Raw genomic sequence first — 56328 nt, 5'->3', positions numbered from 1 at the left:
TCCAGCTGCGCCGCCGCCAAGTCACGCTGCGCGTGGCGCTTGCCCGTGTACTGGGGGACGAAGCCCGCCAGGAAGCCGACGACCAGCGCGGCCACGACGATGAGCAGGGTGCGGCGTTCCATGTGGGTGCGGGCGCGGAGCGGACGGGCAACATGCGGGAGATTGGAGTCCTGCCCCGGAAGTCTCCCCGGCGCGGCAGCGATTGTCAAGGAGAGAAGAGTGCTGAGTGCTGAGTCGTTGGGGCGCGGCTCGCGGGATCCATGCGGGTGGTCCCACCTTCCCTGCTGTCCCCTGTCCCCTGTCCCCTGTCCCCTGTCCCCTGTCCCCTGTCCCTGTCCCCTGAACATCCCCTGTCGTCCCTGCGCGCCCGGCGCTTACATTTCCGACCTCCGGCTGTATCTCCCACCAGCACCACCCGGAACGACTGCGATGACGGAGCGGGCGCGCGGACGATGAAGATCGCCTACGTCACGGAAAGCCTCCCGCCCCTCGTGGACGGCGTCTCCCGGACGCTCGCGCAGCTCTTCGGCTTCCTGGAGCGGCAGCCCGACGTCGACTTCCGCGTGTTCTCGCCCTTCGTTCCCGGCCCCGAGATCTCCTGGGCCGACCGGGTGAGGAAGGTGCCGAACGTTCCCGTTCCGCTCCGTCCCGACTACCGGGTGTCGACGCCGATCGGGCACAAGATCAGCGCGCGGATGGACGAGTACGGCCCCGACCTGATCCACGTGGTCAGCCCCACCTTCGTCGCCTTCCGCACCACCAAGTACGGTCTGCGGCGCGGCGTTCCCCTGGTCAGCAGCTTCCACACGCACTTCGTCTCCTACTTCCGCTTCTACCATCTCGGCGCCCTGGAGGGGTTCGGCTGGTACCTGCTGCGCAAGTTCTACGGCCGCTGCGAGGCCGTGTACGTGCCCTCGCACGGGAGCATCCGCGAGCTGGCGGCGCACGGGATCACCAACACCGAGCTGTGGTCGCGGGGGATCGACCTGGCGCGCTACTCCCCCCGCTTCCGCGACCCCGAGCTGCGGGCGCGCGTGGGCGCCGACGACGACACGCCGGTGCTGCTGATGGTCAGCCGGCTGGTGAAGGAGAAGGACCTGGCCGACCTGGTGGACGTCGACCGCATCCTGCGCGCGCGCGGCGCCCGCTACCGCCTGGTGTTCGTGGGCGACGGCCCCATCCGCGGCGACCTCGAGAAGCAGCTCCCCGACGCGTACTTCGCCGGGCACCAGACGGGCGAGGCGCTGTCGCGCTGGTATGCCTCGGGCGACGTCTTCGTCTTCCCCTCGACCACCGAGACCTTCGGGAACGTGATCCTCGAGGCGCAGGCGTCCGGCCTTCCCGCCGTCGTCGTGGACCGCGGCGGTCCGCCCGATCTCGTCGAGCCGGGAGAGACGGGGTGGATCGCGCGCGCCAACGACCCCGCCGACTTCGCGGAGAAGGTGCTGTCGCTGCTGGACGACCCCGAGGCGCGCAGGCGGATGGGGTGCCGCGCGCGGGAGACGGCGGCCGAGCACGACTGGGGCGCCATCAACGGCCGCCTGCTGGAGAGCTACCGCCGCGTGGTCGAGCGCTACCGCCCGCGGGCCGAACGATGAGCGGCCGCCCCGCCCCACCCGGGGACGCGCCGAAGCGGAAGCTCTTCGACCGGCTCTTCCGCAGCGCGCTGGTCCTGGTCCCCCTGGGCGTCGTCGCCAACCTCTGGTGGACCTGGTACGCCACCGACCACTCCGTCTTCGCCCGGCTGGGCACCCTTCCGCGGCAGTACCTTCTCCTCGCGCTTGCGCTCGCCCTCTTCCCCTGGATCACCAACGCCACGCGGATGTGGCTGTGGGGGCGCTTCATGGGCGTTCCCCTCACCTGGCGCGACAACCTGGGCGTGACCCTGGGCGGCGAGCTGGCCTCCTCCGTCGTTCCCACCAGCAGCGGGACGGAGGTGATGCGCTGGGGGATCTTCGTGCAGAAGGGGGTCCCCCAGGCGCGGGCGATCTCGATCGTCACCATCGGCTGGCTGCAGGACTCGCTTTTCTTCGCCCTGGCCATCCCCGCGGCGATCGTCATCTCGCGCGCGTGGGAGCTCCCCATCCTGCGTGCGATCGGGCGCGACGCGCGGGGGAAGGTGGCGCTGATCGCGCTGACCGCCGCGGCGATCCTCTTCGCCCTCTGGCTGCTGTGGAAGGCGGTGCTGATCGGCTCGCTGGGCGAGGCGCCGCGCCGCCGCGGACTGAAGTGGACGGCGCGGATGCGTCGGCGGACGGGGCGGACGCTGGCCGAGGTGCGCGAGGTGCGGGAGATGGTGGTGCGGCGCGGGAAGGCGCTCTTCGTCCTCACGTGGCTCATCACCGGGATCCAGTGGTGCTGCCGCTACTCGGTGGTGACGGCGATGGCGTACTTCCTGGCCCCGCAGGCGCACGTCGATCCCGTGCTCTTCTTCCTCCTGCAGTGGGTGGTGTTCACCGCGCTCAACTTCGTTCCCACGCCGGGGGCGTCGGGCGGGGCGGAGGCGGCGTTCGTGCTGGTCTACTCCGCGCTCCTTCCCGCGGCGGTGATCGGCATCGCCACGGCGGGGTGGCGCTTCCTGACCTTCTATCTCCAGCTCGGGCTGGGCTCCGTCATCTTCACTGGGATGAACGTTGCCGATGCGCGCCGCGCGGTGGTGCGCAGGCGGCGCGAACGGGGCGTGACGGCGCTGTAAATCCCGCCTTTCTAATCACTTACTAACACTTGTTCAGCAGTGAACGACCCTCGACAAACGGGGGTCGCGGGTGTATATTCAAGACCATGAAGACGGCCATCGATCTCAAGAGCGCCGCCGCTCAGTTCGATGCGGCGCAGCAGCCTGCCGGCAGGGGCGTGCTGCGCGGCATCTCGGAGCCGGGGAATCGCATCGCCCTGGCGGAGCTGACCGACGAGCAGCTGTTCCAGCGATATACGCAGGGTGACGGGGACGGCTTCCGCCTGCTGGTGGAGCGGTACCAGCCGCGCATCCAGGGCTTCCTGCGCAAGCGCCTGAACGACGAGGAGCGCGTGGAGGACCTGACGCAGGACACCTTCCTGCGCATCCACCGGGCGCGCGAGAGCTACGACCCGGCGCGGAAGTTCAGCACGTGGATCCACACGATCGCGAACAACCTGCTGAAGAACGAGTTCCGCAACCGCTCGCGCCGGCGCGAGACCACCTTCAGCGAGCTGCGCCCGGAGACGAGCAGCAGCGGCGCGCAGAGCCGGCCGGTGGAGTTCGCGGCCACGGGGCACAACCCCGAGCGCGAGGCGTACCGCCGCGAGCTGCGCGAGGCGATCGACGCGGCCATCGAGCGGATGGACGAGCACCACCGCATCCCGTTCGTGATGCGCGAGGTGGAGGACCGCACCTACGAGGAGATCGCCGAGCAGATCGGCATTCCCGTGGGCACGGTGAAGAGCCGCCTGAACCGCGCGCGCAACTCCTTCCGCATGCTCCTGCCCGTGCCGGTGTGAGCGGACGGCGGGGATAGAAGATTGGCGAGCGGCCCGCTCCGGAGACTTCCGGGGCGGGCCGTTCTGCATCTGCCCAGGATTGACATCGGAACACGAATTAGCCATTTTAGCTAATTCACACGAGGGGCTCGGGGCTTTCTGCAAAGGGACGGGGAACCATGAAGTCTCGCAACGACAATCCAGCCGGGGCAAAGGCGCCCCCGGCCGCTACTCCGCGCAGGAGAAATGCGTCGAGGCCGCCATCCGCCAGGGTCGTCTACATGTCGTCGACCGAGGCGCAGAACGGGTTTGGCCGCGTACTCGAAATCGTCGGCCGCAACGCCACCGTGTTCATCACCCGGCGCAACGCGAACCAGGCGGTCATTCTGTCGGTTGATCGATACGAGGAACTGACAGGGCAAACCCCCTCGGACCTGGACACTCTCACCGCCGAGTTCGACGAAATGGTTGCACAGATGCAGACGCCCGCGGCGAAGGCGGCGATGCGTGCCGCGTTCAGGGCGTCGCCCGACGAGCTGGCCGACGCGGCGGTGTGGGCGGCCGAACGGAAGCCCGCATGAGCAGAGAGGCCGAGGAACGGCCGTCCATCTACGTCGTTGCCGGAACTAATGGTGCCGGCAAGAGCAGTGTGGCCGGCGCATTGTTTCGCAAGCTCGGGACGAACTACTTCAACCCGGACGAGGCCGCGCGCCGCATCCTCGAAACCAACCCCGACACCGACCTCAGCCAGGCGAACAGCGAGGCGTGGCTTCTCGGGAAGAGGCTGCTCGAAAACGCGATCGCGTCGCGGACGGAGTTTGCGTTCGAAACTACGCTCGGAGGCAACACCATCCCGCTGTTGCTCGAGCAGGCAGCCGACGAGGGGATGGCGGTTCAGATCCTGTACGTCGGCCTCGACAGCCCGGAACTTCACATCGCGCGCGTGAAGGCCAGGGTAAAGGCGGGCGGCCACGACATTCCCGAGGGAATGATCCGCGAGCGTTATCGGAAAAGCCGCGAGAACCTGCTCCGGCTGCTCCCGCGCCTTGCGGGGCTTCGCATGTTCGACAACAGCGCCGAGAGCGATCCCAGGACCGGGGGCCGCCCCAAGCCGCGCTTAATCCTCTCGATGTCTGATGGCAAGATCGAGGAAACCTGCGATGTGGCCGACGTGCCTGACTGGGCGAAGCCAATCTTCGTAGCAGCCTTCCGCACGTTCGGAATCTGATCCGCCGCAGTCGCTGTCGCTCTCTCTGCCTACCCTCCCGCCTTCCGCGACACCATCAGCACCAGCGGCCACTTCACCTCGCGCGGGGCGTCGCCCCAGGCGCGGCGGAGGTCGTCGCGGACGAGGGCGATGGGGTCGCTGCCGTGCGCGGCGATGTAGCCGCGGGTGGCGCTCCAGGTGCCCAGGTACCCCGCCACGTCGTCGGCCGTCCACTCCTTGCGCATGAAGAACGGCGGCGCGTCCACCGGCTCGAACGGCAGCTCCACCCCGGCGTAGCCCTGCTCGATCATGGCGCGGTCGGGCGGCCAGTACGGGCCCACGATGTCGCGGTAGAGATGGTCGACCACCGCGTCGATCTCCGGCGTGGTACGGAAGACGGCGTACGCCCACACCGCCAGCACGCCACCCGGCCGCAGCACGCGCTCCGTCTCCGCGAAGAAGCGGGGGATGTCGAACCAGTGCAGCGCCTGCGCGACCGTCACCAGGTCCACGCTCCCCGCCTCGATCCCCGAATCCTCCGCCGGCGCCGTCCGATAGGCGACGCGCGGGTGCGGGAAGGCGCTGCGGATCTGCTTCTCGCTGGCGTCCGTGGCGATCACCTCGCCGAAGTGCTCCGCTAGGGCGATCGCCGCCTGTCCGTTCCCCGTCGCGCAGTCCCACGCGCGGGTGCGCGACGGGGCGATCTCCGCCAGCCAGGCGTACAGCTCGGGGGGATAGTCGGGCCGGAAGCGGGCGTAGGCGTCGGCGTGGCCGGAGAAGTGGTCCTTGAACGCGGGGTCGGCCGGCATGCGGCTCCGGGTCGTTCGTCGTCGGGCGGCGAGTGGGATGGATGCGCCGCAGGTTGCGCCTCCGCCGCCGCCCCCGCAAGATCCACCCTCCCCGAACTGCTGACGGACGATGCACCGAATCCACATCCCCCGCCGAGGCGGCGCGTGACGGCGCCCGACGGCTACGAGGCGCGGCTGCGCGAGAGCTTCGCGCGGCAGGCGGCCATGCGCACCATCGGCGCGGAGATCGCGCACGTGGCGCCGGGCGAGGTGGACCTGCGCATGCCCCACCGCGAGGACCTGACGCAGCAGCACGGCTTCATGCACGCGGGGATCGTGGGCGCGCTGGCGGACAGCGCGTGCGGCTACGCGGCGTACACGCTGATGCCGCCGCACGCGGGCGTGGTCTCCATCGAGTTCAAGCTGAACCTGGTGGCGCCCGCCGCCGGCGAGGCGTTCGTGGCCCGCGCGCGGGTGAAGAAGGCCGGGCGCACCATCACCGTCTGCAACGCCGACGTGTTCGCCCTGCGCGGCGGCGAGGAGCGGCTCGTCGCCACGATGCAGGGCACGTTCATGACGCTCGTCGACCGCCCGGGGATGACGGGATAGGCGGCCGCGGCTCGCCCCGTGCATCGGCGGTCCGCGCGGATGCGCATCCATTCGCCGCGATGCGCGTCCCGGAGTCCGCGAAGGCGGACTTCGGGCCATTGTTGCCGCGATTTCAATCGCCCGTCCAAGCTCGGCGGAGCGCCCCGCCGACCTGACCCACGACGCATGATCCATCGCCCCATCGTCCGAATCGCCGGCGCCGCACCGGTCTCTGCCGCACTCGCCGCCGTGCTGCTCGCGGGGTGCGGCTCCGGCGCGCGGCCGGGGGCGCCGCGGCCCGAGACGCTGATGCAGCCCGGCATCTCGCGGGAGCTGGCCCGCGCGCGCGCCGCCACGCTGGCCGAGGTGCGCTACGACCTGTGGCTGGACCTGACGCAGCGCGACTCCGCGCAGGGGGTCGCGCGGATGGCGCTCACGCGGCGGGCGGGCGCGGGCGACCTGATCGCCGACTTCCGCGGGCCCACGCTGGCCGAGGTGCGCGCCAACGGCGACCCCGTGCGCGACTTCGACTGGCGCAACGGGCACGTCCGCATCCCCGAGCACCACCTGCGCGCCGGGGAGAACGTGGTGGAGATGCGCTTCACCGCGCGCATCGCCCCGGTCGGCGCGGCCATCATCCGCTTCGACGACCGCAGCGACGGGCAGACGTACCTCTACACGCTCCTGGTCCCCTCCGACGCCAATCTCCTCTTCCCCTGCTTCGACCAGCCGGACCTGAAGGCGCGCATCCGCTGGCGATTGAGCGCGCCGCGCGGGTGGACGGTCCTGGCTAATGCGCGCGCCGAGCAGCGCGACACCGCGGCGGCGGGCGTGACGTGGACCTTCGCGCAGACGGAGCCCATCTCCACCTACCTCGCCGCCTTCGCCGCGGGGCCGTTCGCCGCGTGGGAGTCGGCGCCCGCGGGACAGCGCCCGATCACGCTCTACGGCCGCGCGTCGCGCCGGGCGGAGGTGGACGCGGACAGCATCGTGCGCGCGAACCGCGAGGCCGCGCGGTGGCTGGAGAGCTGGTTCGGCGTCCCCTTCCCCTTCAGCAAGCTCGACGCGATGCTGGCGCCCGCCTTTCCCTTCGGCGGGATGGAGCACGTGGGCGAGATCTTCTACAACGAGAACTCGTTCATCTTCCGCGAGCCGCCCACGCTGTCGCAGCGGCTGGGGCGCGACGCCACCATCTACCACGAGGTCAGCCACCAGTGGTTCGGCGACCTCGTCACCATGCGCTGGTTCGACGACCTGTGGCTGAAGGAGGGGTTCGCGACCTACATGGCGGCGCGCATCCAGAACGAGCTGCGCCCCGGGAGCGAGGCGTGGAAGACCTTCTATCTCCGCAACAAGCCCGCGGCGTACGGGACGGACGCGACCAGCGGGACCACGCCCGTCTGGCAGGAGCTGGCGAACCTCGACCTGGCCAAGAGCAATTACGGGCCGATCGTCTACAACAAGGCGCCGTCGGTCATCAAGCAGCTGGCGTTTCTCGCCGGAGACAGCGCCTTCCGCGCGGGGCTGCGGCTGTTCCTGACCCGCCACGCGTACGGGAACGCGACGTGGCAGGACCTGCTGGGGGCGATCCAGGAGACGAGCGGCGTCCCCCTGAAGCAGTTCGGCGAGCAGTACATCCTGCGCGCGGGGATGCCGCGGGTGGACACGCGCGTCGACGCCGAGGGCGGCCGGCTGCGCCGCATCGTCCTCACCCAGCGCCCCGTGCGCCGGCTGCCGGGCGACGGCGGGGGATCGTGGCCGATGAAGGTGCAGGTCCGGCTCGGCTTCCACGACCGCCCCGACGCCGTCCTCCCCGCGTCGTTCACGGGCGACAGCGCGGTGATCGACGCCGTCGCGGGACTCCCGCTCCCCGACTACGTGTGGGCGAACGACGGGGATTACGGCTACGGGCTCTTCATCCCCGACGAGCGCAGCGCGGCCTGGATCGCCGGGCACGTGGGCGAGGTGCGCGACGGGCTGCTGCGCGCGATGCTCTGGGGCGCGCTGTGGGACCTGGTCCGCGAGACGCGGCTCCCGCCTGCGCGCTTCGCCGAGATCGCCCTGCGCGAGCTGCCGCGCGAGCGCGACGAGCAGATCGCCAGCGTGATCCTGAACCGCGGGGTGGGGGCGCTGGAGTGGTACGCCTCGGACGCGGACGCGGCGCGGCTCTTCCCCGCGTGGGAGCGGCTGCTGGCGGCGCGCGCGGGCGACGCATCGCTGGGCTACGGGATGCGCAAGGAGAGCCTGGACGCGCTGGTGGACGGCGCGCGCACGCCCGAGGCGCGGGCCATCCTGCGGGAGTACCTGGCGGGGACGCGGCAGTTCGACGGCGCGGCGGTCCGGCAGCCGACGCGCTGGAGCATCGTGCAGCGCCTGCTGGCGCTGGGCGAGCCGGACGCCCGCGCGCTCTACGACGCCGAGGTGCGGCGCGACTCCACGCCCGAGGCGGGACGGCGCGCGTACGTGGCCCGCGCGGCGACGCCGGATTCCGCGGTGAAGGCCGAGTACTTCCGGCGGTACCTGGACGATCCGACGCTGAACGAGGAGTGGGTGACGGCCAGCCTGGGCGCGTTTCACGACGGCGAGCAGACGCGGCTGACGCTGCCCTTCCTGCGCCCGTCGCTGGAGCGGCTGGAGTGGATCCGCAACAACCGGCGGATCTTCTTCCTGCCGTCGTGGATCAACGCCTTCGTGCGCGGCCAGCGCTCCGCCGAGGCGCTGGCGATCGTGGACCGGCTGCTGGCCGAGCATCCGGAGCTGCCCGTCGACATCCGCCGCAAGGTGCTGCAGGCGCGCGACGAGCTGGAGCGCACCGTCGCCATCCGCCGCGCGGCCGGCGCGGGTACGTGATTGATAACTACGGGCCTCACGCGGAGACGCGGAGGCGCGGAGAACTCAGCGCGCGCTTGTAGCTCTCCGCGAACGAACAGAGTAGACGTCATCCTGAGGCCGGCCACGACGAACCTGCGTCATGCGCTAAACTGTGCAGGCCGAAGGATCTATAGCTGCGGCGTGTACAGAGCAAGCGCTCGTGCACGTCAGCGATAGATCCTTCGGCCTGCGAGCACCGGTGCAACCGCGGCGACGGTGCGGTCGGGCCTCAGGATGACGTCTTTACCAAGCTCAAGTCAGGCTAGATGGCTTCCTATCTCCTGCTCCTCGCCGCCGCGTTCGTGGCGGGGGGAATGAACGCGGTGGCGGGCGGCGGCTCGTTCGTCACCTTCCCGGCGCTGGTGTTCACGGGCGTGCCGTCCATCGTGGCGAACGCGTCGAGCACCTTCGCGCTGATGCCGGGGGCCGCGGCCAGCGCCTGGGGGTTCCGCCGCCATTTCCGCGACTTTCCCGGCGTGTCGTTCCGCGCGCTGTTGGCGGTGAGCCTGGCCGGCGGAATCGCGGGCGCGCTTCTGCTCCTGCTGACCCCGCAGCGCCTGTTCGACGGCGTGATCCCGTGGCTGCTGCTGACGGCCACGCTCGCTTTCGCGTTCGCGCCGAAGCTGACGCCGCTGCTCCAGCGCGCGGTACGCATCGGCCCGCGCACGCTGGTGGCGGTGCAGTTCCTCGTCGCCGTGTACGGCGGCTACTTCGGCGGGGCGATCGGGATCATCATGCTGTCCACGTGGTCGATGTTCGGGCTGACGGACCTGAAGCAGATGAACGCGACCAAGACGATCCTCGCGGCGGCGATGAACTTCGTGGCGGTGGTACTGTTCGTCGGCGCGGGAAAGATCTGGTGGCCGCAGGCGCTGGTGATGCTGGTGGGCGGCGTCGCCGGCGGCTACCTGGGCGCCCACGCCGGCCGCCGGCTGGACCAGAAGCACGTCCGCGTGCTGATCATCGTCATCAGCGTCACCATCACCCTCGTCTTCTTCGTGCGGCGGATGGCGGGAGGATGATGTCGTGACGGGCGGGTAAACCCGCAGCTAAAACATTGGGAAGCCCGCTTCGCGGGCTGCGAGATGGGTTGGGTGTTGTTGAAGCCTCGCGCAGTTTGCGAGGCTTTCCAATGTTCCAGCTGCGGCTTTAGCCGCCCGTCGCCCAACATGACGCCCGCGTCTGGCACCCTCCCGCCGCACCGAGTACCTTCCCGCCCATCATCCCCCGCCCGAACCACGACGTGAGGACGATGGCGAATCCGAACGCCCTGCCCGACTGGAACGCGCTGGCCGACCGCGCGCTGGCGGGCGAGCTCATCACCCGCGACGAGGCGCGCGCGGTGCTGGCGGCGCCCGACACCGCGCTGCTGGAGCAGCTGGCCGCGGCGTACCGCGTGCGGCGGCGCTTCTACGGCAACCGCGTGCGGCTGCACTTCCTCTGCAACGCGCAGAGCGGCCTCTGTCCCGAGGACTGCAACTACTGCTCGCAGTCGAAGATCAGCGCGGCGGAGATCGAGAAGTATCCCATGCTGGCGCGCGAGAAGATCCTGGCGGCGGCCGACCGCGCGGCGGAGCTGAAGGCGGGCACCTTCTGCATGGTCATCAGCGGGCGAACGCCGGGCGAGCGGGTGTTCGCCAAGGTGCTGGACGCGGTGCGCGCCGTCCGCGAGAAGCACGACCTGAAGGTGTGCGCCTGCCTGGGGCTGCTGACCGAGGACCAGGCGCGGCGGCTGAAGGAGGCGGGCGTCACCCAGGTGAACCACAACCTGAACACGTCGGAGCGCCACACGCCCAGCGTCGTCTCCACCCACACCTTCGGCGACCGCGTGGCCACGGTCGAGGCGGTGAAGGCGGTGGGGCTCAAGACCTGCTCCGGCGGGATCGTGGGGATGAACGAGACGGACGACGACGTGATCGACCTGGCGTTGTCGCTGCGCGAGCTGGAGGTGCGCAGTGTTCCCGTCAACTTCCTGATCCCCATCGTGGGGACGCCGCTGGCGGGGGTGGACCAGCTCGACCCGCGGCGCTGCCTGCGCATCCTCTGCCTCTACCGCTTCCTGCTGCCGTCGCAGGAGATCCGCATCTCCGGCGGGCGCGAGGTGCACCTGCGGTCGATGCAGGTGATGGGGCTGTACGCCGCCAACTCCATCTTCATCGGCGACTACCTGACCACGCCGGGACAGGCCGCCCGCGCCGACCTGGAGATGATCCGCGACATGGGCTTCGTCCTCGAATCCCCCGACGGCGAGCCAATCGAGGAAGATCCGCTCGACGGCGTCCCCGAGATCTTCCGCGGCGAGGCGCTTCCCGTCCTGGCGACAGCGTAGCAAGCCTGGCCCTCGCCAGAAAAGACTTGTCTCACGCAGCCGCAGAGTTAGCAGAGTCAGCAGTAAACTGCGCAGTTCAACTGCTGACCCTGCTGACTCTGCGTGAGACAAAAAGATCATCGGCCCCGCTCCGAAGCTTTCGAAGCGGGGCCGATCTGCGTCACCTTCCTGGAGATGCTATCTCCAGACCTCGAACGGGTTGACGTTGCGGCCGCTCCACCAGCGCGAGGTGTCGCTCAGGATGGCGATGGCGAAGTGCAGGTGGCAGTCGCCGGGGGCCGCGTTCCCCGTGTCGCCCACGTATCCGATCGTCTGCCCGCGCGTGACGCGCACGCCCTCGGCGATGCCGTCGGCGTAGCGGTCGAGGTGCGCGTAGTAGTAGCGCGTGCGGCCGTCGTCGTCGAGCTGGTAGACGGTGATGCCGCCCAGCGCGCTGTGATGCAGCTTGATGATGGTGCCGTCGGTGGTCGCCAGCACGTGCGTGCCGCGCGGCGCGTGGATGTCGATGGCGTCGTGCACGCGGCCGCCGGAGCGCGCGGCGTTGAACGTGTCGTGCAGCTGCCCCGCGCCGACCCCCTCGACGGGGATCAGCAGGTTGCGCGAGCGCAGCAGGTCCACGATGTCGCGCGCGGGGTTGCGCGGCGGGATCGGGAACGACGCCAGCATCGCCATCCGCTGGGCGGCGGCGGGGGCGGCGGCCAGCGCCAGGGCGGCCGCGGCGAGCACGACGGTGCGCAGTGCGGGGTACTTCCGGGTGGTTCGTGGCATGGCCATGGTACTCTATCGGCGGCTCGACTGCCGTGGCCGGGCGTGCGGCGGGCGCCCCGCGGTAGGCTCGTAACTTTGCGTCGCCGGCTTTCGCCGGGTTTGCCGTTGTCGTGGAGTCCCGGTCGGGTGGCGCCGGGGGCGACTGCGATGGAATCCCGGTACTGCTGGGTGGGACCGAACGGGGCGCGGTTCTCCTCTGCCGGGGGTACGCGAGGTTCGGAGGCGCACGCGGGTTGCCGCGGGTGCGTGGCGTCCGGACGACGGATTGTGCGGTTGAACGGCGCGCATGATAGTCCGCTTCTCCGCCCTGCGCCAGAGTCTTGTCGCCGGATCGGCATCTTTCCGACAATTCGCGCGCCTCCGGACCGCGCTGACACCGATCTTGGTCGCAGTTCTCCTCCATCTCCCGCGAGTTCGTGGAGACGGGGATCAGCGTTGCCTCCGCCGCCGGCGGCGCGTAGCATGCATCCGTCCGCTTGCCCGTTCCAACGACGATTTCGACCGCGAACGCGAGGGATTCCCGATGCGCCGAGAGGTCCTGATGCTGTCCACGCTCCTGTTCGCCGCCGGGTGCTCGGGCGGTGGCCGCGGCGCCGCGCCCGCCGACAGCGCGCACGTAGACGCCATGGCGCGCGAGCACGCTGGCGAGACGCCTACGGCCAACGCGTCGGCCCAGGAGCCGCGGCAGGAGGTGCGCGGCGAGGAGGTCGTCTACGGCCTGGTCGACGGGCAGCGGGTGCGCGGCTACATGGCGTATCCGGCCGCCTCCGGCGCCGACGCCGCGCTCCCGGCCGTCATCCTGGTGCACGAGTGGTGGGGACTGAACGACAACATCCGCATGATGGCGCGGCGCCTGGCCGGCGAGGGGTACCGCACGCTGGCGGTGGACCTGTACCAGGGGAAGGTCGCCACCGACGCGCAGGCCGCGCAGACGTACATGCGCGAGGTGATGGGCGACCGCGACCGCGGAGTGATGAACCTGGCCAGCGCCGCACGCTTCCTGAAGCAGGAGAAGCACGCGCGCAGGATCGGCACGGTGGGATGGTGCTTCGGCGGGGGATGGTCGCTGCAGGCGGGGCTCAACCTTCCCGAGTACGTGGACGCGGTGGTGATGTACTACGGCCAGCCGGTGACCGACCGCGCGCGCCTGGCGCGGCTGGATGCGCCGCTGGCGGGGTTCTTCGGCCTGCAGGACCGCGGCATTCCCGCCGACAGCGTGCGGAAGATGGAACAGGAGCTGAAGGCGCTCGGCAAGACGGTGGACATCCGCTTCTACGACGCGAACCACGCCTTCGCCAACCCCAGCGGCCAGTCCTACAACGCCCAGGCCGCCGCCGACGCGTGGACCCGCACGGTCGACTTCTTCGCGCGCACGCTGAAATCGTAGGGGGCCCTCACCCGAAAAATGGAGAAGGGTCGAGACAAACTGCCGTCTCGACCCTTCTCCATTTTTCGACCTCTCCCAAAACAGCCTGGGAGAGGTGACTGCACCGGCGCGCGATTGAAGAAGTCGCAGTTCTACTTGGGAGAACCCGGCGGGCAGGATACCCTCCTTACCCGCACCGAACCGTCTCCCCGCGCTGAGGTCTCCCCCTCCCCCAGTCGGTTTTGGGGGAGGGGGCCGGGGGGAGAGGGCCTCCGCGCCGGGCGGGCAGGATCTCTCCGATCTGTCCGAAGTCTTCACGCGATCGGCGACAGTCTTGACGCGATGGGTGACGGTGCGGCCCGCCGCCGTTGCCCCCGATCTCCATCCCCACTACCCTTCTCCCCCCGTTTCCTCGCGACCCCGAGCCCGCACGCGATCCTTGCCGACCGGCACGCAATCCTCCGCCGTGGACACGCCCGCCATCCTCGTCCGCGGCCTGCACAAGCGCTTCGGCGAGACGGTGGCGGTCAAGGCGCTGGACCTGGAGGTCCGGCGCGGCGAGTGCTTCGGGCTGCTGGGCCCCAACGGGGCGGGGAAGACCACGACCATCGAGATCCTCGAGGGCCTCACCCCCCGCGACGCCGGCGAGGTGGAGGTGCTGGGGATGCGCTGGGAGCGCGACGGCGACCGCATCCGCGCGCGCCTGGGCGTGCAGCTGCAGGAGAGCGAGTTCCCCGACCGCTCCACCGTGGGCGAGATCGTGCGCCTCTTCCGCTCGTTCTATCCCCAGGGCCCCACCCCCGGCGAGCTGATCGGCTTCGTGCAGCTGGAGGAGAAGCGCGACACGCAGGTGCGCAACCTCTCCGGCGGCCAGAAGCAGCGGCTCTCCGTCGCGTGCGCCCTGGCCGGACAGCCCGACATCCTCTTCCTCGACGAGCCGACCACGGGGCTGGATCCCCAGTCCCGCCGGCAGCTGTGGGACGTGTGCGAGGCGTTCCGCGCGCGCGGCGGCACCATCCTGCTGACCACGCACTTCATGGACGAGGCGCAGGCGCTCTCCGACCGCATCGCCATCCTCGACCACGGCGAGATCATCGCGCAGGGCACCCCCGACCAGCTGATCAGCGGGCTCGGCGGCGCGTACGTGATCGAGTTCGCCGCCACGGCGCCGATCGGGGAAGACGCGCTGCGCGCCGTCCCCGGCGCCCGCCGCGTGGCCGCGCGCGGCGAGCACACGCTGCTGACGGTGGACGATCTGGCGCAGTCGCTCCCCGGGCTGCTGGCCGCCGCCACCGCCGCGGGGGGCGAGCTGACCTCGCTGGTGACGCACAAGGCCACGCTGGAAGACGTCTTCCTTTCCCTGACCGGGCGGGAGCTGCGCGATGAGTGAGTTCAGCCCCCTGCGCGAGCTGGTGCTCCTCCGCATCCGCTCGTTCCTGCGCGAGCCCGAAGCGCTCTTCTGGACCTTCGTCTTCCCCATCCTGATGGCGGTGGGGCTGGGCGTGGCCTTCCGCGACCGGCCGGCGGAGCGCGCCGCGGTGGGTGTGCAGCGCGGCTCCGTGGCCGAGCGCTACCTCCCCGCGCTCCGCGCGTCGCCGGAGATCCGCGTGGTGATGCTCGACGACACCGCCGCCGAGCGCGCCGTCCGCAAGGGCGACGTGGCCGTGGTGCTGGCGGGGACGGACCGGCTCGTCTACCGCTTCGACGCCGCGCGTGACGAGAGCCGCGTCGGCCGCCTGCTCGCGGACGAGGCGGTGCAGCGCGGCTCCGGCGCCACGCGGCCGGTGGCGACGGCGGACGACCGGCGGCGCGAGCCGGGCGCGCGCTACATCGACTGGGTGATCCCCGGGCTGATCGGGCTGAACCTGATGAGCACGGGGATGTGGGGGATCGGGTTCGGGCTGGTGCAGATGCGCAACAAGAAGCAGCTCAAGCGCCTGGTCAGCACGCCGATGAGGAAGCGCGACTACCTGCTGGCGATGATCCTGTCGCGCCTGGTCTTCCTGGGCCTCGAGGTGCCGCCGATCGTGATCTTCGCCTGGCTGGCGTTCGGGGTGACGGTGCGGGGATCGCTTTTGGCCTTCACCGGGCTGGTGATCCTGGGGGCGATGACGTTCGCGGGGCTGGGGCTGCTGGCGGCCAGCCGCGCGCGCACCATCGAGGGGATCAGCGGCATCCTGAACGTGGTGATGCTGCCGATGTTCGTGCTGTCGGGCGTGTTCTTCTCCGCCAGCCGCTACCCCGACGTCATCCAGCCGGCGATCCGCGCGCTTCCGCTGACGGCGCTGAACGACGCCTTCCGCGCCGTCTACAACGACGCGCTCCCGGTGACGGCGTACTGGCCGCAGGTGGCCATCCTCGCCGCGTGGATGGTCCTCTCCTTCCTCGCCGCCCTCAAGCTCTTCCGCTGGCAGTAGACGTGGGACGTCGGCCGGCTCCGTCGTCCCACCCCAAGCATGTCATTCCGAAGGCGCTGCACCGGCCTCTCCATCACACCGAACTCCGGCGCCTGAGGAATCCGTGGCCTGCATCCGAGCGACAGCCCGCCTGTCGCTCGGATGCGGGCCAAAGATTCCTCGGCCGCCGCACTGAATTCGGTGTGGACGAAAGATCGGTCGAGCGGCGGCGCTCGGAATGACATTCTGTGCGTTTCTTCATCCTCCAACCGATCTCTCCATCTTGCCGCGCCGGCGGCGGAACGCCCATCTTTCCGGTATCTCCCCCTGACGGAAGTTCTTGAAGGAGCGGTGGTTTGCAGGCACTGGTGATCATCGGGCACGGGTCGCACCTGAACGCGGACTCGAGCGCGCCCGTCTACCGGCACGCGGCGGCGATCCGGCGGACGGGCGTGTTCGACGAGGTGCGCGAGTGCTTCTGGAAGGAAGAGCCGTCCATGCGCGAGGTGTTCGACCTCGTCGAGCCGGACGACGTCTACGTGGTCCCCCTCTTCATCTCCGAGGGCTACTTCACCGAGGAGGTCATCCCGCGCGAGCTGGGGCTCGTGGGGCCCGCGCCTTCCATCACCCACAAGCTGGGGAAGTCGATCCGCTACTGCGGCCCCGTCGGCACGCACCCGTCGATGGCCGCGATGATCCTGCGCCGCGCCGAGGAGACGGCCGGGCTGTCGCACCACGAGGCGCGCGAGGCGGGGCTGGTCATCATCGGCCACGGGACGGAGCGGAACAGCAACTCCGCCGAGGTCATCTACCGCGTGACCCGCGAGGCCGAGGCGGCGGGCGTGTTCGGCCACGTGCGCACCGGCTTCCTCGACCAGGAGCCCGAGGTCGGCCGCGTGCTGGAGGAGATGGAGGAGCGGCGGATGGTGCTGGTCCCCTTCTTCGTGGCCGAGGGGTGGCACACGCAGGAGACCATCCCCGACGACCTGGGGATCAGCCGCCCGGCGGTGAGCGCGGTGACGGAGAAGGACGGGCGGACGATCTGGTACGCGCCGCCGGTGGGCACCTTCCCCGAGATCGCGCGCATCATCCTGCAGCGCGCGCGTGAGGCAGGCGCCGCGGTGCCTGACGGGGTGGAGATCGCGGAGGCGGCCGGTGTCTGACCGCCCCGAGGTCCGCGGCGCGCACGCACCCGGCGGGGTGGCCGAGGCGCGCCGCGCGCTGGCCGCGTGGGTCGACGAGGCGGGGGAGACGGGCCGCGTCTTCCTGCAGGCGCGCCTGCTGGCGACGGGAGAGGGGCGGTACGAGATCCGCCACCGCCGCGACATGCACCGCTCGATGCAGTCGCTGGAGTGGGTATCGCGCGACCCGTTCTTCGCGCGCGAGATCGCGCAGACGACGAACCGCGGCGACCACCGGCCGCTGAAGACGTCGCCCAACCTGAAGCAGGGGTGGGCGCTGGTCGACCTCGACGCGCGCGGGCTGTGGACGGCGCTCGACTATCTCTATCCCGCCTGCGCGGTGCACTGGCACGCGGGGCGAACGGGCACGCTGCGGGTGACCCACTGGCGCGAGACGGCGGGGCGGCAGAGCGGCATCTACTCGTCGGTGAAGCTGCTGGATGCGCACGCCGTGCGGGTCACCGCGCGCGCCTGCTGCGCCGACGCCGTCTGCCTGCGCCGCGTGGCGTGGGACGTGGACGAGATGGAGTTCCTCGGCGCGGTCGACGAGGGGCCGGTGGACGGCGACGCGGCCGTGCCCTGCCCCGAGGCGTGCTCGATGTTCGTCTCCCTCGCGCGGCAGGTGCTGAAGCTCGAGCGCGCCCCCCGCCGCCACGTTCCCGGCCTCGGCGCGCTGGGCGACGAGGAGGTGGCGCAGCTCCGCGCCATCGTCTCCGCCGCGGCGGACGGGACGCTGGGCCGGGCGCGCGAGGGCGAGTTCGAAGATCCCACCAACCTCCGCCGCATCCGCTATCTTGCCGCGCGTCTGGGAGACTGAAAAGAAGGGGGCTCACGCAGAGTCAGCAGAGTCAGCAGTTGAACTGCAGTTTTACTGCTGACTCTGCTGACCCTGCGTGAGCCGATTAGAAAATCGGGGCGGCGAGGATGCATCTCCTCGCCGCCCCGAGTTTCTCATCGCACCGCGGATCGCCGTCACCCGGTCTTGGCGCGCTCGACGAGGGCGGTGCCGTAGATCTTGGCCATGGCGGAGGTGAGCTTGCGGCGCTCGCCGTTCGACAGCGCGACGAGGGCAAGGCCGCGCACCTCGGCCATCTCCGCCGAGTCGAAGCCGGCGTCGCGCGCGTCCTCGATCGCGCGGATGACGCGGCCGAGCACGTCGCGCCGGTCGACGTCGGGCTGCAGTGGACGGGTGACCTCGGCCACGAGCGTCCACAACTGGTTCGGCTTCAATTCCAGGATCCTTGTCTGAAGATTCGCGCCCGCCGTCGCAGGGCTGCGGTGTCGGGCGACATATGTTTCAGTTGAGTGCTGAATTTCAGACACTATACTGTGACTCGTAAGGAAATCCTTCACCGTCACTCCCGATTGCTGACTGAACTTGCCTTGTTACGACCGTAGTCCTTGAGGGAGGTGTACACATGGTTCAAGCCCAAGACAAGCCGGAGCCCTTGTACAAGCGATGGTTCATGCCCGGAATCATCGCACTGGGAGCAGCCGTGGTAGTCCTGATCGTGAATCTCCTCGCAGGTGCGACGAACCGCCAGATTCCGATCGTTGCATCGATATCCATCCTCATCACTGCCATGGTGTTCACACTCAGTTGGACCGTCGAGAAAAACTGGACTAAAATTCCCGACCAGCTCCGCGAGGATGTTTCTCGGATTCGCGAGGACATCCTGGCTATTGCCGCGCCCGTTCGCGATCCGTACCTGGCCGTTCTGCGGGAAGAGATCTTTGAGCGGGCCCGTAGCCCGCTCCTCCAACTCACCGATAAAACCAGGCGCCTCAGCACGGCGAAAGTGTGTACACAAAAGCTGATAGAGCATGTCCGCAACCTGGATCCAACCCGGCATCGAGAGATTCTCGCTGTGTGCGGACAAAAGGAGTGGGATTCCCCTCTTCTGCAGATGTACTACGAAGCCAACTATCGGCGGTCACTCGAGGGCATCAACGTGAAGAGGATCTTCATCGCAGAGCCGGGAAAGTCGTTCAGCGACGCGGAGAAGAGAGTTCTAAGTGACCACTTGAGCAAGTTATATCCCAACGTAGAGGGTCGAGTCATTTATCCTGAAAAGGTGGCCTACCTGGAACAGTACAAGTTCCCCACGGGCTTCGGTTTCGCGATCCTGGGCAACGTCGTGATCATCCACTGGGGCCTCGGGCAAAGCCACAGCGAAGCTGGCCGAATCCTCGAGGATCCTTGGTTCGTGGAGATCCACCGCCAGATGTTCAAGCTGATGTGGAAACACGTCGCCAAAGGCCGAACGGACGAAGAGAAGGCGGAAATCAAGCGGCGAATCCTGGGTGACCCTGCTCCCGAGGCAATGCGGACAGCCGGGGGCAACGCCTAGTCGAGTCATCACAAGCGGAGCGGCCTCCGCGCCGCGCGGAGGCCGCTCTCTGGAATCGCATCCGTCGGAGGTGGATCAGAGCGTGTGGAAGCGCGCCTTGATCTCGTTCACCAGCTTGATGTACTCCGGCCTCTGGCGGATGTCGGGGTGCCAGCAGAGGTCGCGCTCGATCAGGTCGATCTCCTCCACGATCCGCGCGCCGGGGACCACGTTCCCCTGCGCGTCGCGCTCGCGGCCCATCAGCCAGATGGTGTCGCACACGGCCACCGCGGCGCTCACGTCGTGCGTCACGATGATCAGCGTGTTCTCCTCGGCCACCTGGCTGACCTCCTGCAGCAGCTGGTGCACGTTCTCCTGCTGCAGCACGTCGAGCCCGCTGAACGGCTCGTCCATCACCAGGTAGTTCTCGCTGCACAGCAGCTGCTGCGCGATGGCGATGCGCTGCCGCTGCCCGCCCGAGACCTGCATGGGATACTTGTCCGCGTGCGCGGCCAGCCCGAAGCGCTCCAGGTACTTCATCGCCGCGGCCTTCGCGTCGTCGCCGCTCATCCCCGCCTGCCGCGCGGCGATGGTCAGGTTCCCCAGCACCGTGCGGTGCTCGAACAGGATGTAGTTCTGCGCCACCACGCCCACCAGCCCGGGAGTGGCAGGCAGCGCCTTCTCGCCGATCTTCACCGTCCCCGCGTCGGGCTTCAGCAGCCCCGCAAGGATCTTGAACAGCGTGGTCTTTCCCACCCCCGACGGGCCGAGCAGGCCTACGATCTGCCCCTGCTTCACGCCGGGGCGGACCACGTCGCGGATCTGCGCGTTCACCTCGCGGAGGATGGGAACGCCGTTGCGGGTGAAGGTGACGCCCTGGATGTCGAGGAGGACGCCCTTGCGCTCGTACACGTGCGCCGTGCTCATCGTCACCCTCCCTTGCCGCGCGCGGTGACGAGGGCCGCGCTGGGCACCAGCACGGACTTCAGCCATCCCAGGAACGCGTCCTGGAAGAACCCGGCAATCAGGAACACCCCCTGCACGGCCACGATCGCCGCCAGGTTGAAGTGTTTCTGCTGGTCCACCAGCATCGTCCCGATCCCCCCCTCGCCGCGCACCAGCCCCTCGACCATGGTCAGCATCATCCACCCCATCGCCGCGTTCTGGCGGATGGCGTCGAAGGCGGGCCCCATCTGCCCGAGGACGACGACTTCCCAGACCACGCGCCAGTCGCCCATGCGCAGCGTGCGCGCGTGGTCCAGCTTCTCCGTGGGCACCGAGGCGACCACGTCCACCATCGACGTCAGCAGGAAGGCGGAGATGCCGAACACCAGCAGCGCCAGCTTCAGCGCGTGCCCGCCGCTGAACCAGATCGTGAAGACGAAGGTGAAGCCCACCAGGCTCAGGAAGCGCGCCTTGGTCAGCGCCGTGACGATGGGCCGCAGCGCGGGGACGACGCTCAGGTACGCCAGCGTGAAGGAGATGGCCACGGCCACCGCCAGCGCCTCGGCGAACAGCGTCAGCGAGGTCAGCAGCTCGCCGATCAGCCCCTGGCTGGCCGTGAGGTTGCGGAGCGCCTCGAGCACCCGCGCCGGGCTGGGAAAGATCCCCGCGCCGAAGAGCCAGAGGAGGATCACCAGGGCGGCCCAGGCGGCGGCCATGGTGGCGTAGGTGCGCTGCGGGACCCACTGGTTGGGCCGGAGCGCGGGACCGAGCGAAGGCATCGGCTGGAAACCCTTACGTCGCGTGATCAGGGGGGTGGAGACGCGGCCGGGGCGCGGAGAGACGCAAGGTCTCCCCGCGCCCCGGCCAGTCCTGCGGTCAGGGCGATCAGCTGTTGGTGCCGATCACGATCTCCACCCGGCGGTTGGCCGCGCGCCCCTCGGCCGTCCGGTTGGACTCGATCGGCTGCGTGGGGCCGTGCGCGAAGATGCGGATGCGGCCCTGCGGGAAGGTGCTGGCCGAGCGCTGCTCCAGCCACTGCTTCACCGCCAGCGCGCGGTCTTCCGACAGCTGCTGGTTGGCGTCGGGGTTGCCGACGTTGTCGGTGTGCCCGTGGATCTCCACCGCCAGCGAGTTGATGGACAGCTCGTCGAACAGCTGCTGCAGCTGCTGCTCGGCCTCGGGGGTGAAGGTGGCCGACCCCGTCTCGAAGGTGATCGACACGTTGCGGCGCCCCACCACGCGCGAGACGTTCCCCGAGCCGGTGTAGGTGTTGGTCTCGGCCGCGGCGGCCGCGGTCTGCGCGCCGCCGGCGCGCTGCGCCACCGCCTGCAGGTAGCTCACGTCCAGGATCTGGTCGATCGGCGGGACGCTGGGCACGAGATCCGGATACTGCTGGCTGACGATGTTGCCGAACACGGTGTACGTGGCCCGGAAGCGGCTGGTCTCCGGCGTGGTCCCCGGCGCCAGGCCGAACAGCACCAGGTTGTCGGCCAGGTTGTTCGCCTTGCTGCCGCCCAGGTCGACGGGGACGCCCGTCTTGTCGGGCTCGGTCACGCCGCGGTAGTACTTCTCCCAGTACGCCGCGTCGGCGCCGCTCTCGTTGTAGATCTGCTGGCTGATCTGGGCCGCGCGGGTCAGCGCCTGCGGGTGGTGCAGTACCTGGTCGCCGCCCTGCAGGAAGGCGGTCAGCATCTTCTCCACCGTCTGCCGGTTCTGCTGGTTCCACTTGTGGATGCCGATGATCACGTGCGGCATCTGCGACGTGTACTCCTTGGTCGACACGATGCTCACGATCCCCCCGCGCCCCTTCGCCGCGGTCACGTCGGCCGGCGTCCAGGTGACGATACCGTCCACGCACACGCGGCGCGTCTGCCCGGTCGCCTTCCCGTTCTCCACCACCCGGCGGTCCTCGCAGTAGTTGGCGACGTACTTCTCGGCCGCCTCCACGTAGCTCGAGGTGTTCACCCAGTTGACCGCGTTGGGGTCGTAGGTGGTCTCGTCGGGGTTGTTGGGGATGCCGTTGTCGCCCATGAAGCGCTGGGCGATGTTCCAGTCGCCGTCGCGCAGCACGCCGGCCACCACCGCGCCGCGCATGCTCTGCGGGTTGTCGCGCCACTTCTGCGGGCCCATCAGCTTGTCCTCGCCGCGCGAGTAGCCGCACGAACCCACGATCTCGGCGCGGTAGTCCTCGCCGAACGAGTCGATCAGCTGCTTGTTGAGCGCGGCCAGGAAGGCCCCCGAGCCGTCGCCCATGATGCCGATGAAGTGGATCCCCTCGCGCGGCTGCGCCTGGCCGTCGTGCAGCCCCTTGGCCAGCGCGGTCAGCTGCGCCATCAGCTGCGTGTTGTCGTCCTGGCGGTCGATGCGGACCTTGATCCCCTGCTTCGCCATCAGCGAGCCCTCGGTGGTCACCGGGCCGCCGTTGGAGTAGAGGCACCCCATCTGGGAGTTCCACGCCCAGAAGTTGATCCGCACCTCGGGCGCGCCGGGGAGGTCGGCCGGGCGGTCGCTGGGGAGCCCGGCGAAGGCCACCGTGCCGCTCCCCGTGGCGAAGCCGTTGCCGATGTCGCTGCCCGCGTCGAGCCCGCTCACCTTCTCGGGAACGATGGCGCGCATGATCTGCCGGCCGTAGCCGTGGCTGGCGGCGTACTTCAGGCCGAAGCCGATGGCCGCGATCACGGCGAGGCCGCCGATGATGCGCACCGTCTTCTGGCCGGTGGACGTCAGTTGCATGGTAGGGTCGGGGGTTGGGGTTTACTGCTCCGTCTATCACCTCTGAAGGCGTCCGGCGGCTACTGCCGCCGGAGCCTGCTGCGCCACTTGCTCGCGCCGCCCGCGTCGCCCGACGTGGCCGGGCCCGACGCGGACGAGCCGCCGCCCTGCGCCTCGGCCAGGAGCGCCGCGCCCGCGCCGGGCTTGGCGGCGGAGGGGTCGGCCAGCTCGGCGGCGGTCACCTTCTTCTCCGCCTCCATCAGCTGCGCCAGCCCTTCCTGGCGGAAGGCCATCTGATTGAGATCCACGGCGTGATCGAAATCCGTGAGGTCGATCAGCGTCTGCAGCTCGCCCAGCCGCTTCTCGTAGTCGTCGCGGATGCGCTCGGCGGCCATGTCGCGGACCTCGGCCAGGTCGGTGTCGCCGAAGATCCCCTGCGCGGCCGCCGTGGCCGAGGCGACGGCGCCGGTGATGGTATGCTTGTCGGCCAGCTGGTTGGCCTCGTCGCGCGCGGTCTGGATGTGGTAGTCGGCGCGCCTCATCACCCGCTGCAGGAGCTTCTCGATGCTCAGCATCTGCTCCTGCATCGACTTGTACTCCTCGATGTCGCGCGCGCGGCGCGCGGCGATCTCGGCGTGTGCGTTCAGCCCGTCCTCGTCGTGGCTGGCCTGGGCGGCCTTCGCGAGACGCAACGCGTCCTGCCGCTCCTTCTCGCTCTTGGCGATCTTGGCCTCGACCATCCGCCGAACGCCCACGATGCGGGCCAGGCGGTCCTGGATCACCTCGCGCCGCTGCTCCATCTGGCGCACGAACGCCTTGAGGATGGCCACGGGGTCCAGCTCCACGAAGTTGCTGGTGACCCAGCGGCTGATCATCTGCAGCGCGTAGAACAGCAGCGTGCGCGGCCGGTCCCACACGAACACCACGCAGTAGAGCACGGCGATCAGGCCGATCAGGAACGCCAGGTACAGCGTGTTCTCGGCGACCTGGATGAGCGTGGGCAGGAGCTTGACGAAGCCCCAGGCCAGGGCCACGCCCAGCGCGGCCATGATCCCCGCGCCCACCTTGCCCTCGGGGCGCTGCCAGAAGGTGCGGCGCGCCTTCGCGGCGCCCGCGGTTGCGGAAGTCTCCATCGTCGGGCTACTTCGCGGGTTGGAGGAACGGGGCGATGCGGGCGCGCTCGGCGGTCAGCTCGGCCTCGACCACGGCGTAGCTGGCGGCGAAGCGGGCCGAGTTGGCTTCGATGCTGGCGGTGGCTTCCTTCGCCTGCTTGTCGAGCTCGGCGGCCTTCGCCTCCAGCGCCTTGATCTCCTCGATGCGCTTCGTGATCTCCGCGCGCGTCTTCTCGATCTCGGCCTTGGTGCCGCCCACGGACTGGGCGGTCTCTTCCTGCACCGCCTTCTCGAAGCCCTCCTTCTCGCCCGCCAGGATGCGCAGGCGGTCGGCGATGGCCTCGCCCACCTGGGCGGCGCCGAAGCCGTGGCTGGCCTGCGCGGCGGAAAGGGCGAGCTGCGTGCGGGTGGCCTCGTCGGCCACGGCCGACAGCGCGGCGAACAGCGCGCGGAACTGGGTCAGCGCGGCCTTCTTGCTGGCGTCGACGGCGGCGTGCAGCTGCTGCACGAACTCGGGGTCGGGCGCCACGGCCATTGCGGGGACGGCCGCGGGAGCCGAGCCCTGGGCCGGCGCGGCGCCCTGGCCAGCGGAAGCACCCTGCGCGCCCGCGGGAAGGGTCTCGTCGGACTTGACCTCGTTGCCGTCCTCGTCGAGCACCACGAAGGTGCCCAGCGCGTCCTTGCCCACGTCCTTCAGCTTGTCGAAGATCGAGCTCATGGCGGGAGTCCGCGGCCCCTGTGCACGGCGGTGGGGATGCCGTGGCCGGTTGCCGCCGCTGGAGGTTGGAGAGACTCGGGAAACAGATCGGGGAGGCTCCGTGCTCCGGCGGCGTCCGCCCCGGATCGAGCCAGAGGCGGTAAATGTATGCGATGATTGCGAATCCGTCCACACCCCCGGACGATCTTCGCCCCACGTGTCACTACGAATGATCCCCCAGAGAGTTGCGAGTTGCTGCTCCTCCTCTCCGTAGCGTGGCGAGGAGAACCGATGGCTCACGCGGAGCAGCGGAGGGAGCAGAGGAACATACGGCCTCTCCGCCGCCTCCGGCTGCTCCGCGTGGGGCGAGTCTTTTTCGAGGCAGTCGGCGCGTCCGGCAATCTCCCCGCACAAGCAGGTGTTTCCTCCACGGCAGCCATCTGCTTGCGGCGCCGGAACTTGCAGTTCACTGAATTCAGTTCAGTCAGATGATTAATATCGTTCAGGATTGACTGAACGGTCAGATACTGATATCTTCGCCCGCAGAATGGCGAAGGACCATCACAGGAGAACGCCGTGGACGAGTCGGTACAGCAGTTCGTGGAGCGGATGGGGCTGATCTGCGAGAAGGAGGGGATGGCCCGCAGCGCCGGGCGCATCTTCGGCCTCCTGCTCGTGGGCGGACGCCCGTTCTCGCTCGACGAGCTCGCCGAGAAGCTGCAGGCCAGCAAGGCGGGCGTCAGCACCAACTGCCGCATGCTGGAGCAGTTCGGGATGATCGAGCGGGTCAGCTCGCTGGGCGACCGGCGCGACTTCTACCGGGTGCAGGACAGCCCGTGGGAGCACATGATGCGCGTGGCCCAGGGGCGGTGGCGCGAGATGGTGAAGATCTTCGGCGAGGCGCAGGGGAGCCTTCCGCCGCAGATGACCGAGGGAAAGCGGCGCCTGCGCGAGGCCGAGCGCTTCCACGCGCTGCTGATCACCGAGGTGGACCGCCTGATGGACACCTGGAACGCGCTGAAGAACGGCGACGCCCCGGCGGCGCCGGCCGAGAACGCGGCCTGAAGCCGGTCCGGAGTGTGGACGGCGAAGCGGGATGGGATCCGGCCGCGGGCCGGACGGACGCAGCAACGCCTGGAACCTTCTGGATTGACGGATATGCGTAGACCCCTTGCACCACGACGCGCGTACGGGGCCGTTGCGTTGGCCCTGCTGGCGGCCGCGCCGCTGGCCGCGCAGACCAACCCCCTCCCCCCGCCGGGCGCCCCCGCGCGCCCCGCGGCGCAGATGCAGGCGCCGGCCGGCGGCGTGCGCCCGCTTTCGCTCGACGAGGCGCTGCGCATGGCCGAGGACGCCAGCGACCAGATCGTGGTCGCCCGCGCGGGGGTGATGCGGGCCAGCGGGCAGCGGCTGCAGGCGCAGAGCCAGCGGCTGCCGCAGCTGAACGGCTTCGCCTCGTACAGCCGCGCGCTGGCGTCGCAGTTCTCGTCGCTCGCCAGCGGCTCCGACACCACCACGCAGACGGGCCCCACCAACTGCGGCACCTTCGCGCCCAACCCCGGGCTGCCGATCGAGCAGCGGGTGGACTCGCTGGAGCACGCGGTGGACTGCGCCACCAACGGCAACCCCTTCTCCTCGCTGGGCTCGCTTCCCTTCGGGCGGGCGAACACGTGGCAGCTGGGGATCAACCTCTCGCAGAACCTGTTCGCCGGCGGCCGCATTGCCGCGCAGGTCGACGCGGCCACGGCCGGCCGCCGCCGCGCCGACATCCAGCTGTCCGCCACCCGCGCGCAGCTGGTGCTCGACGTGGCCCAGGCCTACTACGACGCCGCGCTCACCGACCGCCTGGTGGGGATCGCCGAGGCCGCGCTGGCGCAGGCGGAGGAGACGCTGCGGCAGGTGACGCTGGCGCGCCAGGTGGGGAACCAGCCGGAGTTCGAGCTGCTGCGCGCCACCGTCACCCGCGACAACCAGCGGCCGCAGGTGATCCAGCGGCGCGCCGAGCGCGAGCTGGCGTACACCCGGCTGCGGCTGCTGCTGGACCTGCCGACCACCGCGCCGGTGCAGCTGACCACGCCGCTCGACGACGCGGCCCCGGTGCCGGTGGCCCGCTTCGCCTCGAACCCGAATCTCCTGGGCGACACGACCACCGCCAACCGCGCCCCCGTGCGCCAGGCGGTGCAGGTGGTGGAGACGCAGGAGGCGCAGCTGCGCGTGGCGCGGGCGCAGCGCTGGCCCACCCTCTCCCTGGTTTCCAACTGGGGGCGCGTGGGCTACCCGGCCGGCGCCTTCCCGGCATGGAGCGACTTCTCCACCAACTGGACGGTGGGCGCGCAGATGACGGTGCCGATCTTCACCGGCGGGCGCATCCGCGGCGACGAGATGGTGGCGCAGGCCAACCTCCTGGAGTCGCGCGCCACGCTCGAGTCGGTCAAGGCGCAGGCGCAGCTCGACACCCGCGCCGCGCTCGACGAGCTGTCGAGCGCCCGGGCCAAGTGGCAGGCCAGCTCGGGCACGGTGGAGCAGGCCACCCGCGCCTACCAGATCGCCGAGATCCGCTACCGCGAGGGGCTGTCGACGCAGACCGAGCTCACCGACAGCCGCATCCAGCTGCAGCTGGCCACGGCCAACCGCGCGCAGGCCGCGCGCGACCTGCAGATCGCGCAGGTGCGCGTCGCCCTCCTGCCCGACCTGCCGCTGAACCTGCAGCAGGCGTCGGGTGCGGCCGGCGGGAGCTCGGCCAACCAGCAGCCGCAGCAGGCTCAACCGCAGCAGCAGACACAACCGCAGCAGCAACAGCAGCAGCCGACACAAACGCCGCAGCTGCCGACCACGTCGGCCTTCAGCGGAACGGGGGGAGTGTGACGATGCACGGAACGAAGATCGGGCGCGCGGCGCTGGCCGCCGGGGCCGCCCTGGTGATCGCGGCGTGCGGCAAGGAGAGCGACGCCGCCACGGAAAAGGCGCCCGCGGGAGTGGAGCTGGGCCCCGAGGCCGTCGCGGTGGTGCAGAGCGAGGAGATCCGCACCGGGCCGCAGCTTTCCGGCTCGCTGATGGCCGAACGCGAGGCGCAGGTCCGCGCGCAGGTGGGCGGGCAGGTGCTCGAGGTGTACGCCGACCAGGGGCAGGCCGTGCGCTCGGGCCAGCCGCTGGCGCGCATCGACGCCACCGCGCTGACCGACGCGGCGACCTCGGCGCGGACCGGCGTGGCCTCCGCGCAGACCTCGCTGGAGGTGGCGCGGCGCAACTACGAGCGGGCGCAGACGCTGAACCAGGCCGGCGCCATGAGCGACCGCGACCTGGAGGCGGCGCGCGCGCAGCTCAGCCAGGCGCAGGCGCAGGCCGCGGGCGCGCGCAGCCAGCAGGCCAGCGCGCAGAAGCAGCTGGCCAACACCACGGTGCGCTCGCCCATCAACGGCGTGGTCAGCGTCCGCCCGGTGAGCGCGGGCGACATCGTGCAGCCGGGGGCGGCGCTCTTCACCGTGGTCGACCCGCGCAGCATGCGGCTCGAGGCCAACGTCCCCGCCGACCAGCTGGGGCAGCTGACGATCGGGTCCACGGTGCGCTTCACCGTCAACGGCTACCCCGGCCGCACGTTCACGGGAACGGTGCAGCGCATCGCCCCGGCGGCCGACCCGCAGACGCGGCAGGTGCCCGTGGTGGTCACCATCCCCAACGAAGCGGGGACGCTGGTGGCGGGGCTGTTCGCCGAGGGGCGGGTGGAAAGCCAGGTGAGGACGGGGATCCTGATCCCCGCCAACGCGGTGGACGAGCGCGGCGTGACCCCCACGGTGCTGCGGCTGCGCGGCGGCAAGGTGGAGCGGGTGACGGTGCAGCTGGGCATCCGCGACCCCGACAGCGAGCGGGTGGAAGTGACGGGCGGGCTGGCCGCAGGCGACACCCTGCTGGTGGGCCCCGCCCTCGGCACCAGCCCGGGAACCCCGGTGCGCATCACGGCGGCCCCCCGGCCGTAAAGGAGAAGCGGGATGTTCATCTCCGATTTCGCGATCAAGCGGCCGGTCGTCACCGTGGTGTCGATGCTGGCCCTGGTGGTCTTCGGCCTGTTCGCGCTGTTCAACCTGAAGACCGACGAGTACCCCGAGGTCAACCCCCCGGTGGTGGCCGTCTCCATCCCCTATCCCGGCGCCAGCCCCGAGACGGTGGAGCGCGAGGTGGTGGACCGGGTGGAGGAGGCCATCGGCGGGATCAGCGGCGTGGACGAGATCAACAGCCAGTCGTTCGACGGCTACGCCGTGCTGATCGTGCAGTTCATCTTCGGGAAGGACCTGCAGCAGGCCACGCAGGACATCCGTGACCAGATCTCGCAGATCCGCAACGACCTGCCCACGGAGATGAAGGAGCCGATCCTGAGCCGGTTCGATCCGAACCAGTTCCCGATCGTCTCCATCACCCTGTCGTCGACCACGCTGACGCCGGCCGAGCTCACGCGCATCGCCGACCCCGGCATCACCCGCGAGCTGCGGGCGGTGGCGGGGGTGGCCGAGGTCACGGTGGCCGGCGGGATCGAGCGCGAGCTGACGGTGGAGCTGGACCCCTCGCGGATGCAGTCCGCCCAGGTCGGCGTCCCCCAGGTCGTCCAGGCGCTGCAGGCGCAGAACCTGGCCGCGCCCGTCGGCTCGGTGAAGGGGACGTGGGACGAGCGGTCGATCCGCCTCAAGGGCCGCCTCCCCGACCCCGAGAGCTTCCGCCAGCTGGTGGTGGTGGAGCGCGACGGCGCGGTGGTCCGCCTGGGCGACGTGGCCACGGTGCGCGACGGGACCGAGGAGCCGCGCACGCTGGCGCTGTTCAACGGCCGGCCGGCGGTGGGGATCGACGTGAAGAAGTCCACCGGTTACAGCACCACGCAGGTGGCGTCGTCGGTCCTCGCCTCGGTGGAGAAGATCCGGCCGCAGCTGCCGGCCGGGGTGAAGATGGACGTGATCCGCAACTCGGGCGAGCGGGTGAGCCGGTCGGTGCGGAACGTGGAGGAAACGCTGTTCGAGGGCGCGCTGCTCACCGTCCTGGTCGTCTTCCTCTTCCTGAACTCGTGGCGCTCCACGGTGATCACCGGCGTGGCGCTGCCGATCTCGGTGCTGGCCTCGTTCGTGGCGGTGTGGGCGTTCGGCTTCACGCTCAACACCATGTCGCTGTTGGGCCTCTCCCTGGCCATCGGCATCCTGATCGACGACGCCATCGTGGTGCGCGAGAACATCGTGCGCCACGTGGAGATGGGGAAGGACCACTACACGGCGGCGATGGACGGGACGGACGAGATCGGGCTCGCGGTGGCCGCGACGACCTTCTCCATCGTCTGCGTGTTCGTGCCCATCGCGTTCATGGGCGGGGTGGCGGAGCAGTGGTTCGCGCCCTTCGCGCTGACCATCGCGTCGTCGGTGCTGGTGTCGCTGTTCGTCTCCTTCTCGCTGGACCCCATGCTCAGCGCCTACTGGGCGGACCCGCACAAGGAGGAGCACGAGAAGGCGTGGATCACCCGCAAGCTCGACCGGTTCAACCACTGGTTCGGACGCCAGGCCGAGGGCTACAAGAAGATCGTGGCCTGGGCGCTGGACCACCGCGCGGCGATGGTGATCATCGCCACGGGGGCGTTCGTGGGCGCGCTGATGATCCCGGCGAAGGGGATCATCGCCTTCCTCACCGTGCTGGCCATCACCGCGGGGGTGGCGGTGTTCCTGACCGTGGTGAAGCCGCGGAAGTCGCTCGCCGCGCTGGTGGCGGTGGGGGGGATCGTGCTGATGTTCGTGGGCGGGGGGATGGCGCCGGCGATGATGAAGCTGGGCGGCCAGTTCTTCCCCACCGACGACCGGTCGGAGTTCATCATCAAGATCGATACGCCGCCGGGGTCGAACATCGACTACACGCGGATGAAGGCCGAGGAGGTGGCGCGCATCGCCCGCTCGCACCCCGAGGTGATGTACACCTACACCACCATCGGCGGACAGGGCGGCACGGTGAACCAGGCCAGCATCTACGCCCGGATGACGCCCAAGCACGACCGCCCGGGGCGCAGCCAGGACGTGGTGTCGAACGAGGTGCGCGAGCGCGCCAAGCACCTGGGCGGGGTGACGGTGGCGCTCAGCAACGGCAGCTTCGGCGACCAGAAGCAGATCCTGATCCAGCTGCGCGGCCCCGACATCGCCACGCTGAACCGCCTGGCCGAGCAGGTGAAGGCCGAGGTGGAGCAGGTTCCCGGCGCGGTGGACGTCGACCTGTCGACCAAGGGGCAGAAGCCGGAGCTCGAGGTGGAGCTGAACCGCGGGCTGGCGGGGTCGCTGGGCGTGACCGCCGGCGAGGTGGCGCAGGCGCTCAGGCCGGCCTTCGCGGGGATCGACGCGGGCGACTGGGTGGATCCCAGCGGCGAGACGCGGAACGTGGAGGTCCGTCTCGCCCCCGAGGCGCGGCGGCGCGCGGTGGACCTGGCGCAGATGCCGCTGGTGCTGCAGGGCCCGGCGGGGACGTCCACCGTCCCCCTCGGCCAGGTGGCGGCCATCCGGCAGGGTGTGGGCCCGGCGCAGATCGACCACCTGGACCGCGACCGCGTGATCACCGTGCAGGCCAACACGCAGGGGCGGCCGCTGACCGAGGTAATCGGCGACATCAACGCGCGCATCTCCAGCAACGTGCGCTTCCCCGCGGGCTACGTGATGACGCAGGGCGGCGAGACCAAGGACCAGAACGAGGTGTTCGGGCGCATCCTGTTCGCGCTGGGCGTGGCGATCATGCTGATGTACCTGATCCTGGTGGTGCAGTTCGGCTCGTTCCTGGACCCGCTGGCCATCATGCTGTCGCTGCCGCTGTCGCTGATCGGCGTGGTGCTGGGGCTGTGGCTCACGGGGAACACGCTGAACATCATGAGCATGATCGGCGTGATCCTGCTGGCGGGGATCGTGGCGAAGAACGCGATCCTGCTGATCGACTTCGCCAAGTGGGCGCACGAGCGGGGGACGCCGCTGCGCGAGAGCCTGATCGAGGCGGGCGCCATCCGCCTCCGCCCGATCCTGATGACGACGTTCGCGCTGATCGCCGGGATGCTGCCGGTGGCCATGGGGCGCGGCGAGGGGGCGCAGTTCCGCGCGCCGATGGGCGTGGCGGTGATCGGCGGCGTGCTGACCTCCACGCTGCTGACGCTGCTGGTGATCCCCACGATCTACGAGATCCTGGACGACACGCGCGAGTGGATGTTCGGCCTCTTCCGGCGCACGCCGAAGGCCGAGGAGCACGCGCCGGTGGAGCGCATCCCGCGGCCGCGGCGGGCGCCGGAGGAGGCGTTGTCGGCGGATTGAGTGCGAAAGTGCGGAAGTGCGGAAGTGCGAAAGTGCGAAAGTGCGAAAGTGCGGCGGTGAGTCGATAGGTGCCGCACTCCCGCTGTCATCCTGGGGGCGCCGTGCGCGGAAGTGGCGTCCTTGCGGCGTCCGAAGGATCTTGTTGGGCGGGAGCGAGGCCGGCCGGTCACGGAAAAGCGGATCTCCACGCCGGGTCGGGCAGATCCTTCGTTCGCGTCGTCACCGGAAGGTGTCCGCACAGCGATCGCGCACCGCAGCAGTTCGTGATTTTTCTGGTTTCTTCCGTCTACGAACGCTAGGTTTTTGCGCGGACGGAGATCCGTCCGGGGCCCGGGCGGCGTAGCTTTTCGGGCGAACCGGGCGGGGGCGGAGGGGTATACTGCGTTGCGCTTCCGGCTTGGCGCCGCGCCGGGTTCCGCCGCAGGGCGGGCCCGGGCTTTTTCATCCTGGACAGGGTTCGATGGGCAAGATCTCCGACTTCCTGGCGTCGCTCGGCGCCGGCTGGGAACGCTTCGCGGCGCACACCGGCGACATGGCCAGCCTGGTCTGGCGCTCGGCCATGTACCTGTTCAGCGGCCGCGTGGCCATGGCCGACATCGCGCGGCAGATGTACTGGATGGGCGTGGGCTCCATCCCCATCGTGCTGGTGACGGGGATGCTGGGCGGCATCGTGACCTCGCAGCAGGGCGGCTACCAGTTCACCGGCGGCGTGCCGCTGTACATCCTGGGAAGCGTGGTGGCCAGCTCGGTGATCCTGGAGCTGGGCCCGGTGATGACGGCCATCGTGCTGATCGGCCGCGTGGGCGCCCGCATCACCGCCGAGCTGGGCACGATGCAGGTGTCGGAGCAGATCGACGCGCTCTACTCGCTGGGCCGCGATCCCGTGCGGACGCTGGTCGCCCCGCGGCTGGTGGCGGGGCTGATCGTCGTTCCCCTGCTCGTGGCGCTCTGCAACCTGGCCGGCGTGGTGAGCGGGATGATCGCCGCGCAGAGCACGGTGCACCTGGGGATCCCGGCGTTCCGCTACGGGGCCGGGCTGTTCTGGCACAACTGGGACATGTTCTACTCGCTGGCCAAGGGCGTGGCGTTCGGCTTCGTCATCCCCCTGGTGGCCAGCCACATGGGCCTGGCCACCCGCGGCGGCGCCGAGGGCGTGGGCAAGTCCACGACCAGCGCGGTGGTGCTGATGACGCTGTCGGTGCTGGTGATCGACGCGCTCTTCCCGCCGCTGCTGCTGAACTAGTGATGCATGCTGTCGCTCACGCCGATGCGATAGATCCTTCGGGCTGCAACCGGCGGAGTGGACGAAAATCCGGTCTGACCGCCCTCAGGATGACGTCTCCTCCTTGCGCGGGAACTCGAAGCCGTCATCCTGAGGCCGACCAGACCGTGACCGGCGGCCGCGCAAATGGTTGCAGGCCGAAGGATCTATAGCCGGCGGCAGAACGACAGTCGGCGTGATGCACCGGATCCCCCCCCGGGCACTGGGCACTGGGCACTTGGAACTGGGCACTTTTGATTCGTGACGCGGGGATGTGGAGGAATAGATGACGGTTGAACCGGCGGTGGGCGACCCGATGGTCGAGTACCGCGACGTGTGGAAGGCGTTCGACCAGCCCGTGCTGGCGGGCGTGGACCTGGTGGTGGGGCGGGGCGAGACCATCTCGGTGGTCGGCCACTCCGGCACCGGCAAGAGCGTGCTGCTGAAGACCACCATCGGGCTGATCGTTCCCGACCGCGGCGACGTGGTGGTGGACGGGCACTCGGTGTTCCGCGGCGGCCGCAGGGCGCTGCGCGAGGTGCGGCGCAAGGTGGGGTACGTGTTCCAGAACGCCGCGCTGTTCGACTCGATGACGGTGTACGAGAACGTGGCGCAGGGGCTGACCGACGAGGAGATCCGCGAGTGGGGCGAGAAGGAGGTGCTCCGCCGCGTGGCCCGCTCGCTCGACCACGTGAACCTCGACCCCGCCAAGGTGCTGGGGAAGATCCCCAGCGAGCTCTCGGGCGGGATGCGCAAGCGCGTGGGAATCGCGCGGGCCATCGTGGGCGAGCCCGAGATCCTGCTGTACGACGAGCCGGTGACCGGGCTCGACCCGGTGAACGGCACGGTGGTGCACCGGCTCATCTCCCAGCTCGCCGAAGAGCTGGGGGTGACCAGCATCATCGTATCACACGACATCGAAGGCACGCTGCCGATCTCGGACCGCGTGGCGCTGCTGGACCACGGCCGGATCCGCTTCGTGGGCACCCCCGACGAGTTCCGCGCCAGCGACGACCAGCTCGTGCGCGCGTTCATCGAGCGTGACGTGCCCGACGACGAGATGGCGGAGGCGCAATGATCCAGCGAGCAGACGAAACCAACCGGGGGGCCGCCGTGCCCCCCCGCAACCGGATCTCCCCGCAGGAGACGTCAATCGTGCAACCCACCCGGTCCCCCCGGCGCGAGGTGCAGGTCGGGATCTTCGTCCTGGCCGGCATCCTGGCCGTGCTGGCCGCGCTCTTCATCCTCACCGACCCCGGCACCTTCCGCGGGCGGTACTACGTGACCACGGTGGTGCGCGACGCGGGCGGCATCCGCGCGCGCGACCCCGTGCAGCTCTCGGGGGTCAACATCGGCCGCGTGGCCGACCTCAAGCTCACCCCGCAGGGCGTGCGCATGCGCCTGGAGATCGAGGGGCAGTACCACTTCCCCGACGACAGCAAGGTGCGGCTGACGGCCAAGGGGCTGCTGGGCGAGATGGTGGCCGACGTGCTGCCCGGGAGCTCGCGCAACCAGGCGCAGCCCGGCGAGCTGCTGGCCAGCGCCGAGCAGGACCAGGGGCTGGGCGGCACGGCGCAGGACCTGGCGGGCACCGCCAAGCAGGTGGGCGGCCGCGCCGACACGCTGCTGATGCGCGCCAACCTGCTGCTGAGCCAGGAGGCCATCGGCTCGGTGCACAGCAGCGCCTCGGAGCTGCAGGCCATGCTCGGCTCGCTGCAGGCGCTGGCCGCCGACCAGCGGGTGCAGCTCTCCGCGCTCTCCGCCTCGCTGCGGCGCAGCGCGGCGGGGGTCGAGAGCGCGACCACGCGCCCCGAGCTGGCGCGCGCCATCGCGCGCACCGACAGCCTGACGGCGCGGCTGGACGCGGCCACCGGCCAGCTGCACCAGGCCAGCACCTCGCTGGCCGTGGTGATGGGCCGCATGGAGCGCGGCGAGGGCACGCTGGGCCGCCTCAGCAAGGACGACTCGCTGTACGTGAACCTGAACAGCGCGGTCGCCAACCTGAACCAGCTGACCAACGACATCCGCGCCAACCCCAAGAAGTACCTGAGCGTCAGCGTCTTCTGACCTCATTGGGAGATGCGGTGAAGGGCGGGCTCCGGATCGGACGCCCGCCCTTCTTTTTTCTCACGCAGAGTCAGCAGGGTCAGCAGTAAAAAGCTGCAGTTTTCTGCTAACCCTGCTGACTCTGCGTGAGCCCATTTTTTTCAGATTACTTCGCCGAATCGGCGCCTGGCGAGAGCACGCCGTTGAAGACGCGGCGGGACTCGGCGGTGTCGGCGCGGATGTTGGCGGAGGTCGCGTTGGGGTTGCACTCCACGCGCTGGCCCTCGCCGCGCACGAAGACGAGCGAGCACGACCATGGGCGGCGCGTGGCCACGGCCTGGTATCCGCGCGTGTCGCTCGTCAGCAGGTAGACGGTGATGCCCTCCGATGGCGCGTACGGCAGGTTCTCCGCGGCGGCGGGGCGGCGCGTGTCGATCGTGGCGGGGTAGCGCCCGTAGGCGGCCGCGTGGCGATCCATCTCCGTCTGCAGCCGCTCCAGCTCCGCGACCGCCTTCGCGCGCGGGTTGGCGCACGCCGCGAGCGCCAGCGCCAGCGCGGCGGATCCCATCTCCTTGACACAGCTTCTCATCTACCGGTGCGGTTGGAGGGTCTCTTCGGCGGCGCGACGGTGATCTCGCGCTGCGCGGCGGCCGACGCGCCGGAGCGCGAACGCGCCGTCACCTCGATCACATAGTCACCCGCGGGAAGGCGGGGGAGCGTCACCCCGACCGAGCGCGGGACGACGGCGCCCGACGCCTCCTCGGTCCAGCGCATCCGCACCGGGCCCACGCCGCGCGCCAGCCCCAGCGACTCCGCCGTCCGCCGCAGCCCGCCCGGCGCGCGCCGCAGCAGCGCCAGCGAGAAGGTGAGGCTGTCCGTCCGCGCGTCCAGTCCGTACACCTCCCAGAACATCGCCACGCGATCGCCCGCGCGGAACTCGTCGTTGCCCCGCGCGAGCGGCGCCGCCTCGTCGAGCGACCGCGGGCGCGCATCGACTTGGTCCAGCAGCAGGAGATCGGAGAGGGCGAGCCCGTTCTCCGCCGGCCGCCGCAGGTCGATGCCGAAGCGCGCGCGCCCGGCCCGGCCGCTGTCGCGCTCGACGGCCTCCAGGCTCAGCACCGTCTGCTCCGGCGTAGCGGAGATGCGCACCACGCCGCGCGGAGAGGTGACGCGCGCCGTCCGAACCGCCGGAGCGGCGCCGGGGTCGCGCATCAGCACCACCCCCGCGTCGATGCTCGGGCGCGCGGGAATGCTGTCGCGGTCCATCTCGAACGCGGCCACGATCTCGGCGTCGGCGCCGCGGCGGAAGGCGGCCACTTGGTGCGGCAGGCGCCAGAAGCGGCGGATCCCCGGCGGCGCGTACAGCGAGTGCGCGCCGCGCTCGTCCATCTTCCACTGCTCCGCGCGGATGGCCAGCGGGTCGCGCGCCATCGCCACGCTCGGCAGGAACTCGAAGCTCGGATGGTAGTGGGTGATGACGGACGAAAGGGAGCCCTGCCCGAAGCGCGGCCGCACGCGCTCCCACCCGCTCGGCTGGCCCCAGCGCGCCAGGATCTCCGCCAGGTCGTACGCCCAGAAGATGCCGTCCGAGGTCCGCGCGCGGTCCTGCAGGCGGTCGAAGACGAGGCGCGCGAAGTGCTCCGTCAGCCGGTCGTTCCCCGGCTCCATCCACAGCGGGTCGGCCAGCCACCACAGGCGCCGAAGGATCGAATCGCGCTCCGGTGCGGCCATGCGCCGCAGCGCGCGCGCCTCCCCGTCCGCGAGTACCGGCGTGAGCGCGTCCCACTCGCGCCGCGCGTCCGCCGGCATCGCGGCGAGCGCGGCCGCGAACGAGGCCTCCGCCGCGCTGTAGTCGCGCGCGCCGTGCGAGGCGTAGCCCTCCAGCGCCAGGCACCACCACCGCTCCGCGCGGCACTCGCGCGCGGCGCGGGCAGCGTCGGCGTGGCGTCCTGCCTCGACGAGGTAGCGGACGCGCTGCCCCGCCACCCACGCATCCCCCGGCGACGCGGCGGCGGCGCGGTCGAGGTCGGCGATCAGCGAATCCCGCTCGCGCACGACCTCGGCGTGCTCGGGCGGCACCTTCCAGTCCTCCTCCGTGTCCGTCTTCCAGATGCAGAAGCGGCCGACGATCTCGTCACATGTGCCCGCGCCGCCCGCCCCGCTGTCCATCGTCCACGGGAGATGGGTGAAGCGGACGCGCTCGAACGCCGCCTGCGCGCGCCGTGCGTCGCGCAGCACCCGCGCCGAGTCCGCGCGCCCCGGCTGCGCCCGCCCGGCCGCGAGCACCACCGGCGCCTGCGCCGCCGCATGCGCGGACGCCAGCGTCGCCAGCGCGAGTGTGAGGGTTCGGACCGATCTCATCCGCCGCTCCGAGGTGTGTTGCGCCTGCGGACCCACGTCGCATCCCCCGCGCCAGCGTCTACGGGAAGATGTCGCGCGACAACCGTTTTCGCGTGCTCAGGATGAGACGCGCGAGCCGGCGGGAGTTTGACAGGGCGGGAGCGGGCGCTGGCGCGGCCGCCGGCTCCCCCCCACCCCCGGCCCCTCCCCCACGAGGGGGGAGGGATGGGGGAGGGGAGACCTCAGTGCGGCCGCCTGATTCGGCACTGAGTGCTCCCCCGCCCCTGCGCAGCGGGGGAGGGGGTCGGGGGGAGGGGGCCGTCTGCGGCCGCGGCCATGTTCGCTGCCGGAAGCTCGTTATCTCCCCTCCACCACATTCCGATACCCGGTGGCGAAGACGAGGGCGACGAGGATGATCAGCAGCACGCCGTACGCCGAGGCGCCGCCGAAGTCGAAGGCGCGCAGCTGCGACAGCATCTCCATGCTGATGGGGCGCGTGCGGTTGGTGTAGAGCAGGATCGACGCGACGAACTCGCCCAGCGCGTTGACGAACGCCAGCAGCGCCCCCGCCATCAGCCCCGGCAGCACCAGCGGCAGCACCACGCGCCGCATCGCCGTCGCGGGGCCGGCGCCGAGCGACGCGGCCGCCTCCTCGAGCGACGGGTCGAGCTGGCGGAACGACGACAGCGCCGCGCGCGTGACCAGCGGGATGTTGCGGATGAAGTACGCCAGCGGCAGGATCGCGAAGGTTCCCACCAGCACGAATCGCCCCGCCAGCGGCCGGTTCACGCTGAAGGTCGACGCCAGCGCGATGGCCAGCACCGTTCCCGGCAGCGCCCATGGGAGCGCCACCAGCGCGGAGACGAGCCCCTTCCCCCGCACCCGCGTCCGCGCCAGCAGGTAGGCGGCGGCGAACGCGAACGCGACGTTCGCCAGCGTTGCCACCGTGGCCATGCGCAGCGAGTTGAGCACGGGGCGCAGCGTCTCGGCGTCGCTGAACATCCGCCGGTAGGGCTCGGCGGAGTAGACGGGCGGCAGCGCCTGCGTGGTCCAGGTGCCCTCGGGGACGAAGGAGACCAGCAGCACGGTCAGGTGCGGCAGCAGCAGGAAGCCGACGAACGCCGCCGCGGCCAGCGTCATCACCCATCCGCGCCCCGACTCCGCCGGCGGCGCGACGGCGAGGCCCTTGGACGCGCCGGTGTAGTCGCGCGCCGCCTCGTACCGCTGCAGGGGGACGAGGAAGGCGAGCGAGACCAGCGCCAGCACCACCGCCTCGACGGCGACCAGGCCGGCGTCGCCGTTCAGCTTCGTCGCGTAGAGCTGCGTGGTCAGCACGCGGAAGCCGCCGCCGAACACGTACGGCGCGCTGAACGACGCCATCGAGGTCATGAACACCAGCAGCGACGCGCCGCCCAGCGCGGGCGCCAGCATCGGCAGCGTCACGCGGCGCAGCGTGGTCCACCCCCCGGCGCCCAGCGCGGCCGCGGCCTCGGCGTAGCCCGCGTCCAGCCGCGCCAATCCCGCGCTGACGAAGAGGTAGAAGTAGACGTACATGGTGTACGCGTGCACCAGCAGCACGGCCCACGCGCCGTCCAGCCGCCACGGCGGCTCGGCCAGCCCCAGCGCCGCCTGCACGCCTCGCGTCAGGAACCCCGTCTCGCCGTAGAGGAAGAGGAAGGAGATGGTGCCCACCAGCGGCGGCAGCAGCACCGGCATCGCAGCCAGCCCGCCCAGCACCCGCCGCCCGGGGAAGTCGCGCCGCGCGAAGAGGAAGGCCAGCGGCACGCCCACCAGCGCGGAGAGGACCACGCTGGCCAGGGAGATCCACACGCTGTTCCACAGCGCCCGCAGCTCCGACGCGCTGCCGAAGAAGCGCGCGTAGTGCGCCGCGGTCACCCGCCCGTGGTCCAGGAGGCTGTCGCCCAGCACGAACAGGTTGGGATACAGCACCAGCCAGAGCAGCACGACCGCCACCGCGGCGGCCAGCAGCGCCGTCCCGCCCGCGCGGCGGCGGAGAGGCTCAGCCATCGGCGCCTCCATGCATCGTCATCATCTTCCCGATCCTCAGCCCCTTATCTTCTCCATTCCGGCCACACTTCGACCGGGAACCTTGCCCGAAACGCCTCATCCCACTTCTTTTCAGCCCAGTCGCGCAGTTCGACAAACGTTCGTACGCGGCGTCCACCATCCCCATCCGGAGAGCACGATGCGGAAGATCCAGCTGGATCTCAACGAGCTGCAGGTCGAGTCCTTCACCGTCGACGGCGCGGGGAAGGGGCGCGGGACGGTGGAAGGGCAGGAATGGACCGTCACCGGGATCTGCTGCCAGTACACCGACGTCTGCACCGGCACCGACAGCTGCAGCGGCGACGTGGCCTGCATCTGCGACTCGGTGAAGAACTGTTGAGCCATGGGCGGAGCCCGGCGGCGGCGCCGGGCTCCGCGTTTTCACCCTTCTCCGCAAAGGAACCATCCCATGCGCAAGATCCAGCTGGACCTCGGCAACCTGCGCGTCGAGTCGTTCGCTGTCGAGGGCACGTCCCTGGCGCGCGGCACCGTGCAGGGGCAGGCGGTCTCCGTCGTACCGCGCCCGTGCACCGGCGACGGCAGCTGCAGCGGTCCCGCCGCCTGCTTCTGCCAGACGATCGACAGCGCCTGCATCTGCTAGGGGGAGACAGGACCACAGAGACTGCACGCTCGGCTGCGCCGCCAGCATTCCCCAATGCACCATCCACTGAGCGGAGCGCCTCCACTCACGCCAAATCGAGAAACGAGGGGAAGATGCGAAAGCTGAAGCTGAATCCCGACATCCTGCGCGTGGAATCGTTCGCCGCGAGCGACGATGCGGCGGACGCGCGCGGCACCGTGGCCGCGCACGCGCTGGCCACGCGCAACCCCACCTGCCCGGCCACCGGGATGACGTTCTGCGAGACCAACTGCGACTGCACGCTGGGATGCAACACCGTGCCGTGCACCACCAGCTGACCGGGCGGCGATTCCCCATCCTTCCAAGGAGCCCAGATGCGAAAGCTGAAGCTGGATGCCGACACCCTGCGCGTGGACTCGTTCGTCAGCGACGAGGCGCCGGACGCGCGTGGCACCGTCGCCGCGCACGCCCCGACGCGCAACTGTCCTCCCGCCACGGCGATGACCTTCTGCGAGACGAACTGCGACTGCACGCTCGGGTGCCCGAGCATCGCGCCGTGCCTGACGGAGCTGTGCACCACCACCACCCTCTGAACCCTTTCTTCACCCATTTTCCAGGAGCCAGGATGCGCAAGCTGAAGCTCGATCTCGACCACCTGCGCGTGGAGTCGTTCGCGGCCGAGGCCGCCCTCGCCGACGCGGGCACGGTGCACGGCCACGATATGAAGCGGGTGACATTCGGCCTCTCGTGCCAGAACAGCAACTGCAACTCGGCCTGCGTGGCCAATTGCACCGGCCCCTACCCGTGCTGAAACCTCGCCTTTCTCAGGAGCGAAGATGCGCAAGCTGAAGCTGGAGGCGGACGCCCTGCGCGTGGAGTCGTTCGCGGTCGAGGTCCATGCGGCCTGCGAGGGGACGGTGCACGCGCATGCGACGCCGCCCACGTACTGCGGGAACACGTGCGCCGCGACGTGCGAGACCAACTGCGACTGCACCCAGATCCTGAGCTGCCCGCACCGGTGCACCTTCGACACCACCGCCTGAAGCATGCGGCGGGTGCCCGCCTTCCCGCGGGCACCCTGTCCGCTTCTCATTCCACCAGGGAGGCCGGATGCGCAAGCTGAAGCTGGACCCCGACACCCTGCGCGTAGACTCGTTCGCCGCGCAGAAGCAGGACAACGCGCCTAAGGGTACCGTGCGCGCGCAGTCGTACGTCACCTTCGACCCGTGGCAGGCGTGCTCCGAGCCGGCCAGCCAGTACTGCATGGAGACGGACTACCACTGGTACACGTGCGGAAACTCGTGCATCAACGCGTGCTTCCTCACGGGCAACGATCCGACCTGCATCAACTGATTCGCCCCGGCGCCGTCGTCCGCTCCCGGGCGGCGGCGCCGTCGCATCACCCAGGAGCCGGAGGAGATCATGCGCAAGCTGCGGCTGGAGCTCGAAGCGCTCGAGGTGGAGACGTTCGACACCCGCGCCGAAGCGACGGAGATCGCCGGCACCGTGCGCGCGCACGGCTCGTTCGACCCGTGCGGCCCGCCGCCCGAGACCGCCGACCCCAACGTGTTCAGCTGCAACATCCTGTCGTGCGGCGGCACCTGCTGGCTCACCCCCAACGTCTGCGGCAGCTGCGGCTGCGGCGAGAGCGCGTTCGACCCCTGCGGGTGAGCGCGGCCCCTTCGATCACCCTTCACCATTCGCGCGAGGACATACCGATGCCAGGAATCCGGCTTCAGCCCGACGACCTGCAGGTGGAGTCGTTCACGGTGCGCCCGGACGAGGACGCGCCCGCGGGCGAGTTCTACAACACGGGCAACGACCACTGCACCGGCCCCACCTACGTCGTGGTCACCTGCGCCACCTGCGGCGAGGAATACGACACCTGCGCGTACACCTGCGAAGACAGCTGCGACGTCTGCGGCTGGACCGGCGCGAAGCCCATCTGCCTCGATTGAGCGCAGCGCCATCCACGACTCAGGGCGCGGAGACCCGGCGCACCAGCCGCACCTCGGTCCAGGTGCGGCGGAAGCCGACGTTCTCGTTGGCGCGCAGCATCGCCGGGTTGCCGGTGCACGTCTCCATCGTCCCCCGTCCCGTGGTGCGGGCGTGCAGCGCGGCTCGCGCCTTCAGCGCGTTCGCCACGCCGCGCCCGCGGTAGGCGGGGTGGACGGCGGTGCCGATCGAGCCCGTCAGCCCGGCGTATCGTTCTCCGTGGATGGCGATGAAGAAGGCGTCCGGGTCCGTGGGGAACTCGTCCATGCGCCGCAGGAACGCCTCGAACGTCATCGGCGGATCGGGGACGGGCGGCGGATCGGGATCGCGCCACCCCTCCTGCGCGGCGGCGTAGACCTCCCACAAGTCACGCAGGGAGTGGGGATTGCGCCGCTCCTCGGCCGCCAGCGTGGTGAGCGCGAATCCCTGCGCGGCGGCCGCCTGCTCGTACGCCGCCAGCCGCAGCGGATCGATCGCGCGAACGTCGAGCGCGAGGCCGAACATCCGCATCGTCTCCGCGAAGCCGCGGCGCGCGAGGAAGCGGAGCGCGTCCGCCGCCCCGGCGTAGGCGCGCGCCTGCACCGTCGCCGCGCCGTCTTCCGCCGCGGCGGCGACCGCCGTCTCCAGCATCGCCCCGCCGATCCCCCGCCGCCGCCACGCCGGCGCGACGTCCAGGTCGATGCGGAAACGCCGGTCGCGCACGCGCCAGAGCGCCGCATAGGCGACGAGGCCGCCGCCGGACGGGTCGGCGGCGGCCCAGCGCCGCGCGTCGGGATGGAGCTCGCCGCGCCGGAGCTGCTCCGCCTCGTCCGCGCGGTGCGGCCACTCGGCGGCGATCAGCGCGGCGGCCGCATCCGCGTCGCGCGGCTGGAACGGGCGGATGGATGCGGCGCTCACCGCCTGCCGGCGCGGAGGAGGAGGCCGCGCGTCCAGACGAGCACGATCAGCGCGGCTCCGCCCGCCACCAGCATGGGTGCGTGCACCCAGGCGCCCACCGCGGCGATCGCCATCCCCACCAGCCGCACGACCTGCGCGTGCGGGGTCATCCAGCGCCGCAGGTACGCGCCGAGCCGGGAGCGCCGGACGCCGTCGAAGCGGCCGAAGCGGACGAGCAGCACGGAGGCGAGCGCGGGCGGAACCAGCATCACCACCAACGCCGGGACGAGCCGGCCGCGCCAGAGCAGGACCAGCGCCGCCGCCGCCGTTCCCCAGTCCACCAGCAGCTTGAGCGGGTGCACCTGGTGGTAGAGGACGCGCTCGCGGAGCGTGAGCGAAGTCCCGGCGGCCATGCTCGCGCTCACGCGCCGGCCGGCGCGAAAGCCAGGATCGCCGCGCCGGGCGTGGGGGTGACGCGCACCTCCTCGCCGGGAGCGGCGGCATTCGCGCCGGCCTGCACCAGGATCTCCGGCCCGCCGTCCACGGCGACGCGGTAGAAGGAGAGCGAGCCGGCGAAGCGGCGGTCCAGCACGCGCCCCGTCAGCCCGTCGACAGACGGATCGCGGACGATGCACAGCGATTCGGGGCGCACCATCACCCGCACCGCCGCGCCCGGCTTCGCGTCGACCCCGTCCGCCGGGCGCGCGGGCCAGAGCGGGCCGGCGTCGAGACGGCAGTCGATGGCGTCGCCGTGCGGACCGTCGACGGTGGCGGGAAGAAAGTTGGCTCGGCCAAGGAACGCGGCGACGAACGTGTTGGCCGGCGACGCGTAGAGCGCCTCGGGGGTGCCGAGCTGCTGCAGCACGCCGCGGCTCATCACCGCGATGCGGTCGGAGAGCGCGAACGCCTCTTCCTGGTCGTGGGTGACGAAGACGGCGGTCATTCCCAGCCGCTTGAGCAGCGCGCGCAGCTCGTCGCGGGTGCGCTCGCGGAGCGCGGCGTCGAGGTTCGACAGCGGTTCGTCGAGCAGGAGCAGCGGCGGCTCGGGCGCCAGCGCGCGCGCCAGGGCGATGCGCTGCTGCTGGCCGCCGGAAAGCGCCTGCACCTTCCGCTTCCCGTAGCCCTCCATCTCCACCAGCGCCAGCGCCCGCTCGACCTTCGGCCTCGCGTCCGCGCGGGAGACGCCGCGCGAGCGGAGGCCGAACTCGACGTTGTCCCACACGTCCAGGTGCGGGAAGAGCGCGTAGTTCTGGAAGACCATCCCCACGTCGCGCTTCTGCGGCTTGAGCGCCGTCACGTCGCGCCCGGCGATCGTCACGCGGCCGCTGGTGGGGTGCTCGAAGCCGGCGATCATGCGCAGCGTGGTGGTCTTCCCGCAGCCGCTGGGGCCCAGCAGCGTCAGGAACTCGCCCTGCCGCACCTCCAGCGACACGTCGTCCACCGCGACGGTCTCGCCGAAGCGGCGCGTCAGCGATTCGAGGCGGAGAAGCACCGAACGTTCAGGCATCCGGCTCCTGACGAGCAGAATCGTGTCGATGACCTTCTACGATCAAGCGCAGAATAAATCTCTGGCCATCCCGGGTAATTTTGAACGAATCCTGCTGAGACTCATACCCGCGCTTATCTATGTCGGTGACTATCCCGTAGTATTCGAGGCGACGAAGTGCCCGCCGCAGGTTCTTCATGCTCCAATCAACTTGAATCGTCGGAATAACCTGCGTTCGTAGTACCCACACCACGTCTCGAATCGTCGGTTGATCTTGAGAAGACCACTTCGATATTCCGCGTAACATGTCAACGAATTCCGTGTCATATGGGTCGTCTGTAGGGACACACTCAAAGTTTTCACGCCGAAGCAGATCGAGAAGTTCTTCGTAGCGTAAGCCATTGTATAATTGGACTGAAACACTACTTTCCGCTATTTTGCGAAGGTCAGAATTTTCTTTCGCCAAACGAGCCAATTGTTCTGCAAGAGCACCGGTGTCGACGTTCTGTGCTCTAGGGACCCAACCAACGAGATCATCGCGACGGATGAGTTCAGCCATAGTTTCGTGAATCGCGAGTTTGATATCACGTGGATCACTCCAGAATCTCACGAGTCGTGTACCGAGAACTTGATCCCGAAAATCTCGGAGTTTGGATGCGTTCTCTGTTTCTATAGCTATTTCACCCAAGATCTTGATCCGCTCTTTCCGGTGCTGCTCTTCAATAACCACGGCAAACACAGGCTTTCCTCTAGCGACCGCGTATTCGTATTCCAGATGAATATAGCTCTTGCCACTATTTGGTTCGATGCTCCCATATCGCCCTCCTAACACGAGCAAAAACACATCGGATTCATCTATCCAGTTCTCAATCACCTTCATCTGAGATTGATCACCAGCCGCGAACAACTCCATTCCCGCGGGGATGTGCCCAGCAGTCAGGATAGCCTCAACCGCAGCTTGCCTCTCAGCTCGTAAGTCCTGATATGTAGACGATACGAACACTTGAAGCTTCTTCTTCTGAGTCATCGCTGTTGCTCCGTCCATAGATAGGCCGCCTCACCGCCCGCCCTTGCCGCGCACGTGCTCGTCCCAGTAGCGCATCCACTCGGGGGTCTTCTGCTGGAGGAGGGCCCAGTCCATCGGCTCGGGCTTGAGCTGGGCCTTCACCTGGCGCAGGCCGGGCGGCAGTGAGTCGTCGGGGACGTCGGTGCGCGCGGGAAGGCGGAAGAACTCGCGCGCGGCGGGGACCACGCCCGCGCCGCCGACCCACTCCACGAACTCCCGCGCGCGCTGCTGGTTCCGCGTCCCCCGCACCACGCCCACGCCGTCCACCAGCACCGGCGTGCCGCTGGTGGGGATCACGTAGTCGATCGGCCACGCGGCGCCCTTGGCCTTCAGCGCCTCGATGTCCGGCAGGTCCCAGAGCGTGATCAATCCCTCCTGCCGCGCCAGCTTTTGGTACAGCAGCGTGGGATTGAGCGTGTACTCCTTGGTCTGCGCGTCCAGCCGCCGCAGCCACTCGAACCCGGCCGCGGTGTCGCGCCCGGCGCGGATGCCGCGCTGGATGATCATCCCGAAGATCGCGCGCATGGTGCCGCTCTCGCCGGGGTTGCGGATGAGCACCTTCCCCTTCCAGCGCAGGTCCAGCACGTCGTCCCAGTCCTTCGGCGCGTCGGCGCGCGAGACGGCGGCGCTGTTGTAGGCGATGACCTCGGGCGTGAGATACGTGCCGTACCAGAAGCCATCGCGCGACTTCGCGTCGGCCGGCAGCGCGCCGGCCCACGACGGCGTGGAGCGCTCGAGGACGGAGTCGCGCACGCCCTCCTCGAACGTCACCGCGGGCGCGCCCCACCAGACGTCGGCCTGCGGGTTCGCGCGCTCGGCGCGGAGCCGCTCGAGGATCTCCTGCGAGCCCATGTCGAGGAACTGCACGTCCACCTCGGGGTGCAGCGCCTCGTACTTCTTTTCGAACGCCTGCAGCATCTCCCGCCCGTGCGGCGAGTAGATGGTCAGCACCTCGCGATCGTCGCCGCCCCCGCACGCGGCGAGCACGGTGGCGGCCGCGAGCGGCGTCAAACCACGGTAGATGATTCGCATCCGTCCAGGTCGAATCTCGATGTGATCCCCAGCCCCGCGACTCACCCCTGATCACCTGCGGAGGAGAGATCCCAGGGCAGGCGCGGCGCGGGATGCCTGATCTCGCGCGGCCGCGGAAGGCCCCCTCCCCCCGGCCCCCTCCCCCGCTTCGCAGGGGCGGGGGAGAACTCATCGCCGCACAAATACCGGCGCGACGAACCGATGCTTCAGCCGCAGTCCCGCAGGGACTTTGCGCAGTCGTTGCCGCGAATTCATTCGCCCGGCGAACCCGGCTTGCTCAGCTCGTCGCCGAAGAAGCGGTACATGCGCTCCAGCGCCTCGCGGGCTTTCGGCGCGCCGCGGCGCAGCTTGCCGATGTCGCCGCGGGCGGCGTCGACGATGCGGCGGCGGATGATGTAGCGGTCCTCCGGCTTGGCCAGCCCGGCGATCGACTCCACCAGCTGCTTCGCCTCGTCGCGGTGGCGCGGCGGGAAGTCGGCGTCGATCTGCTGCAGCGGGTCGTCGTGGCGGACCCGCTTCGGGCGCCCGCGCCGCTCGGAGATCCAGCGCGCCAGCCAGATCGCCGCCGTGAGCGCCACCAGCAGGAGGAGGAGGTCGCGCGGCGTCATCGATGCTTCGGCGGCGGCCGGGTGCCGTCGGGGAGCACCGCCAGCTCGCTGACGGCCTGCTTCCGCAGCCGGCCGAGGCTGCCGCGCGCCTCGCTCAGCATCCGGAACATCACTTCGTCACGCTGTTTCGGAGGCGTGTACGTGGTGGCGAACTCCAGCAGCCTTCGCACTTCCTCGCGCCGCCACCTGGGGAACTCGGCCTGGATCTGCTCCTCCGGTGAGCGATACGCCTTCTTCCGGCCGATGTCTCGCTTCCACCCCCGGTTGGCCACCACGATGGCCGTGCCCACCGCGGCCACGAACAGGAGATCGGCGAGGAGGACCATCGTCAGGCGGCGGTCAGCAGGAGCGGGCGGCCGCGGGTGATGACGATGGTGTGCTCGTAGTGCGCGGTGAAGCCGCCGTCCGCCGTGCGCACCGTCCACCCGTCCGCGTCCTCCACCGTGCGCCCCGAGCGCTCGGTGACGATCGGCTCCACGGCGATCACCAGCCCCTCGGTGAGCGGCTGGCGCAGGCGCGCGTCGTAGTGGTTGGGCACGCTCGGCGCCTCGTGGATCGTCCGCCCGATCCCGTGCCCCGCCAGGTCGCGCGCCACGTTGAAGCCGCGGCGCTTCACCTCGCCCTCCACCGCGCGGCCGATGGCGTTGACCGGGTTCCCCACCGTCGCCACCTCCATCGCCTTCTCGAACGCGGCGCGGGCGGCGGCGACCAGCGCGCGGCGCTCCTCGGGGACGCGGCCCACGGGGACGGTGACGGCGGCGTCGGCCATGTAGCCGTCCTTCTCCACCGTCACGTCCAGCTTCACCAGGTCGCCGTCGCGCAGCCTGCGCGCGCCGGGGATGCCGTGCACCGCCTGGTCGTTCACGCTGATCAGCATGTCCGCGGGGAAGCCGTAGACCAGCTTGGGCGCGGAGCGGGCGCCGTGCTCGCGCAGCGCCTGCCCCCCGATGCGGTCGAGCTCGGCGGTGGTCACCCCCGGCCGCACCGCGCGCTTCATCCGCTCGATGCAGATGCGCACGATGCGCCCCACGCGCTTCATCCCCTCCAGGTCCTGCTCGGTCTCGATGGACATGGCTTGCTCACGACCTCGATTCGTTGCAACCCGCAGCCGGTGAAATCCGGGTCCCCCGCTCCGAGCCGCCCGCCGGAGCCGGTGGGTTGAAACCCACCGCTGGAACTTCAGGAAGTCCGCCTTCGCGGACTCCCGCGTCGGCATCCTGCCTCATTCGATCGCCCGCCCGGCGACTTACTTCGCGCCCAGCGCCAGCAGGTTCGCGAACAGGCGCCAGGCACCCGGGACGCCCTCGGGGAGCTGGCGGAAGAAGGCCAGGCCCGTGTAGACGTAGGTGCCCTGCCCGTACTTCGCGATCAGCAGGCTTCCGCGCATCGGCGCCTCGCCGGGGTCGGTCATCTCCAGCAGCGGCGTGTACGCGGGGTCCCAGGTGTGCGCGAAGTAGAGGCCGCGCTCCTGCACCCATCCCCGCCAGTCGTCGTCGCCGATGCGGTTGGGCGTGGTGAAGACGGGGCTCGAAGGCTCCAGCACCTTCACCGGCGCCGCCTCGTCGGTCACGCGGTCGTGCGGGTCGGCCATGGTGATGGGATACGGCGTGAAGTGCCCCCGCACCAGCTCGTATTTGTTGTACTGCACGATCAGCGTGCCGCCGCGCCGCACGTACTCCAGCAGCCGCGCGTTGTTGGCGCCCAGGTCCGGCCGCACCTCGTACGCGCGGATGCCGGTGACGATCACGTCGTACTTCGACAGGTCGGCGCCCGCCAGCGAGTCCGCCGTCAGCACGCTGGGGATTATGCCGAACTGCGCCAGGATCCCCGGCCCCTCCTCGCCCGCGCCCTCGACGTACGCCACCTTCAGCCCCGCGGGCACGCGCACGTCGAACGCGCGCACGGTGGACGCCGCGTCGTGGTAGAGCGGCCGCGCGCGCACGTGGGGATAGTCGATCACCTGCAGCCCGCGCGTGTATCGCCGCCCGCCCTCCGCCTCGAACGCCGCGGAGAGGGAGATGGCCGAGGGCCGCACCCCCGCCGGCGGCGTCACCGTCAGCTCCAGCGCGTGCGGCTCGCCGGCGGCCAGGGTCACGCGCCGGCCGTCGAGGTCCGCGCGCCACCCCTGCGGCACGGTGATGCGCAGCGTGCCGCTCACCGGCTGCGGCGCCTCGCCCTGCAGGCGCACGCGGTAGCGCAACGCGCGCGGGGCGCCGCCGGTGGGAAGGATGCTGGTCTCCGGCTCCAGCATCACCGAGACGGCGGGGACCACCATCACCGGGCGGCGCAGCTCGCCCTGGCGCGGGTCGACGGCGCGGAAGCTGGCCTCGCGCTCCATCGGCACCTCCACCTCGGCGACCCGGACGCGCGCCACGACCCGCAGCGGCGCCGGCTCGAACGGGCGGGAGACGACCGACCAGTCGTCGGGCCAGCGGTAGAAGTCGCCGTCGCGCGGCTGGCGCAGGAAGTAGGGGATGGTGGGCGATGCGTCCGCCGGCACGCGCACGCGGAATCTCCGCCGCACCAGCGCACCGGGCGCCACCTTGTCCGTCGGGAGGGGATCGACCGCCGTCACCCCCCAGCCGTTGGGGAGAAGCGGCTCAAGGTTGCTCACCGCCATCGACGCCGATCCGCCGTTCCACAGCGTCACCTCCATCCCCAGCTCCTGCCCAGGGACGATGCGCTCGTCGTCGGCCACGGCGTCCAGCTCCAGCCCGGCCGCCATCGCCAGCGCCTGCTCCGCCTGCCGGATCTCGTTCTGCGCGGCGAACGTCGCTCCCTCCGCCTTCCCCATGTCCTCGCGGAGCGCGCGCACGGCGGCGGCGAGCGGGTCGGCCAGCGCACCGGGGTCCAGCATCGCCGCGGCGGTGCGCGCGCGGGCGACGGCACGGTCGTACGGCGCGAGCGCGGCCGCGCGCTGCGAGAGCGTGGTGTCGATCCCCTCCCACAGCGAGCGCTCGCGGCCGGCGGAGGCGGGGACCACGCGGCGCAGGTAGCCGTAGCGCGGGCCGGCCAGTTCGGGGCGACCCATGTCCTGCGAGCGGTGGCGCGAGCGGCTCGCCATCGCCAGCTGGAAGGGCGAGCGGCCGATCAGCGGGTCCATCCCCCCGAGCGCGATGGCGACGCTCGCGCTGGCGCTGTCGCCGCGCTGCGACACGTAGTACTCGGCCGCGCGGAAGGCGGGGAGCCCGGCGCGCAGCTGCTCGGGGAAGCGGTTCGGATCTCCCGACGCCTCGTACGCCTCGCGGGCGATGATGCCGGAGGCCTGGTGCTGCCCGTGTCCGTCGCGTGGCGTCCCGCTCCATACCGAGACGATCACGTCCGGGCGCCAGAGGCGGATGACGCCCACCACGTCGCGCAGCAGCTCCTGGCGCGGCCAGTGGCGGAAGGTCTCGTCGGGCGTCTTGCTGAAGCCGAAGTCGTAGGCGCGGGTGAAGAACTGCATGGCGCCGTCCACGCGGCGTGCCGCCAGCAGCTCCTCGGTGCGCAGCAGCCCCAGCGCCTCGTGCAACTCCGGCCCGATGCCGTTCTGCCCGCCCTCGCCGCGGGTGAGGGAGAGGTAGGCCACGTCGGCGCCCTGCTCCAGCGCCAGGCCGGCCAGCAGCTGCGTGTCCTCGTCGTCGGGATGCGCGCCGATCATCAGCACGCGCTTGGTGGTGCCCAGGCGCCGCAGCGCCAGCCCCAGCGCCGCGGCGCCGCGGTACTCGCCGATGCTGCCGCCGTCCTGCGCGGGCGCCGCGGCCGGCGCGGCGGGAAGCAGCGACAGCGCCAGCAGCGCCGCCGCGCGAACTCGTTTCGTGAACATGCGGCTAAGCTTGGGCGCCGCCCGGCGTGCGCACAAGGGGGTTGCTTCACATATGAACGAATTGGGTGATGCAGGGCCGGCGCACGGCTGAACGGGATACCGGGACAGGCGGCGGGGACGGGCGGCTGAAGCCGCGGCTGGAACATTGGGAAGCCTGCTGCGCAGGCTGCGGTGCCGGGCACTCGCGCGGACGGAGGAATCTCGTTGCGGCTCCCCCCGCGAGCGGTTGAAGCCTCGCGCGATTTGCGAGGCTTTTCGTGGTTGTTGTTGCGGCTTCAGCCGCCCGTCGGTGCGCTGTGCTGACCCGAAGGGACCATCAACGACGAAGGGGGAGCCGTGCGCGACGGCTCCCCCTCCTGTTGATCCCAGTCATCGCCTACTTGAACGGGCGGGCGAGGTAGACGACGCGGCCGTCGGGGAGGGTGGACCAGTTGACGTCGGCCAGCACCGCGCTGCCGTCGGGGCGCAGGAGACGGCGCAGGCCGCCGCCGTGCGTGGAGACCAACTCGCCGCGGCGCAGGGCGACCACGCGGTCGTCGAGCGGGAGGAGGTCCCACAGGCGGCGGCCGGCGAGCTCGTCGTGGCTGCGGCCGAGCAGCTGCCAGGCGGCCTGGTTGCTCTCCAGCAGGCGGCCCTCGGGGCTGGCGATCAGCACCGCCTCGGCCACCTGGTTCACCACTGCGCGGTGCCAGCGCTCGGCCTCGCGCGCGGCGTTCAGCTCCGAGCGCAGCCGCGCGGCCTCGCTGCGCAGCCCGAAGTGGCGCCACCCGATCACCCCGCTCGCCGTCAGCGCGAACGCGGCGACGGCGATCGTGGCCGCCGGCGCGCCCCGCCCGAACGCCAGCCGCGGCGCGATCTCCATGCTGACGCAGAGGACGATCACCGCGGCGGCGGCGTACATCACGGCGCTGCTCCACGCGCGGCGGCGGCGCTCGAGCTTCTGCGCGGGCTCGGCGGGCGCGGTCAGCAGTGGCGCGGGCTCGGACGGCGCGGCGCGGACGGGCTCGCTGGCGGCCGGCGCGCGGCGGGCCGGTCTGCGCGGGGGGCGCGCGAAGGTGTCGAGGGTGACGTGTGCGGCGGGCATGATGCGTCTATGGGGCATGGCGGGAGATGCGGTCGACGGAGATTGGCGAGCGGTGCATAGACAAGCGCCGTGCCAGATCCCCATCTCCCGAAAAAGCAAGCGGAGACGCGGGATTCCCGCGTCTCCGCCTGCCTTCCGACCGTCTCCCGGCGCGTATGGATTTCGATCGGTGTCGAATCTCCGGACGCGCGATCCGTCACCCGGAACGTTCGGGAGATGGCGGAGAGTGCGATGAAAGCGGAAGCCCTGCCGGGGGTGGGGTGTGGCCGGCAGGGCTTCGCGGGGAGACGGGGATCGCTGCGTCGCGTCAGAGCCTGAGCGTCGCGCCGAGCGAAACGCCGCCGCCCGGTGCGGGCGTGACGGAGACGGGCGGAAGTGCGGGCGCGGGCGCCGCGTCGACGCGCTCCCAGTTGGTGTGGCGGAAAGCCGGCCCGGTCATGATCCCCAGCAGCGCACCGAGGATCGCGCCGTCGGCGGTGAGCGCCACGGGGATGGTCTTGTCGCGCCCCGGCGAGCAGTCGGTGTCGGTAGGCTTGCACTCGACGCGGGCCACGGTCGCCCCGGCCAGCAGCCCCAGCGCGGCCCCGCCGATCAGCCCGAGCCCGCCGCCGCGCAGCATCGCCCTGCCGCGCGAGCCGCGCCCGGTCAGGCGGTACATCTCCATGACGTCCGACCGCACCACCGCGTCGCTGCGCCCGCGCCCTGCGATCACCACCGTGTCGGCCGTCACGCGGGAGATGGTGCCCGCGTAGCGCCCGGCCGCGCTCACCAGCCGTACCGTGTCGCCCGCCGCCAGCCCGCGCCACGCGCCAGGAGCCGTCGCCGCGGATTCTGTGGATACAGTTGGTGCGGCGGTTTCGGTCGAAGCCGTTCCGGACTCGGCCGGCGCGGCGGCCGGCGTGATGGTGGCGGGATCGGTCGTAGCGGGGGGGATCGGCACCGCCGCGACGGGAGACGGGACCGCCGGCACGGCCCGCTGCGCGGTATCGGCGCCCGCGGACTGCGCTCGCGCGGCGACGGGGACGACGGTGATCGCGATGACGAGCGGGATGCTGCGCAGGACGGCGGATCTCACGGCGGCACCACGGGCGTGGAATGTGGGGATGGGGGGCGCCGGAGCGCGCGAAGCGCCCCGGCCTGCCGGAATCGTGCCGCTGCGCCATCTGTTCCGCAAGAGACGCTGTCACGCCAACGCGTTACAGATCACTCGCGCACCGTGTGTGCTGCAAGACTGATCACTACTGGCGGAAGACGTGAAGAATCTCTCCCGGAAGAACGTGGGTGATGGTCTCGTTCAGCGGCTCGGCCAGCGGGCGCAAATCCTCGAGCTTCGTGCCGCCGGCCACAATCACCACGACCCCGAAGCTCCGGCCGGCAAGCCGCTGCTGGTACTCCATCTTTCGATCCGCCGTGACGAAGACTTCGATTCCTGCTGCCTCCGCCCTCCGCAACAGTTCGCCGTTGAGAACGCCGGTCCATCCTCGTTGGGCCACGGTCGTCACGTCGTGCCCCGGCAGCTCACGGGCGAGCAGCCGGGGCAGCATCTCATCCAGCAGCACCTGGCGGCGCGGCCGCGACTCGTCGCTCATGCGGCGTGGGCGAGCCCCGAAAGCAGGGCCTCCGCGGCTTGCTCGAGAAACGCGATAGCCTGCTCACGCTGAACGGACGGGAAGTTGTCCAGGAACTCGTCCAGTGTGTGCCCGCCCTCGATCCAATCGAGGAGGTTACGCACGGGTACGCGTGTCCCCACGAACACGGGTTCACCGCTCACGATCTCAGGGTGACTGTGGACCACCTTCGAGGTGTCCATGCGGCAACCTCCTTACAGGTTCAATGCTTCTCGCCCAACGAAGCTAATCGAATCAGCGTTGGGTCGCATGCTTCGCGTCCAGTCTGACCAAGCCGTGATCACTCGCGGAAAGTAGTGCGCGCGCGGGGCGCCGTCGAAACCGGCCCGAGCGCAGGCAGCAGTTGCGGAAACCGCCTCGCGGAGCCGCACGGGCACAGGTCGTTGCGGCCGAGCTTCTCGCTCAGTTCCTTGTCTCCGTGCACGATACGCACGCCGCGCCCGACGCGCGTCTCGGACGGGAAGCCCTTGCGCCGCTTGCTGGTGCGCTCAAAAGGACGGCTGGTCGGGGTGATTCTTCCGCTTCGCCATTGTCGAAACCCTCCACTCCAGAACGTCCGGAACTCCCTCGGACAGGGCCGGCGAACCATCGCGTCCGCCGGTGAGATCAATCGTTCGTCGCGCCTCACGCCAGATTGCCGTCCCGTGACCCGGGCTGTGTGCCGGACGCGGTTATAGATCCTTCGGGCCGGCCGACTTACAGCGCAGACGCGACGTCGGTCTGCCGGCCCTCAGGATGACGTCTCCTGGGCACTGGTCACTGGTCACTGGTCACTGGTCACTGGGCACTGGGCACTGGGCACTGGGCACTTCAAAGCCGCGGATCCACCGGCTCGGATTCGAGCGCGAGGACGCCGAACACGCACTCGTGCACGCGGCGCAGCGGCTCGCGGCGGACGAAGCGCTCCAGGCCTTCGATCCCCAGCGCGAACTCGCGCAGGGCGAGCGAGCGCTTGCCGCCCAGGCCGCGCACGCGCAGCCGCTCGAGGTTGGCGGGCTCGGCGTACTCCGGGCCGTAGATGATGCGCAGGTACTCGCGCCCGCGGCACTTCACCGCCGGCTGCACCAGGCGGTGCGGCCCCTGCGCGACGAACTGCAGCGGCTTCACCACCATCCCCTCGCCGCCGCGCGCGGTCATCTCCTCCCACCACGCCGTGGCCGCCGCCTCGGCCGCCTCGTCGGCGAGGCCGACGATGCGGTATTCCGTCGGGTACAGCAGCCGCCCCGCCGCCTCGCGGATGCGGGTGATCGTCTCCATGTGCCAGCGGTGGTCGCGGTCCACGTGCACCGCGCCCTCGGTGGCCAGGAGATGGAACGGCGCCAGCCGCAGGTCGTCGAGCGACGCCACCGGCCAGCAGTAGCGGCGGTACGCGGCCACGTAGTCCTCCACCATCCGTCCGCGCGCCTCGTAGCGCGCCAGTAGTGGATCCACCGGCGCGCCGCGATCCGCCGCCTGCCGCAGCGCGGCGACCGCGTCGCCCAGCCCGCCGCGCGCGGCCGCGCCGACGGCGGCGTACTGCTCGCGCACCAGCTCCTGCGCCTTGGCCGACCACGGCATCAGCTCGCAGTCCAGCACCGCCCACTCCGTCGCCAGCTCGTCCCACAGCCCCGCCGCGCCGATGCCGTCGCGCACGATCTCCAGCATCGCCGCCTCGAGCGCGGCGTCGTCGAAGAAGCGGCGGCCGGTGCGGGTGTACACGATCCCGATCCCCTCCCCCTCCACCCCGAATCGCCGCCGCGCCACCGACTCGTCGCGGCAGACCACGGCGACGGCGCGCGAGCCCATGTGCTTCTCCTCGCACACCACCGTCTCCACCCCCTCGCGGCGGAAGTAGGCGAACGCCTCGGCGGGGTGCTCCAGCAGCCCCGGCGCGCGGCTCGTCTCCGACGGCGACATCGTCGGCGGGAGATAGACCAGCCAGCGCGGATTCGCGGCGAAGCGGCTCATCACCTCCAGCGCCGCGGCCGCGTTCTCCTCGCGGATGGTGACGGTGCGGCTCAGGCGCGTCTCGACGATGCGCTTCCCCCGCACGTCCTCCAGCTCCAGCACGTCGTCGCGCACCGGCGGCTCCGCGCCCGGCTCGGGGAGGAAGGGCCGCGCCGGCTCGGCGTACACGCGCGCCGCGGGGACCGACACCAGCTCGCGCTCGGGCCAGCGCAGCGCCGTCAGGCTGCCGCCGAACACGCACCCGGTGTCGATGTTGATCGTCCCGTTCACCCACTCCGCGGCGGGGACGGGCGTGTGGCCGTAGACCACGGACGCGCGGCCGCGGTAGTCGCGCGCCCAGTCGTGGCGCACGGGCAGGCCGAGCTCGTCCACCTCGCCCGACGTGTCGCCATACAGCGCGAACTCGCGCACGCCGCCCGACGCGCGCCCCTGCATCTCCTCCTTCATCCCCGCGTGGGCC

57 protein-coding genes and 1 riboswitch (1 of these 58 only partly in view) are annotated in these 56328 nt (G+C 70.4%); of the genes, 31 read left to right on the top strand and 26 right to left on the bottom strand.

Annotation, left to right across the window (positions count from 1 at the left end):
• On the bottom strand, positions 1–122 hold the beginning of the coding sequence (locus tag VF092_01920; GenBank protein HEX6746042.1) for a hypothetical protein. 385 nt of this gene lie to the left of the window's left edge; the window shows 122 of its 507 coding nt (coding positions 1–122); it begins with the start codon at positions 120–122; its stop codon lies beyond the left edge, outside the window.
• Between the two features lie 330 nt (positions 123–452).
• On the opposite strand from VF092_01920, the gene VF092_01915 reads away from it, so the two are divergent.
• From VF092_01915 to VF092_01895, 5 genes are all read left to right on the top strand, one after another.
• Positions 453–1598: a glycosyltransferase family 1 protein gene (locus VF092_01915; GenBank protein ID HEX6746041.1), complete on the top strand. Its 1146-nt coding sequence runs from the start codon at positions 453–455 to the stop codon at positions 1596–1598.
• The gene (locus VF092_01910) at positions 1595–2695 is read left to right on the top strand and encodes a lysylphosphatidylglycerol synthase transmembrane domain-containing protein (protein ID HEX6746040.1); all 1101 of its coding nucleotides are present in this window, start codon (positions 1595–1597) and stop codon (positions 2693–2695) included. Before VF092_01915 ends, VF092_01910 begins: the two co-directional genes overlap by 4 nt.
• An 86-nt stretch (positions 2696–2781) precedes the next feature.
• On the top strand, positions 2782–3477 hold the full coding sequence (locus tag VF092_01905; GenBank protein ID HEX6746039.1) for a sigma-70 family RNA polymerase sigma factor: 696 nt from the start codon (positions 2782–2784) through the stop codon (positions 3475–3477).
• A gap of 260 nt (positions 3478–3737) precedes the next feature.
• Positions 3738–4037 (top strand): type II toxin-antitoxin system Phd/YefM family antitoxin, encoded by a 300-nt coding sequence (locus VF092_01900; GenBank protein ID HEX6746038.1) that lies wholly within the window; start codon positions 3738–3740, stop codon positions 4035–4037.
• A complete protein-coding gene (locus tag VF092_01895) occupies positions 4034–4684 on the top strand; it encodes a zeta toxin family protein (protein ID HEX6746037.1) in 651 nt (216 codons plus the stop codon). The genes VF092_01900 and VF092_01895 overlap by 4 nt, the downstream gene beginning before the upstream one ends.
• Before the next feature lie 29 nt (positions 4685–4713).
• Here the strand turns inward: VF092_01895 and VF092_01890 are convergent, their stop codons facing one another.
• Positions 4714–5472 carry a class I SAM-dependent methyltransferase gene (locus VF092_01890; GenBank protein HEX6746036.1) on the bottom strand — a complete coding sequence of 253 codons (759 nt, stop codon included), beginning with the start codon at positions 5470–5472 and terminating at the stop codon, positions 4714–4716.
• 144 nt (positions 5473–5616) lie between these two features.
• On the opposite strand from VF092_01890, the gene VF092_01885 reads away from it, so the two are divergent.
• From VF092_01885 to bioB, 4 genes are all read left to right on the top strand, one after another.
• A complete protein-coding gene (locus tag VF092_01885; protein HEX6746035.1) occupies positions 5617–6060 on the top strand; it encodes a PaaI family thioesterase in 444 nt (147 codons plus the stop codon).
• A gap of 165 nt (positions 6061–6225) precedes the next feature.
• Positions 6226–8889 carry a M1 family aminopeptidase gene (locus VF092_01880; protein ID HEX6746034.1) on the top strand — a complete coding sequence of 888 codons (2664 nt, stop codon included), beginning with the start codon at positions 6226–6228 and terminating at the stop codon, positions 8887–8889.
• Positions 8890–9176: 287 nt separating this feature from the next.
• Positions 9177–9932: a sulfite exporter TauE/SafE family protein gene (locus VF092_01875; protein ID HEX6746033.1), complete on the top strand. Its 756-nt coding sequence runs from the start codon at positions 9177–9179 to the stop codon at positions 9930–9932.
• Positions 9933–10162: 230 nt separating this feature from the next.
• Complete coding sequence (gene bioB / locus VF092_01870; protein ID HEX6746032.1) at positions 10163–11239, top strand: biotin synthase BioB; 1077 nt, start codon at positions 10163–10165, stop codon at positions 11237–11239.
• Positions 11240–11416: 177 nt separating this feature from the next.
• Here the strand turns inward: bioB and VF092_01865 are convergent, their stop codons facing one another.
• The gene (locus VF092_01865) at positions 11417–12007 is read right to left on the bottom strand and encodes a M23 family metallopeptidase (protein HEX6746031.1); all 591 of its coding nucleotides are present in this window, start codon (positions 12005–12007) and stop codon (positions 11417–11419) included.
• 14 nt (positions 12008–12021) lie between these two features.
• Positions 12022–12121: riboswitch (cyclic di-GMP riboswitch) on the bottom strand.
• 427 nt (positions 12122–12548) lie between these two features.
• On the opposite strand from VF092_01865, the gene VF092_01860 reads away from it, so the two are divergent.
• From VF092_01860 to VF092_01840, 5 genes are all read left to right on the top strand, one after another.
• Positions 12549–13394, top strand: coding sequence for a dienelactone hydrolase family protein (locus VF092_01860; protein HEX6746030.1), 846 nt, complete (start codon positions 12549–12551; stop codon positions 13392–13394).
• Between the two features lie 418 nt (positions 13395–13812).
• Complete coding sequence (locus tag VF092_01855; protein ID HEX6746029.1) at positions 13813–14763, top strand: ABC transporter ATP-binding protein; 951 nt, start codon at positions 13813–13815, stop codon at positions 14761–14763.
• Positions 14756–15790, top strand: a complete 1035-nt coding sequence (locus tag VF092_01850) for an ABC transporter permease (protein HEX6746028.1) — start codon at positions 14756–14758, stop codon at positions 15788–15790. Before VF092_01855 ends, VF092_01850 begins: the two co-directional genes overlap by 8 nt.
• 335 nt (positions 15791–16125) lie before the next feature.
• Positions 16126–16932 (top strand): CbiX/SirB N-terminal domain-containing protein, encoded by an 807-nt coding sequence (locus tag VF092_01845; protein HEX6746027.1) that lies wholly within the window; start codon positions 16126–16128, stop codon positions 16930–16932.
• Positions 16925–17767 carry a DR2241 family protein gene (locus VF092_01840; GenBank protein ID HEX6746026.1) on the top strand — a complete coding sequence of 281 codons (843 nt, stop codon included), beginning with the start codon at positions 16925–16927 and terminating at the stop codon, positions 17765–17767. Before VF092_01845 ends, VF092_01840 begins: the two co-directional genes overlap by 8 nt.
• 155 nt (positions 17768–17922) lie before the next feature.
• Here the strand turns inward: VF092_01840 and VF092_01835 are convergent, their stop codons facing one another.
• Complete coding sequence (locus tag VF092_01835; GenBank protein HEX6746025.1) at positions 17923–18180, bottom strand: hypothetical protein; 258 nt, start codon at positions 18178–18180, stop codon at positions 17923–17925.
• 188 nt (positions 18181–18368) lie between these two features.
• Between VF092_01835 and VF092_01830 the strand changes: the two genes are divergently transcribed.
• Positions 18369–19301: a hypothetical protein gene (locus tag VF092_01830; GenBank protein HEX6746024.1), complete on the top strand. Its 933-nt coding sequence runs from the start codon at positions 18369–18371 to the stop codon at positions 19299–19301.
• 75 nt (positions 19302–19376) lie between these two features.
• On the opposite strand, the gene VF092_01825 is transcribed toward VF092_01830, so the two are convergent.
• From VF092_01825 to VF092_01805, 5 genes are all read right to left on the bottom strand, one after another.
• The gene (locus tag VF092_01825; GenBank protein ID HEX6746023.1) at positions 19377–20207 is read right to left on the bottom strand and encodes an ABC transporter ATP-binding protein; all 831 of its coding nucleotides are present in this window, start codon (positions 20205–20207) and stop codon (positions 19377–19379) included.
• A 2-nt stretch (positions 20208–20209) separates the two neighbouring features.
• A complete protein-coding gene (locus VF092_01820) occupies positions 20210–21004 on the bottom strand; it encodes a hypothetical protein (GenBank protein ID HEX6746022.1) in 795 nt (264 codons plus the stop codon).
• Positions 21005–21110: 106 nt separating this feature from the next.
• Positions 21111–22958 (bottom strand): OmpA family protein, encoded by a 1848-nt coding sequence (locus VF092_01815; protein ID HEX6746021.1) that lies wholly within the window; start codon positions 22956–22958, stop codon positions 21111–21113.
• A gap of 59 nt (positions 22959–23017) precedes the next feature.
• Positions 23018–24070: a hypothetical protein gene (locus VF092_01810; GenBank protein ID HEX6746020.1), complete on the bottom strand. Its 1053-nt coding sequence runs from the start codon at positions 24068–24070 to the stop codon at positions 23018–23020.
• Between the two features lie 7 nt (positions 24071–24077).
• Positions 24078–24767 (bottom strand): hypothetical protein, encoded by a 690-nt coding sequence (locus VF092_01805; protein ID HEX6746019.1) that lies wholly within the window; start codon positions 24765–24767, stop codon positions 24078–24080.
• Positions 24768–25322: 555 nt separating this feature from the next.
• Between VF092_01805 and VF092_01800 the strand changes: the two genes are divergently transcribed.
• From VF092_01800 to VF092_01770, 7 genes are all read left to right on the top strand, one after another.
• Entirely contained in the window at positions 25323–25811 is a 489-nt protein-coding gene (locus VF092_01800; protein ID HEX6746018.1) for a hypothetical protein, read from the top strand.
• A gap of 138 nt (positions 25812–25949) precedes the next feature.
• Positions 25950–27611 carry a TolC family protein gene (locus VF092_01795; GenBank protein HEX6746017.1) on the top strand — a complete coding sequence of 554 codons (1662 nt, stop codon included), beginning with the start codon at positions 25950–25952 and terminating at the stop codon, positions 27609–27611.
• Positions 27612–27613: 2 nt separating this feature from the next.
• Positions 27614–28720 carry an efflux RND transporter periplasmic adaptor subunit gene (locus VF092_01790; protein HEX6746016.1) on the top strand — a complete coding sequence of 369 codons (1107 nt, stop codon included), beginning with the start codon at positions 27614–27616 and terminating at the stop codon, positions 28718–28720.
• Positions 28721–28732: 12 nt separating this feature from the next.
• On the top strand, positions 28733–32047 hold the full coding sequence (locus VF092_01785; GenBank protein ID HEX6746015.1) for an efflux RND transporter permease subunit: 3315 nt from the start codon (positions 28733–28735) through the stop codon (positions 32045–32047).
• A 460-nt stretch (positions 32048–32507) separates the two neighbouring features.
• Entirely contained in the window at positions 32508–33290 is a 783-nt protein-coding gene (locus VF092_01780) for an ABC transporter permease (protein HEX6746014.1), read from the top strand.
• 304 nt (positions 33291–33594) lie between these two features.
• Positions 33595–34386: an ATP-binding cassette domain-containing protein gene (locus VF092_01775; protein HEX6746013.1), complete on the top strand. Its 792-nt coding sequence runs from the start codon at positions 33595–33597 to the stop codon at positions 34384–34386.
• A 77-nt stretch (positions 34387–34463) separates the two neighbouring features.
• Positions 34464–35375, top strand: coding sequence for an MlaD family protein (locus VF092_01770; GenBank protein HEX6746012.1), 912 nt, complete (start codon positions 34464–34466; stop codon positions 35373–35375).
• A 145-nt stretch (positions 35376–35520) separates the two neighbouring features.
• Here VF092_01770 and VF092_01765 read toward each other — a convergent pair whose 3' ends face one another.
• From VF092_01765 to VF092_01755, 3 genes are all read right to left on the bottom strand, one after another.
• Entirely contained in the window at positions 35521–35943 is a 423-nt protein-coding gene (locus VF092_01765) for a hypothetical protein (GenBank protein HEX6746011.1), read from the bottom strand.
• The gene (locus VF092_01760; GenBank protein HEX6746010.1) at positions 35940–37715 is read right to left on the bottom strand and encodes a hypothetical protein; all 1776 of its coding nucleotides are present in this window, start codon (positions 37713–37715) and stop codon (positions 35940–35942) included. The genes VF092_01765 and VF092_01760 overlap by 4 nt, the downstream gene beginning before the upstream one ends.
• A gap of 336 nt (positions 37716–38051) precedes the next feature.
• Entirely contained in the window at positions 38052–39722 is a 1671-nt protein-coding gene (locus tag VF092_01755; protein ID HEX6746009.1) for an iron ABC transporter permease, read from the bottom strand.
• A 178-nt stretch (positions 39723–39900) separates the two neighbouring features.
• On the opposite strand from VF092_01755, the gene VF092_01750 reads away from it, so the two are divergent.
• From VF092_01750 to VF092_01710, 9 genes are all read left to right on the top strand, one after another.
• Positions 39901–40101, top strand: a complete 201-nt coding sequence (locus VF092_01750) for a hypothetical protein (GenBank protein HEX6746008.1) — start codon at positions 39901–39903, stop codon at positions 40099–40101.
• 69 nt (positions 40102–40170) lie between these two features.
• Positions 40171–40362 carry a hypothetical protein gene (locus VF092_01745; protein HEX6746007.1) on the top strand — a complete coding sequence of 64 codons (192 nt, stop codon included), beginning with the start codon at positions 40171–40173 and terminating at the stop codon, positions 40360–40362.
• A gap of 113 nt (positions 40363–40475) precedes the next feature.
• Positions 40476–40679: a hypothetical protein gene (locus VF092_01740; GenBank protein ID HEX6746006.1), complete on the top strand. Its 204-nt coding sequence runs from the start codon at positions 40476–40478 to the stop codon at positions 40677–40679.
• A gap of 36 nt (positions 40680–40715) precedes the next feature.
• The gene (locus VF092_01735; protein ID HEX6746005.1) at positions 40716–40934 is read left to right on the top strand and encodes a hypothetical protein; all 219 of its coding nucleotides are present in this window, start codon (positions 40716–40718) and stop codon (positions 40932–40934) included.
• A gap of 32 nt (positions 40935–40966) precedes the next feature.
• A complete protein-coding gene (locus tag VF092_01730) occupies positions 40967–41152 on the top strand; it encodes a hypothetical protein (GenBank protein ID HEX6746004.1) in 186 nt (61 codons plus the stop codon).
• A 25-nt stretch (positions 41153–41177) separates the two neighbouring features.
• Positions 41178–41384 (top strand): hypothetical protein, encoded by a 207-nt coding sequence (locus VF092_01725; protein HEX6746003.1) that lies wholly within the window; start codon positions 41178–41180, stop codon positions 41382–41384.
• 67 nt (positions 41385–41451) lie between these two features.
• Positions 41452–41694 (top strand): hypothetical protein, encoded by a 243-nt coding sequence (locus VF092_01720; GenBank protein HEX6746002.1) that lies wholly within the window; start codon positions 41452–41454, stop codon positions 41692–41694.
• Between the two features lie 69 nt (positions 41695–41763).
• Positions 41764–42012: a hypothetical protein gene (locus VF092_01715; GenBank protein ID HEX6746001.1), complete on the top strand. Its 249-nt coding sequence runs from the start codon at positions 41764–41766 to the stop codon at positions 42010–42012.
• A 47-nt stretch (positions 42013–42059) separates the two neighbouring features.
• Positions 42060–42299: a hypothetical protein gene (locus VF092_01710; GenBank protein HEX6746000.1), complete on the top strand. Its 240-nt coding sequence runs from the start codon at positions 42060–42062 to the stop codon at positions 42297–42299.
• Positions 42300–42318: 19 nt separating this feature from the next.
• On the opposite strand, the gene VF092_01705 is transcribed toward VF092_01710, so the two are convergent.
• The 14 genes from VF092_01705 to VF092_01640 form a co-directional block, all read right to left on the bottom strand.
• Complete coding sequence (locus VF092_01705; GenBank protein ID HEX6745999.1) at positions 42319–43233, bottom strand: GNAT family N-acetyltransferase; 915 nt, start codon at positions 43231–43233, stop codon at positions 42319–42321.
• Complete coding sequence (locus VF092_01700; GenBank protein HEX6745998.1) at positions 43230–43625, bottom strand: hypothetical protein; 396 nt, start codon at positions 43623–43625, stop codon at positions 43230–43232. Before VF092_01700 ends, VF092_01705 begins: the two co-directional genes overlap by 4 nt.
• An 8-nt stretch (positions 43626–43633) precedes the next feature.
• Positions 43634–44719: an ABC transporter ATP-binding protein gene (locus tag VF092_01695; GenBank protein HEX6745997.1), complete on the bottom strand. Its 1086-nt coding sequence runs from the start codon at positions 44717–44719 to the stop codon at positions 43634–43636.
• Positions 44712–45725 (bottom strand): DUF4062 domain-containing protein, encoded by a 1014-nt coding sequence (locus tag VF092_01690; GenBank protein ID HEX6745996.1) that lies wholly within the window; start codon positions 45723–45725, stop codon positions 44712–44714. The genes VF092_01695 and VF092_01690 overlap by 8 nt, the downstream gene beginning before the upstream one ends.
• A 30-nt stretch (positions 45726–45755) precedes the next feature.
• Positions 45756–46796: an extracellular solute-binding protein gene (locus VF092_01685; GenBank protein ID HEX6745995.1), complete on the bottom strand. Its 1041-nt coding sequence runs from the start codon at positions 46794–46796 to the stop codon at positions 45756–45758.
• Between the two features lie 251 nt (positions 46797–47047).
• Positions 47048–47404 carry a hypothetical protein gene (locus VF092_01680; protein ID HEX6745994.1) on the bottom strand — a complete coding sequence of 119 codons (357 nt, stop codon included), beginning with the start codon at positions 47402–47404 and terminating at the stop codon, positions 47048–47050.
• Positions 47401–47730, bottom strand: coding sequence for a hypothetical protein (locus VF092_01675; protein ID HEX6745993.1), 330 nt, complete (start codon positions 47728–47730; stop codon positions 47401–47403). Before VF092_01675 ends, VF092_01680 begins: the two co-directional genes overlap by 4 nt.
• A gap of 2 nt (positions 47731–47732) precedes the next feature.
• Entirely contained in the window at positions 47733–48476 is a 744-nt protein-coding gene (gene map / locus VF092_01670; protein ID HEX6745992.1) for a type I methionyl aminopeptidase, read from the bottom strand.
• Positions 48477–48650: 174 nt separating this feature from the next.
• The gene (locus tag VF092_01665) at positions 48651–51209 is read right to left on the bottom strand and encodes a PIG-L family deacetylase (protein HEX6745991.1); all 2559 of its coding nucleotides are present in this window, start codon (positions 51207–51209) and stop codon (positions 48651–48653) included.
• A gap of 376 nt (positions 51210–51585) precedes the next feature.
• Positions 51586–52293 (bottom strand): PAS domain-containing protein, encoded by a 708-nt coding sequence (locus VF092_01660; GenBank protein ID HEX6745990.1) that lies wholly within the window; start codon positions 52291–52293, stop codon positions 51586–51588.
• 307 nt (positions 52294–52600) lie between these two features.
• Positions 52601–53368, bottom strand: a complete 768-nt coding sequence (locus VF092_01655) for a hypothetical protein (protein HEX6745989.1) — start codon at positions 53366–53368, stop codon at positions 52601–52603.
• 163 nt (positions 53369–53531) lie between these two features.
• Positions 53532–53882, bottom strand: coding sequence for a DUF5615 family PIN-like protein (locus VF092_01650; GenBank protein ID HEX6745988.1), 351 nt, complete (start codon positions 53880–53882; stop codon positions 53532–53534).
• Complete coding sequence (locus tag VF092_01645) at positions 53879–54103, bottom strand: DUF433 domain-containing protein (protein HEX6745987.1); 225 nt, start codon at positions 54101–54103, stop codon at positions 53879–53881. Before VF092_01645 ends, VF092_01650 begins: the two co-directional genes overlap by 4 nt.
• Positions 54104–54731: 628 nt before the next feature.
• Positions 54732–56328: polynucleotide kinase-phosphatase (locus VF092_01640; GenBank protein HEX6745986.1), on the bottom strand; the 1597-nt coding region annotated here is incomplete at its 5' end.

Origin of the sequence: Longimicrobium sp., assembly GCA_036377595.1 — a bacterium.
GTDB lineage: Bacteria > Gemmatimonadota > Gemmatimonadetes > Longimicrobiales > Longimicrobiaceae > Longimicrobium.
The sequence above is the reverse complement of the archived record's forward strand: the minus strand, read 5'-3'. Positions and strand labels throughout refer to the sequence as shown.

What these genes read in the sequence shown, in the direction of transcription:
- VF092_01825 (HEX6746023.1), bottom strand. Translation starts at nt 20,207, where the DNA reads ATGAGCACGGCGCACGTGTACGAGCGCAAGGGCGTCCTCCTCGACATC.
- VF092_01725 (HEX6746003.1), top strand. Translation starts at nt 41,178, where the DNA reads ATGCGCAAGCTGAAGCTGGAGGCGGACGCCCTGCGCGTGGAGTCGTTC.
- VF092_01685 (HEX6745995.1), bottom strand. Translation starts at nt 46,796, where the DNA reads ATGCGAATCATCTACCGTGGTTTGACGCCGCTCGCGGCCGCCACCGTG.
- VF092_01810 (HEX6746020.1), bottom strand. Translation starts at nt 24,070, where the DNA reads ATGGAGACTTCCGCAACCGCGGGCGCCGCGAAGGCGCGCCGCACCTTC.
- VF092_01760 (HEX6746010.1), bottom strand. Translation starts at nt 37,715, where the DNA reads ATGAGATCGGTCCGAACCCTCACACTCGCGCTGGCGACGCTGGCGTCC.
- VF092_01865 (HEX6746031.1), bottom strand. Translation starts at nt 12,007, where the DNA reads ATGCCACGAACCACCCGGAAGTACCCCGCACTGCGCACCGTCGTGCTC.
- VF092_01660 (HEX6745990.1), bottom strand. Translation starts at nt 52,293, where the DNA reads ATGCCCGCCGCACACGTCACCCTCGACACCTTCGCGCGCCCCCCGCGC.
- VF092_01680 (HEX6745994.1), bottom strand. Translation starts at nt 47,404, where the DNA reads ATGACGCCGCGCGACCTCCTCCTCCTGCTGGTGGCGCTCACGGCGGCG.
- VF092_01675 (HEX6745993.1), bottom strand. Translation starts at nt 47,730, where the DNA reads ATGGTCCTCCTCGCCGATCTCCTGTTCGTGGCCGCGGTGGGCACGGCC.
- VF092_01690 (HEX6745996.1), bottom strand. Translation starts at nt 45,725, where the DNA reads ATGACTCAGAAGAAGAAGCTTCAAGTGTTCGTATCGTCTACATATCAG.
- VF092_01765 (HEX6746011.1), bottom strand. Translation starts at nt 35,943, where the DNA reads ATGAGAAGCTGTGTCAAGGAGATGGGATCCGCCGCGCTGGCGCTGGCG.
- VF092_01710 (HEX6746000.1), top strand. Translation starts at nt 42,060, where the DNA reads ATGCCAGGAATCCGGCTTCAGCCCGACGACCTGCAGGTGGAGTCGTTC.
- VF092_01715 (HEX6746001.1), top strand. Translation starts at nt 41,764, where the DNA reads ATGCGCAAGCTGCGGCTGGAGCTCGAAGCGCTCGAGGTGGAGACGTTC.
- VF092_01720 (HEX6746002.1), top strand. Translation starts at nt 41,452, where the DNA reads ATGCGCAAGCTGAAGCTGGACCCCGACACCCTGCGCGTAGACTCGTTC.
- VF092_01790 (HEX6746016.1), top strand. Translation starts at nt 27,614, where the DNA reads ATGCACGGAACGAAGATCGGGCGCGCGGCGCTGGCCGCCGGGGCCGCC.
- VF092_01730 (HEX6746004.1), top strand. Translation starts at nt 40,967, where the DNA reads ATGCGCAAGCTGAAGCTCGATCTCGACCACCTGCGCGTGGAGTCGTTC.
- VF092_01890 (HEX6746036.1), bottom strand. Translation starts at nt 5,472, where the DNA reads ATGCCGGCCGACCCCGCGTTCAAGGACCACTTCTCCGGCCACGCCGAC.
- VF092_01745 (HEX6746007.1), top strand. Translation starts at nt 40,171, where the DNA reads ATGCGCAAGATCCAGCTGGACCTCGGCAACCTGCGCGTCGAGTCGTTC.
- VF092_01910 (HEX6746040.1), top strand. Translation starts at nt 1,595, where the DNA reads ATGAGCGGCCGCCCCGCCCCACCCGGGGACGCGCCGAAGCGGAAGCTC.
- VF092_01815 (HEX6746021.1), bottom strand. Translation starts at nt 22,958, where the DNA reads ATGCAACTGACGTCCACCGGCCAGAAGACGGTGCGCATCATCGGCGGC.
- VF092_01860 (HEX6746030.1), top strand. Translation starts at nt 12,549, where the DNA reads ATGCTGTCCACGCTCCTGTTCGCCGCCGGGTGCTCGGGCGGTGGCCGC.
- VF092_01900 (HEX6746038.1), top strand. Translation starts at nt 3,738, where the DNA reads ATGTCGTCGACCGAGGCGCAGAACGGGTTTGGCCGCGTACTCGAAATC.
- VF092_01895 (HEX6746037.1), top strand. Translation starts at nt 4,034, where the DNA reads ATGAGCAGAGAGGCCGAGGAACGGCCGTCCATCTACGTCGTTGCCGGA.
- bioB (HEX6746032.1), top strand. Translation starts at nt 10,163, where the DNA reads ATGGCGAATCCGAACGCCCTGCCCGACTGGAACGCGCTGGCCGACCGC.
- VF092_01785 (HEX6746015.1), top strand. Translation starts at nt 28,733, where the DNA reads ATGTTCATCTCCGATTTCGCGATCAAGCGGCCGGTCGTCACCGTGGTG.
- VF092_01830 (HEX6746024.1), top strand. Translation starts at nt 18,369, where the DNA reads ATGGTTCAAGCCCAAGACAAGCCGGAGCCCTTGTACAAGCGATGGTTC.
- VF092_01735 (HEX6746005.1), top strand. Translation starts at nt 40,716, where the DNA reads ATGCGAAAGCTGAAGCTGGATGCCGACACCCTGCGCGTGGACTCGTTC.
- VF092_01780 (HEX6746014.1), top strand. Translation starts at nt 32,508, where the DNA reads ATGGGCAAGATCTCCGACTTCCTGGCGTCGCTCGGCGCCGGCTGGGAA.
- VF092_01740 (HEX6746006.1), top strand. Translation starts at nt 40,476, where the DNA reads ATGCGAAAGCTGAAGCTGAATCCCGACATCCTGCGCGTGGAATCGTTC.
- VF092_01695 (HEX6745997.1), bottom strand. Translation starts at nt 44,719, where the DNA reads ATGCCTGAACGTTCGGTGCTTCTCCGCCTCGAATCGCTGACGCGCCGC.
- VF092_01750 (HEX6746008.1), top strand. Translation starts at nt 39,901, where the DNA reads ATGCGGAAGATCCAGCTGGATCTCAACGAGCTGCAGGTCGAGTCCTTC.
- VF092_01880 (HEX6746034.1), top strand. Translation starts at nt 6,226, where the DNA reads ATGATCCATCGCCCCATCGTCCGAATCGCCGGCGCCGCACCGGTCTCT.
- VF092_01650 (HEX6745988.1), bottom strand. Translation starts at nt 53,882, where the DNA reads ATGAGCGACGAGTCGCGGCCGCGCCGCCAGGTGCTGCTGGATGAGATG.
- VF092_01700 (HEX6745998.1), bottom strand. Translation starts at nt 43,625, where the DNA reads ATGGCCGCCGGGACTTCGCTCACGCTCCGCGAGCGCGTCCTCTACCAC.
- VF092_01805 (HEX6746019.1), bottom strand. Translation starts at nt 24,767, where the DNA reads ATGAGCTCGATCTTCGACAAGCTGAAGGACGTGGGCAAGGACGCGCTG.
- VF092_01820 (HEX6746022.1), bottom strand. Translation starts at nt 21,004, where the DNA reads ATGCCTTCGCTCGGTCCCGCGCTCCGGCCCAACCAGTGGGTCCCGCAG.
- VF092_01905 (HEX6746039.1), top strand. Translation starts at nt 2,782, where the DNA reads ATGAAGACGGCCATCGATCTCAAGAGCGCCGCCGCTCAGTTCGATGCG.
- VF092_01755 (HEX6746009.1), bottom strand. Translation starts at nt 39,722, where the DNA reads ATGGCTGAGCCTCTCCGCCGCCGCGCGGGCGGGACGGCGCTGCTGGCC.
- map (HEX6745992.1), bottom strand. Translation starts at nt 48,476, where the DNA reads ATGTCCATCGAGACCGAGCAGGACCTGGAGGGGATGAAGCGCGTGGGG.
- VF092_01645 (HEX6745987.1), bottom strand. Translation starts at nt 54,103, where the DNA reads ATGGACACCTCGAAGGTGGTCCACAGTCACCCTGAGATCGTGAGCGGT.
- VF092_01875 (HEX6746033.1), top strand. Translation starts at nt 9,177, where the DNA reads ATGGCTTCCTATCTCCTGCTCCTCGCCGCCGCGTTCGTGGCGGGGGGA.
- VF092_01665 (HEX6745991.1), bottom strand. Translation starts at nt 51,209, where the DNA reads ATGTTCACGAAACGAGTTCGCGCGGCGGCGCTGCTGGCGCTGTCGCTG.
- VF092_01775 (HEX6746013.1), top strand. Translation starts at nt 33,595, where the DNA reads ATGACGGTTGAACCGGCGGTGGGCGACCCGATGGTCGAGTACCGCGAC.
- VF092_01915 (HEX6746041.1), top strand. Translation starts at nt 453, where the DNA reads ATGAAGATCGCCTACGTCACGGAAAGCCTCCCGCCCCTCGTGGACGGC.
- VF092_01850 (HEX6746028.1), top strand. Translation starts at nt 14,756, where the DNA reads ATGAGTGAGTTCAGCCCCCTGCGCGAGCTGGTGCTCCTCCGCATCCGC.